This window comes from Kitasatospora sp. NPDC005856, from assembly GCF_040629945.1.
Lineage (GTDB): Bacteria > Actinomycetota > Actinomycetes > Streptomycetales > Streptomycetaceae > Kitasatospora.
Genome location: NZ_JBEXWT010000077.1, coordinates 1 through 42920 on the forward strand (window position 1 = coordinate 1; position 42920 = coordinate 42920).

Annotated in this window: 23 protein-coding genes and 1 pseudogene; 13 read left to right on the plus strand and 11 right to left on the minus strand. The window is 73.2% G+C overall.

All coding sequences use genetic code 11. The annotated features are described in order from the left end of the window. The first annotated feature begins 200 nt into the window (after positions 1–200). Positions 201–5870, plus strand: coding sequence for a MupA/Atu3671 family FMN-dependent luciferase-like monooxygenase (locus tag ABZ449_RS32425; RefSeq protein WP_360353304.1), 5670 nt, complete (start codon positions 201–203; stop codon positions 5868–5870). Further along, complete coding sequence (locus ABZ449_RS32430) at positions 5867–7354, plus strand: condensation domain-containing protein (protein WP_360353306.1); 1488 nt, start codon at positions 5867–5869, stop codon at positions 7352–7354. Before ABZ449_RS32425 ends, ABZ449_RS32430 begins: the two co-directional genes overlap by 4 nt. Before the next feature lie 374 nt (positions 7355–7728). On the opposite strand, the gene ABZ449_RS32435 is transcribed toward ABZ449_RS32430, so the two are convergent. Next, positions 7729–8079: a hypothetical protein gene (locus tag ABZ449_RS32435; RefSeq protein ID WP_360353308.1), complete on the minus strand. Its 351-nt coding sequence runs from the start codon at positions 8077–8079 to the stop codon at positions 7729–7731. After that, entirely contained in the window at positions 8076–9047 is a 972-nt protein-coding gene (locus ABZ449_RS32440; RefSeq protein WP_360353310.1) for a hypothetical protein, read from the minus strand. The genes ABZ449_RS32435 and ABZ449_RS32440 overlap by 4 nt, the downstream gene beginning before the upstream one ends. 867 nt (positions 9048–9914) lie before the next feature. Here ABZ449_RS32440 and ABZ449_RS32445 point away from each other — a divergent pair. Continuing rightward, entirely contained in the window at positions 9915–11357 is a 1443-nt protein-coding gene (locus ABZ449_RS32445) for an NF041680 family putative transposase (protein WP_360353312.1), read from the plus strand. 220 nt (positions 11358–11577) lie between these two features. Here ABZ449_RS32445 and ABZ449_RS32450 read toward each other — a convergent pair. Beyond that, positions 11578–12070 (minus strand): annotated as a pseudogene (locus ABZ449_RS32450) (transposase); the annotation flags it as partial. 55 nt (positions 12071–12125) lie between these two features. After that, positions 12126–12431, minus strand: a complete 306-nt coding sequence (locus tag ABZ449_RS32455) for a hypothetical protein (protein WP_360353314.1) — start codon at positions 12429–12431, stop codon at positions 12126–12128. Positions 12432–12639: 208 nt separating this feature from the next. Between ABZ449_RS32455 and ABZ449_RS32460 the strand changes: the two genes are divergently transcribed. Continuing rightward, entirely contained in the window at positions 12640–12978 is a 339-nt protein-coding gene (locus tag ABZ449_RS32460; protein ID WP_360353316.1) for a hypothetical protein, read from the plus strand. Between the two features lie 180 nt (positions 12979–13158). Here the strand turns inward: ABZ449_RS32460 and ABZ449_RS32465 are convergent, their stop codons facing one another. Next, positions 13159–13917 (minus strand): hypothetical protein, encoded by a 759-nt coding sequence (locus ABZ449_RS32465; RefSeq protein ID WP_360353317.1) that lies wholly within the window; start codon positions 13915–13917, stop codon positions 13159–13161. A gap of 473 nt (positions 13918–14390) precedes the next feature. Between ABZ449_RS32465 and ABZ449_RS32470 the strand changes: the two genes are divergently transcribed. From ABZ449_RS32470 to ABZ449_RS32485, 4 genes are all read left to right on the plus strand, one after another. After that, positions 14391–14921, plus strand: a complete 531-nt coding sequence (locus tag ABZ449_RS32470) for a GNAT family protein (protein WP_360353319.1) — start codon at positions 14391–14393, stop codon at positions 14919–14921. Then, entirely contained in the window at positions 14918–15616 is a 699-nt protein-coding gene (locus tag ABZ449_RS32475) for a phosphotransferase (RefSeq protein ID WP_360353321.1), read from the plus strand. Before ABZ449_RS32470 ends, ABZ449_RS32475 begins: the two co-directional genes overlap by 4 nt. Positions 15617–15831: 215 nt before the next feature. Continuing rightward, on the plus strand, positions 15832–18942 hold the full coding sequence (locus tag ABZ449_RS32480) for an AMP-binding protein (RefSeq protein ID WP_360353346.1): 3111 nt from the start codon (positions 15832–15834) through the stop codon (positions 18940–18942). A gap of 100 nt (positions 18943–19042) precedes the next feature. Beyond that, the gene (locus ABZ449_RS32485; protein WP_360353323.1) at positions 19043–19447 is read left to right on the plus strand and encodes a hypothetical protein; all 405 of its coding nucleotides are present in this window, start codon (positions 19043–19045) and stop codon (positions 19445–19447) included. A 136-nt stretch (positions 19448–19583) separates the two neighbouring features. Here ABZ449_RS32485 and ABZ449_RS32490 read toward each other — a convergent pair whose 3' ends face one another. From ABZ449_RS32490 to ABZ449_RS32505, 4 genes are all read right to left on the minus strand, one after another. Further along, positions 19584–22787 (minus strand): amino acid adenylation domain-containing protein, encoded by a 3204-nt coding sequence (locus ABZ449_RS32490; RefSeq protein WP_360353325.1) that lies wholly within the window; start codon positions 22785–22787, stop codon positions 19584–19586. Then, on the minus strand, positions 22784–28357 hold the full coding sequence (locus ABZ449_RS32495; protein WP_360353327.1) for an amino acid adenylation domain-containing protein: 5574 nt from the start codon (positions 28355–28357) through the stop codon (positions 22784–22786). The genes ABZ449_RS32490 and ABZ449_RS32495 overlap by 4 nt, the downstream gene beginning before the upstream one ends. Before the next feature lie 55 nt (positions 28358–28412). Further along, on the minus strand, positions 28413–31487 hold the full coding sequence (locus ABZ449_RS32500; RefSeq protein ID WP_360353329.1) for an amino acid adenylation domain-containing protein: 3075 nt from the start codon (positions 31485–31487) through the stop codon (positions 28413–28415). 352 nt (positions 31488–31839) lie between these two features. Next, the gene (locus tag ABZ449_RS32505; RefSeq protein WP_360353331.1) at positions 31840–32844 is read right to left on the minus strand and encodes a tellurite resistance/C4-dicarboxylate transporter family protein; all 1005 of its coding nucleotides are present in this window, start codon (positions 32842–32844) and stop codon (positions 31840–31842) included. Positions 32845–32988: 144 nt separating this feature from the next. On the opposite strand from ABZ449_RS32505, the gene ABZ449_RS32510 reads away from it, so the two are divergent. Genes ABZ449_RS32510 through narI form a run of 4 tightly spaced genes read left to right on the plus strand, consistent with a single transcriptional unit; the run spans position 32989 to position 39696 of the window. After that, a complete protein-coding gene (locus ABZ449_RS32510; protein WP_360353333.1) occupies positions 32989–36669 on the plus strand; it encodes a nitrate reductase subunit alpha in 3681 nt (1226 codons plus the stop codon). Then, positions 36669–38261, plus strand: a complete 1593-nt coding sequence (narH, locus tag ABZ449_RS32515) for a nitrate reductase subunit beta (RefSeq protein ID WP_360353335.1) — start codon at positions 36669–36671, stop codon at positions 38259–38261. The genes ABZ449_RS32510 and narH overlap by 1 nt, the downstream gene beginning before the upstream one ends. Further along, positions 38258–38971 carry a nitrate reductase molybdenum cofactor assembly chaperone gene (narJ, locus tag ABZ449_RS32520; protein WP_360353337.1) on the plus strand — a complete coding sequence of 238 codons (714 nt, stop codon included), beginning with the start codon at positions 38258–38260 and terminating at the stop codon, positions 38969–38971. The genes narH and narJ overlap by 4 nt, the downstream gene beginning before the upstream one ends. Further along, positions 38971–39696 (plus strand): respiratory nitrate reductase subunit gamma, encoded by a 726-nt coding sequence (gene narI / locus ABZ449_RS32525; protein ID WP_360353338.1) that lies wholly within the window; start codon positions 38971–38973, stop codon positions 39694–39696. The genes narJ and narI overlap by 1 nt, the downstream gene beginning before the upstream one ends. Positions 39697–39999: 303 nt before the next feature. On the opposite strand, the gene ABZ449_RS32530 is transcribed toward narI, so the two are convergent. Together ABZ449_RS32530 and ABZ449_RS32535 are read right to left on the minus strand one after the other, a co-directional pair. Further along, positions 40000–40944, minus strand: coding sequence for a DUF5996 family protein (locus ABZ449_RS32530; protein WP_360353340.1), 945 nt, complete (start codon positions 40942–40944; stop codon positions 40000–40002). A 92-nt stretch (positions 40945–41036) separates the two neighbouring features. Continuing rightward, positions 41037–41996: a LysR family transcriptional regulator gene (locus tag ABZ449_RS32535; RefSeq protein ID WP_360353342.1), complete on the minus strand. Its 960-nt coding sequence runs from the start codon at positions 41994–41996 to the stop codon at positions 41037–41039. A gap of 126 nt (positions 41997–42122) precedes the next feature. On the opposite strand from ABZ449_RS32535, the gene ABZ449_RS32540 reads away from it, so the two are divergent. Continuing rightward, a complete protein-coding gene (locus ABZ449_RS32540; RefSeq protein ID WP_360353344.1) occupies positions 42123–42848 on the plus strand; it encodes an SDR family oxidoreductase in 726 nt (241 codons plus the stop codon). Positions 42849–42920: the final 72 nt, after the last annotated feature.

Genomic DNA, 42920 nt, shown 5'->3' on the forward strand with positions numbered 1-42920 from the left:
GTGCGACCGCCGGGCAGTGACTACGCTCCCCGCTTGTCAGGGGCACCACATGTCAGGCTTCTCCCTCGCGGGAGCACCTCCCCGCCCCGGTCCCCACGCCCGCCGCCGCCTCCGTCCCCGCCCCGGCCGCCCCCACCCCCGCACCCGCCGCGGCCGGTGCGGCGCAGGCCCCGGCCGCCCCGCAGGTGCACGGCCCCCGGGTGACGGTCTCCCGCGAGTCCGGCATGGCCGCCGGCGGCCTGACCGACCAGCAGCGCGCCCACGTGGACGAGCTGGTGGCGCGCTTCACCGCCCGCACCTCCGCCTCCAAGGCGATCACCCGCCGCCACCGCCGCACCCTGGCGGACAGCCGCGCCGTGGTCGGCTTCCGCTCCGGGACCAAGGAGATGCTCTACCCGCTCGCCGCCCGCCGGGCCCGGGGCTCCCGCCTGGAGGACGTCGACGGCAACCCGTACGTCGACATCACCATGGGCTTCGGTGTGCTGCTCTTCGGCCACGACCCGGAGTTCGTCTCCGAGGCCGTCCGCGAGCACCTGTCCTCGGGCCTGCGGCTGGGCCCGCGCGGCCCGGAGACCGGCGAGGCCGCCGAGCTGCTCGCCGAGCTGACCGGCACCGAGCGGGTCGCCTTCGCCAACTCCGGCACCGAGGCGAACGCCGGGGCCATCCGGCTGGCCCGCGCCCACACCGGCCGGGACAAGATCGTCATGTTCGAGGGCTCCTACCACGGCCACTTCGACCACACCCTGGGCCGGACGCTGGGCCACGGCGCCGACCGGGAGACCGTCCCGGTGTCCATCGGCATCCCGGGCAGCGCCGTCGCGGACCTGCTGGTGCTGCGGTACGGCGACCCGGAGAGCCTCAAGGTCATCGAGGAGCACGGCGACCGCATCGCCGCCGTCCTGGTCGAGCCGGTGCAGAGCCGCCACCCGGGCCGCCAGCCCGTCGACTTCGTCCGCTCGCTGCGCGAACTGACCACCCGGCTCGGCATCGTGCTGGTCTTCGACCAGATGCTCACCGGCTTCCGGCCCCACCTGCGCGGCGCCGAGGGCTTCTGGGGCGTCACCCCGGACGTGTCCACGTACGGCAAGGTGCTGGGCGGCGGCTACCCGATCGGCGCGATCGCCGGGCGGGCCGACATCATGGACGGGATCGACGGCGGCCACTGGGACTACGGGGACGACAGCTACCCGCCCAAGGACACCACCTTCTTCGGCGGCACCTACATCCAGCACCCGCTGGCGATGACCGCCGCGGGAGCGGTGCTGCGCCACCTCAAGGCGGCCGGCCCCGGCCTCCAGGAGCGGCTGAACGCCCGCACCGACGAGCTGGCGGCCACGCTGAACGGCTTCTTCGAGGAGGAGGAGTTCCCGCTGCGCCTGGCCCACTTCGGCTCGCTGTTCCGCTTCGAGCCCCGGGCCGACATGGAACTGCTCTTCCCGCACCTGCTGACCCGCGGGGTCTACGTGTGGGAGTGGCGCAACTTCTTCCTCTCCACCGCCCACACCGACGGCGACCTGGAGTTCGTGATCGACGCGGTCCGCGAGTCGCTGCGCGACCTGCGGCGCGGCGGCTTCTTCCCGGCCTCGCCCGGCGTCCACCTGCCCGCCCCGCGGCCGACCGCCGAACTCCCCGCCCCGACCGGGACCGTCCCCGCCGGAACCGCGCGCGCCCAGGCCGAGGCGATCGCGTACGAGCCGGTCAGCGACCCCCAGCGGCCGGTGGACTTCAGCCTCTACTTCTTCGGCGACTACCCGCTGGACTCCCCGGACGACGAGAAGTACCGCATCGTCCTGGAGAGCGCCCGCTTCGCCGACCGGCACGACTTCCACTCCGTCTGGCTGCCCGAGCGCCACTTCCACTCCTTCGGCGGCATCTTCCCCAACCCCTCGGTGCTCGCCGCCGCCCTGGCCCGGGAGACCAGCCGGATCCGGCTGAACGCGGGCTGTGCCGTCCTGCCGCTGCACCACCCGGTGCGGGTGGCCGAGGAGTGGTCGGTGGTCGACAACCTGTCCGGCGGCCGGGTCGGCCTGGGCTGCGCCAGCGGCTGGCACCCCAACGACTTCCTGTTCTTCCCCGAGCGCTACGGCAGCCACAAGGAGCTGATGCACCGGCAGATCGACACCGTCCGGGCGCTGTGGCGCGGCGAGCCGTACCAGGGACGCAACGGCAACGGTGAGCCGATCGAGGTGACCCTGCACCCGCGCCCCCTGCAGGAGATGCCGCCGATGTTCACCGCGATCGTCGGCAACCCGGAAAGCTTCCGCGAGGCCGCCCGGAACGACCTCGGCGTCATCACCAACCTGATGACCCAGGACATCGCCCAGCTGGCCGAGAACATCGCGGTCTACCGGCGCACCCGGGCCGAGCACGGGCTCGACCCGGAGGCCGGCCGGGTGGTCGTGCTGGTCCACACCTACCTGGGCACCGACCTCGCCACCGCGCGCGAGCAGGCCTACCGGCCGTTCTGCAACTACCTGCGCTCCTCGCTCTCGCTGTTCGGGCAGATGGCCAACAGCCTGGGCCTGACCCTGGACTTCAAGAACGCCCGCGAGGACGACCTGGAGTACGTGCTGGAGCGCGCGTACGAACGGTACTGCGCCTCCCGCGCGCTGATCGGCACCCCGGAGAGCGTCCAGGGGGTGCTGTCCGAGCTGCGGGCGGCCGGCGCGGACGAGATCGCCGCCTTCGTCGACTTCGGGCTCTCCCCCGAGCAGGTGGCCACCGGGCTGCCGCAGCTCGACGTCCTGCGCCGGGACACCCTGCGCGGCGCGCCGCTGTCCTACGCCCAGCAGCGGATGTGGTTCCTGCACCGGATGCTGCCCGACGGCGGGCAGTACAACGAGGTCAAGGCGATCGCCCTGGACGGCCCGCTCGACCCGCAGGCCCTGGACACCGCGCTGTGCCGGCTGATCGAACGCCATGTCGCACTGCGCACCGTCTTCCGGGAACAGGACGGCGAACCGTTCCAGCAGGTTCTGGCCCCGCCCTCCGGCCCGGTGCTGCAGCGGATCACGGCGGACGCGAGCGACCGGGACGCGGTGGCCGACCTGGTCGCCGCCGAGGGCGCGCACCGCTTCGACCTCGCCGAGGGCCCGCTGTTCCGGGCCCTGCTGCTGGAGCAGGCCGCCGACCGGCACGTCCTGGTCCTCTCGATGCACCACATCGTGATCGACACCCTGTCCACCGTGGTGATCACCCGGGAGCTGGGCGAGCTCTACCCGGCCGCCCAGGAGGACCGGGCCGCCCGGCTCCCGCTGCTCACCACCAGCCCGGCCGCCGAGGCCGCCCGGGAGCGGGCGCGGGTGGCCGCCGGCGAGTACGACGAGAGCCTCGCCTACTGGCGCAAGGTGTTCGGCGGCGGTGACCTGCCGGTGCTGGCCCTGCCCACCGACCGGCCGCGCCCCGCGGTTCCGGACGGCCGCGGCCGCTCCTTCGTTCACCATCTGCCCGCCGAACTCTCCGACGGCCTGAGGGAGTTGGCCCGTTCAAAGCGCTCCACCCTGTTCATGGTGCTGCTGACCGGCTTCGCCGGCGTCCTGCAGCGCTACGCCGGCCAGGACGAGATCGTGTTGGGCACCCCGGTGGCCAACCGGGCCGAGGGAACGGAGGACCTGGTCGGGTTCTTCGTCAACACCCTGGCACTGCGCCTGGACCTCTCCGGCGAGCCCGCCTTCGCCGAGGCGCTGGGCCGGGTCCGCTCCACCGCGCTGGACGCCTACGAGCACCAGGAACTGCCCTTCGAGGTGCTGGTGCAGGAGCTGAACCCGCAGCGCGACACCAGCCGCAACCCGCTGTTCCAGGTGATGGTCGAGTTCGAGAACCACATGGTCTTCGAACTGGACCTGCCCGGCATGACGGCCCGCCCGCTGGACCACGTCGCGGACCGCTCCGCCTTCGACCTGACGCTCTTCCTGACCAGCCTGCCCGACGGCATCCGCTGCCACGTGGAGTACGCCGACAGCCTGTTCGACCGTGCCACCGTCGACCGGCTGCTCAGCGCCTTCGAACGGCTGCTCACCGCCGCGGTCGCCGACCCGCAGCGCCCCCTGGTCGAACTCACCGCCGTGTCCGCCGCCGAGGCCGACACCGCCCTGGAGTCCGGCCCCGCGGCCGCCCGGGAACCGGAGCACCCGCTGGCCACCATCGCCGCGACCGCGGCCGGACGGCCCGAGCAGACCGCGGTGGTCGCCGCCGACGGCACCGAGACCGACTACCGGACGCTGCTGGCCCGGGTGGAGGACCTGGCCGGCCGGCTGCTGGCGGCCGGCGTCCGCGAGGGCAGCCGGGTGGGCGTCCTGCTCCCCCGCTCGGTGGACCTGGTGGCCGCGCTGCTGGCCATCCTGCGCCTCGGGGCCGTCCACGTGCCGATCGACGTGCTGCAGGGCCCCGAGCGCTGCCGGCTGATCGTCGAGGACAGCGCGCCGGTCGTCCTGCTCACCACCTCGGACGAGGCCCCGGCCGAACTCGGCCTGACCGTACCGACGGTGCTCACCGACCCCGCCCCGGCCGCCACCGCCACCGCCGAACTGCCCCCGCTGCCCGCCCCCTCGAAGCAGGCTCCTGCGTACCTGCTCTACACCTCCGGCTCCACCGGTCGCCCCAAGGGCGTGCTGATGCACTCCCTCGCCCTGGCCCACTTCGTGGCCTGGAACGTCGCCGACCACCCCGCGGCCCGCACGCTCCAGTACGCCTCCTGCGGCTTCGACGTCAGCGTCCAGGAGATCCTCACCACGCTGGCCGGCGGCGGCACCCTGCTGCTGATCGAGGAGGAGACCCGCTACGACGTGACGGCGCTGGCCGCCGTCGTCCGGGCCACCCGGGCCGAGCGGCTCCACCTGCCGTACACCCCGCTGGCCGCCCTCGCCGACGCGCTCGGCGAGGAACCGGTGCCCCACCTGCGGGAGCTGATCTCGGGCGGCGAGCAGGTGCTGCTCACCCCCGGACTGCGGGCCTTCCTGCGCCGCAACCCCGATTGCCGGCTGATCAACCACTACGGCCCGACCGAGACCCACGCGCTGACGGCCGGCGAGATCGCCCCGGACGGCCCGGAGTACGCGCCGATCGGCCGCCCGACCCCGGGCAGCCGGATCGTGCTGCGCGACCCCGCCGGGCGCCGGGTGCCGGCCGGAGCGGTCGGCGAGATCCACGCCCTCGGCGTCCAGGTCGGCATCGGCTACGTCGGCCGCGACCAGGAGAGCGCCGCCGTCTTCACCGACACCCCCGACGGCCCGAGCTACCGCACCGGCGACCTCGGCCGCTGGCGGCCCGACGGCCGGCTGGAGTACCTCGGCCGGGCCGACCGCCAGGTCAAGGTGCGCGGCTACCGCGTCGAGCCGGGCGAGATCGAGACCGTGTTGCGCGGCCTTCCCGGCGTGCACGCCGCCGCCGTGACGGCGCACCGCACCGCGGCGGGCACGCTGCTCGCCGGGTACGTCGGATGCGCGGCCGCCGACCTGCCCGGGGTCGCCGACCGACTGGCCGACCTGCTGCCCGACTACATGGTGCCCGGGCTCTGGGCCACCGTCGACGCCCTGCCGTTCAACGTGCACGGCAAGCTGGACACCGCCGCCCTGCCGGAGCCGCGCCCGCTCGGCGCGGACCAGCCGCAGGCCGCGCCGACCACCGAGCTGGAGCGCACCGTCCAGCGGCTCTGGGAGGAGGAACTCGGCCGCCCCGCCGGGGTGGAGACCTCCTTCTTCGACCTGGGCGGGCACTCGCTGGCCGCCACCCGGCTGCTGAACCGGGTCCACGAGGCGACCGGTCTGCGGATCGGCGTGCTGGACTTCTTCCGCCGCCCGACCATCCGCGCGATGGCCGCCCACCAGCCGGCCGTCGAGCAGGCCCCGGCCTACGAGAAGGGCACCCTGTGAGCACGACAACGGACACGGACGCCGCCGGGCAGGGCTGGCAGCGGCTCCTCCAACTGCTCGACGACCGCGAGATCGTGCTGCGCACCACCGGCGAGCGGCTCGGCTACCTGGCCCCCACGGGGGCGATGGACGAGGAGGTCACCGGCCTGGTCCGGGCCCACCGCGACCGGCTGCTGACCACCCTGACCGACGCCGGGGCCGCCCTGGCCGCCGCGCCGGCCGGGCTGGCACAGCGCCGGATGCACACGACCCACGGCCGCTCGGCCGACCCCGCGGTGTGGAACATCGTCCAGCGGATCACCCTGCGCGGACCGCTGGAGCCCGAGCGGCTGGCCGGCGCCCTGACGGCGCTGACCGAACGCCACGAGAGCCTGCGGACCCGGTTCCTCGACACCGAACTCGGGGTGCTCCAGCAGGTGCTGCCGAACACCGCGACGGACCTCCCGGTCGACGACCTGCGCGGGCTCACCCCCGCCGAGCGCGCCGCGGCGATCGCCGCGGCCACGGACTCCGAGATCCACCACGCGTTCGACCTGGCCGAGCCCCCGCTGCTGCGCACCCGGCTGCTGCGCCCGGCGGAGCAGGAGTGGGTGCTGCTGCTGACCGTCCACCACATCGCGATCGACGGCTGGTCGCTGGCCATCCTGCTGGACGACCTGGGCCCGCTCTACCGGACGGGCGGCCCCCTGCCGCAGGAGCCCGGCCGGATGACCGACCACTCCTGCTGGGAACGGACCGTGGTCACCCGGGCCGCCGTCACGGCGGCCGCCGACCACTGGGCCGCGGCCTTCGAGGGCGCCTCGCTGTCGGTGGACCTGCCCACCGACCGGCCGCGCCCCGAGCAGCGCTCCGGGCGCGGCGAAACGACGAAGTTCCGGATCCCGGCGCCCCTGTCGTACGCCGTCGCACGCTACGCCGCCGGGCGTTCCACCACCCCCGCCGCCGTCCTCCTGGCCGCTCTCAACCGGCTGTTCGGCAAGCTCAGCGGCGAGCCGGAGACCCTGATCCTGCTCTCCAGCGCCAACCGCACCCGGCCGGTCGACGAGGGTGTGGTCGGCCTGATCACCAACAGCGTGCCGATCCTGCTGCACGCCCGGGACACCGACGGGTTCGGCGACCAGGTCGACCGGGCCGGCCGGACGATCGCCTCCGCCCTCGACCACTCCCGGCTGTCCCTCGGCCACCTGGTCGAACCGCTGCGTGAACGCGGCATCTCGCTGCCCGCCTCGTTCCCGCAGATCGTGGTCGCCGTCCAGAGCACCCCGGCCATCGCCCTCGACCTCCCCGGTCTGACCGCCGAGATCGAGGACATCCCCGGCCCCTCCGCCCGCGCCGACTGCGCGATCGCCCTCACCCCGGACGCCGACGGCTACGCGGGGCAGATCGAGTACGACGCCGACCTGTTCGACCCGGGCACGATCCGGAGCTGGCTGGACGCCCTGATGGCGGACCTGGCCCAGCAGTTGGAGGTCCCGCTCGCGTGACACCCGGTGGTCCCCGGTGGGCGCCGAGCCGCCCACCGGGGACCACCGCACCGCCGTCGCCTGATTCCCTGAATCACCGCGCCGAGGAAGGGGGCCCGGCGTGGCGGTGGCCATGGTCGACGCCATCAAGCTCTCGCAGGCGAATCGGCAGCGCAGCGAGCGCCTTACGAAGCACAGGTTGGAGCTCGACGAGAGAGCCGCGGCGGAGGACGCCGATCGGCAGAAAGCCCGGCAGGCGCCACCACGAAGTCCTCATCCCCTTCCATGAGGCCCTTCAGCGCCTCAGACACATCGATCCGGCGGAGCCGAGGGATTCGCTGCCGCTCGCCGGCGGCGCGGGCCATATTGAAACGGTCAATCAAGTCGGAACCATACTAGGCCGCTGATTTACGGAACGTGATTTCAACAGCCGCTTCGATACCGGCCGCGGCAACGAGGCCGATTCCACCTTTAGCAGAAACGGCCAGCCTTGCCTTGACCTCGCGAATTCCCCATCCCCCACCCGAGGCACTTGCGGCTGCGAGCGCATCGAGCTGCTGCTGGATCCGTCCAACACTCTCCTGCAAATCCGCCATATCGACTGTGGCAACCTTTGTGCGGGTCACAGCCCTCCATGACCGGCCGCCATGCTCCTCGTAGCTGGCACCTGCTGGTCGATCGACAACTTCCTCTTCCGCAACCACGATCGGCACGAGTCTTAGCTCATCCTCCGGAGGGTTCATCATCTGTACAACTCCAATTCCATTATGTCTCTGACCTGCTCAACCGACAGCCCCACTCCAGCATAGTGATCCACCCCAGACGTGGCGCGCATTACTATTTGAGCAAGGTAAATCCCGACGGCTTCACCAGACTTTCTGTGCACGATCATCGCCCCTGAGTCACCGGGGTCGCCCGCCCTATTGATTGTGAAACGCTGAGGCCACTTTGAAGAAGACGCCAGGTGAGGATTGGCCGGGGGCTCGATCACCTCTCCACTCGCAAGCTTCCCGCTAGCCTGAATGAACTGCACGGGGAGATTCAGGAGAGCGGGCATTAAATCCATACGCTCCCAATGGGAGAAAATATCCGCGTGAGCATGCACCAAAGCTGCATCTATATCATCAGGTGCCACTCGCATCACCGAACCGGAATCCACGTTATTGCCACTCAGGAAATCTATTCGATCTCCATAAAAGACATTTCCTCGATCATCCTGAACCACATGCCTGGCGGTTACCCAGCCCTCATCAACATCACTATGACTCCCCCTGGCCCAACATGTGGCAACTCCATCTTTCATCGGGGCCCGCACGTTGACTTGCGGCTCATACCGGACCATCCGCCGAACGATAGGGACCTTGATCGCATCCACTGGAAGGAACTGGATCAGCTTGCCAGGCTGAGGATTATCTACGAACCTATATTCGATAACCCCGAGCTCCCGCTGCGCAACGTCATCGAATTCTGGATCAACATACCCAACGACCAAATACCCGCCATCCAGTCCTTCTTTATATTCTACTTCGCTCCAACGGCCTACCTCCTCGGCGACTCGGATTGTCCAATAGGCGAGTCGCGGGGTATCGGGCATCACCTTAAGCAGCTGGGCATACTGGTGCTCACTCTGGTCGCCGTGCACCCACTCTCGGCGTGAGGGGACGGCGGGAAGACCGCCGTCGTCCGCCATCGTCACGTTAGAGACGTCTGACATGGTCATCACCTACGGAATCCGCCTCGTATAACCATGGTGAAACAACTGAAGCAGCCATGCAGCCCCGGGCCCCGGCCGCCCGAGCCGAACCCGCAGCGAGGACCGACCCGCGCTACCTACCGCACGAGAACGCCCTGCGGACGCCGTGAACGACCAGGCGCCGCGAACCCTGGGGTCAGACTGCCCGGATCGCGCCCGCTTGCAGAGCATGCTGGCGGCCATCGAATAGCAGCCGCGTCGGCTGGCTGACCCGGCCGTCCCGGCCTGACAGGAGGAGCTCGCCGGTCCCGGTGCGTCCGCGCGTGCGGCACCCAGCGCACTTCACGAGCACCTGACACGCGTCGAGCTGAAGTTCCTCTCGCATGATGAGCGCAGGATTCACGCGCACCGGATGGGGAAGGAGTAGTGAGCAGCTTCTGCAGTGATGATATGGCGAGTCCCGGGTTGTCGAGGACATCGACTTCCCGGAAGGCGAGCTGTACGGCCGCCGACCACGTCCCGAATGCTTGTCGGACCGCGGCCCGTTCATCGTCGCCGGTAACGTCGGCGGTTCCGTCACCGAAGGCGTAGCCGAGGCTGTCGAGGTGCCACCAGCAGGTGAGCGAAAAGTGGACTCCAGTTGCCGGGTTGACGTCAGGAAGGCCGCAGCGTGGGGCGGGACATCATCGCTTGCGTCGCCCGCTCGAAGGCCCCGGCCAGCGGCAACGCCTGCATTGACTGGTATCTCAGCTTGTTCTTTATGCTCCGGCCTCGAATGTCGGCTCGAACGTGATCACCCGGATGGGTATTCGCCGGACGTGAAGGCGGCCTTCGGCTGATCCTGTGCTCCGACCAAGGACGCACTCGATCAGCACAAAGGCCGTGGGGATGAGTCTGCTGCATCACGATGTCCGGCGGGAAGCGTTCGCGGAAGCGTCACGCTTCCGGGGTGACTTCTACGCATGCCTGACCGGTCGGCGCGACGCGTTGTTCGAGCTGACCGACGCGTTGTTGTGTGCGGATGGGCCGGTGACGTCACCAGTGGACCTGACACTGCTGGCCGAGCACCGGCGCGGCCACGGCGCGCTGTACGACGCGCTCAACCGGGGACGGGTCGACGTGGTGCGGCTGCGGCGGACGCTGGCTGCGTTGCCCCAGCCCACGGCCGGCGACGGCCGGCTCGTGCTGGCTGTGGACGTGAGCAACTGGCTGCGGCCGGACGCCGAGTGCAGCGCGGAGAGGCTGTTCTGCCACACCTACGGCCGCGGCCGGGACCAGCACCTGATGATCCCCGGTTGGCCGTACTCGTTCGTGGCCGCGCTGGAGACGGGCCGCACGTCCTGGTGCCAGCTGATGGACGCAGTCCGGCTCGGTCCCGAGGACGACGTCGCCGACGTCACCGCCCGCCAGGTCCGCCGGGTCGTGGAGAACCTGATCGCCGGCGGGCGGTGGCGTGAGGGCGACCGGGACATCCTGGTCGTGTTCGACGCCGGCTACGACGCCCCGCTCCTGGCCTACCTGCTGGAGGGCCTGCCGGTTGAGGTGCTGGGCCGGCTGCGGTCGGACCGGGTGATGCGCAAGCCCGTCCCACGTCCGTGGATCTCACCGCCCCCGGACGGGCGCCCGCCCAAGCACGGCAAGGAGTTCCGCCTCGCCAACCCAGAGACCTGGGGCGAGCCGGACGCGGCGACCGTTCAGGTCACCGACCGCTATGGCACCGCCTGCGTGATGGCGTGGGACCGCATCCACCCCCGACTCACCACCCGCTCCGCATGGATCGACCACAACGGCGAACTCCCCTTGATCGAAGGGACGTTGATCCGCCTGGAGGTTGACCACCTGCCAGGCGGCGGAGACCCGTTGCTGGTCTGGCTGTGGTCGTCCAGGACCGACATGTCCGGCGCCGAGGTCGACGTGCGCTGGCAGGCGTTCCTGCGAAGGTTCGACCTGGAGCACACGTTCCGCATGATCAAGCAGACGCTCGGCTGGACCCGCCCGAAGCTCCGCACCCCCGAGGCGGCCGACCGCTGGACCTGGCTGATCATCACCGCGCACACCTATCTGCGGCTCACCCGCCCGCTCGCCGAAGACATCCGCCGACCCTGGGAGAGGCCCGTGGAACCGAACAGACTCACCCCCGCCCGAGTCCGCCGCGGGTTCAGGAACCTCCGCCCGGCCCTGGCCTGCCCGGCCCGTGCGCCCAAACCCACCAGGCCCGGCCCCGGCAGACCGATCGGCTCGAAGAACAAGCAGCCCGCCACCCGCTTTGACGTGGGCAAAACCGTCCGGCGCCCGGAAACCATCATCGAACGCGACCGGATCAGACCATAAAGAACAAGCTCAGCAAGGCGATCGAGGTCTTCTCGTCATCAGGCCCCCTCGTGGACACGGGTGACGATCGGTGAGGGGCGGAGCACATCGACGCCAAGTTCCCGGCGCCGCAGCAGGTGCAACGGCTGGGCTCGGGCCACCGGCTCGCAGCCGTTGCCCGCCACGAGCTCGCCGAATGTCGAGCCACCACCACCGGCCGCCACCAGCAGGTCGGGCCGAAAATCCAGCGGGTCTTGCCCAGCCCGGAGTCGTGGGCAATGCCACGGCGGGCAATCAAGGGCTTGATGCGCCGCGTCCACAGCATGCGGCGGTACTGGTGCCGTGCCGGCTGACGATCAGGTGTGCTTGCTGCCCGGCCTTGCCCGGTCGACCGGGCAAGGCCCGGTGCGCCCCCCTTTGATCGCCCTGACGTGCGAGCCCTCGAGCGCTGCATGGTCCACCTCCAGCAGACCGCCGTCCGCAGTTCGGCGAGCAGGGCCTCGTGCAGGCGCGGCCACACGCCGGCCTTGGTCCAGTCCCGAAGCCGCCGCCACTCCGTGATCCCGTTGCAGCCGGTCCGCTCCGCGGGTACGCCCCGCCAGCTCACGCTCTTGCACGCACCTACACGATGCCACGCAGCGCGGCCCGGTTGTCTGCTGGCAGTCACCCGAGGTAGAGGTGGCGCCGCGGCAGGCGGGCGGCAGCAGCGGCGCCACCCGTTCCCACAGGTCATCAGGTCCCAGCCACGGGATGACCTCCCGACGGCTCCGGCGCCGCCGCAAGGTCCGGTCAGCCCCGGAAGACCTGCCACGTCGTCGAGGAAGCGTCCTCACGAGTCGCCCAGTGATGGAGCGGAAGCGCCGGCAGGCTGACCATCGACGGGTCGCTCTCCAGCAGGTGCGCGGCATGGACCAGCCTGGGGCCGCCCTTCCACCACCGCGGCTCGGCCCCCGAGAACGCCTGCCAGTCGCCGTCCTCGTCGAGGTAGACGCTCACGACCGGCTGCCCACGGTGCACGCGCTTCGACACGAACACCGGCTCGTCCGGGTCGAGGGCGTACACCGGACCGCAGCCCTCGTGCGACTCGACGGTCACCAGTTCCTCCTTCTTTGCTGGTCAGGCCCCCCATCACAGCACAAACCCACCTGACCGTCCCAGCCGGGTCGGGGCTCCGCGGCGGAGCCACCACCAGGCCCCTGCAGGAGATCGGATGTCCGCCGAGGGTGACCTGGTGTCCGCGAAGCGAAATTCGCGCGGGTCCGGCCCGAGTTCGCGCCCTGGACGCAAGCCGTAGGGTTGCCGTGTGACGGACGAGCTGTTGTTCGAAACGACGCAGGCTGGCGGGGGCGGCGGGACGGGTTGCCCGCAGTGCGAGGAGACGACGGAGATCACCGTGTTCCGCGAGCGGCATCGGCCCGTGCTCCGGGGCCGAGGCGCCGTGAGGTTCCTGGCGGCGGCGGTGCTCTTCGTGCTGTCCGCCAAACCACTGCTCAGCGGGCAGGCTGTCGGCGTGCTGTTGTTCGCCCTCGGCGTGTTGTCCGCCGTGTCGTGCGCGCGGGCCGTGGCACGGGCTTCCTCCGGCGGGCCGATCGATGTCGCCTACTGCCACCACTGCTCTGCCCGGTTCAGGAGAACTCCGTAAGGCCGGCACCGACGTACGCCCACCAGTGCTCCGTCAGCTGACGCCGGTCAACAGCTACTACCACCGCCGGTTCTCCACCAGCCTCGAGGAGCACGGGAAGTCAGACCGGCCGACTTCCCGTGCCGCGAGCGGGTGTTCGTCACGCACTCCCGGCCAGCAGCAGCGGCAGCCGCGCCGGCGTCACGGTCCGGTGGCCGCCATCGCCTGCTGCACGGCCGCGGCCCGGGCCGTGGCGTCGTCGACCCGGCGCCGCCCAGCCTCTCCTCGGCTCCAGATGAACGCCCGCCGACGACGCGGCCCCTCACTGCTCCACTCCCGGAACTCCTGGACCACGACGTTGTCGGAGAGCCGCCACCGAACCGTCCGCCCCGAGGCCTCGGGGACGTCGGTGAGTCCGTCGAGCTGCTGGGCGAGTGCGTAACTGTCGACCTGGGCCACGGCACGATCCCAGGTCGCGATCTCGTCCATGAGGGCGTGGGACTCGATGAGCGCCGGAACGGACGGGGCGACTTCGAGGAAGGTGGTGCCACCTCCGTCATCCACTCCGACTCGCCCGTCCGTGTGCACCAGGTAACACACCGGAGAGGACACGTGCTCACCGAACCAGTCGAAGTACCAGCCACGAGCGGGGTCGGTCCACATTCGCTCTCTGAGGTCGTACTGCCAGTCTCGGAGCAGCACGAGGCGTTCGTTCTCGAGAGTGCAGTCGTTTCGCACTTGATAGCGGAGGCCGCCGTACCTCTGGTCGAATCCCTCCCTGCGGATCACGAGCGGCATGGGCGCGGGAACCGACCGACCGGAGGAGTCCCGTACACATAGGAAATCGGTGGAGAGCCGGGGTTTGTACGGGCGTTCGCGCCGACCGGTCCGTTCGAGCAGATTCCTCGCACGGGGCGAGAGACCGGCGGGGTCGTCCAGGATGTGCATCCTGTGCTTCATTTCCCAAGACATGGTGGGGCTTTGGACGACCCCACCGTACCCGCCTGAGCCAAGCCTCTCCTCCTCCCGGGTGCACCGCCTGGTCTCCGGCACTCCGGAACGGCCTCGCTGCCGGTGCCGGCCGCGTTCTGCGACATCCTCGGCTGCACGGCCGCAGACCTCATCGCCACCTCAACCGAGAACCTGACCGCCCGACAGGCCGTCGGCGAGAACCGCCGATCGACCTGGCGGCCCGCCGTCCCACTCGGGTCAGACTGACGGAGGACTGAGCGGTGACGCGGGAGGCCCTCGGCTACCACCACAAGACCGCCACCCACCTCGTCACGGAGGCCGGCGGAACCTGGAGCCGATACGCTCCCGGCGATCACGAACACCGCCCACCGGTCCCGAGGCCGGCCATGGCGCCCCACAGAACCCGTGAGACACGGAAAACCCGTTGGTCAGGGGTGGGCCGCCAGTGGTAAACATGTGACATGTTACAAGGCACCCACATCACCCTCCGGGCCCGTCACGACGCCGACCTCCCGGTGCTCCTGGCCGAGCTGTACGACGACGTGGCGACTCGCTCGCGGGCCGACTCCCGCCCCTGGCGGCCCATCCCTCCGGGCTCGGCGGACTCCCCGTACGCGGTCTCCGGGCCGTCGGACGAGGCGGCCTGCTTCTCCGTGGTCGAGACGGCCTCCGGGGAACTGGCCGGAGAGGCACTGCTGTGGGGCATCGACGCCCACAACCGCGGCGCCCACATCGGCCTCGCCCTGCTGCCGGGCCACCGGGGGCGCGGGCTCGCGCCGGACGTCCTGCGGGTGCTCTGCCACTACGCCTTCCCGGTGCTCGGCCTGCGCCGCCTGCAACTGGAGACTCTGGCGGACAACGCCCCGATGCTGCGGGCCGCCACCGGTGTCGGCTTCACCGTCGAGGGGCGGCTGCGCCAAGCCGCCTGGGCGAACGGGGAGTTCGTGGACCAGGTCGTGCTCGGCCTGCTGGCCGACGAGTGGCGTGGATGAGCGACGGAGCATCCGGGCTGCGGCCCCTCCCGCACGGCTACACCAACCGCACCGCGGGCGACGGCACCGTGGTCGTGAAGCGTTACGAAGGGCCGGACGCCGAGGAGCGGAGCCGGCGCGAGCAGTGGTTGCTGTCCCTGCTGTACGGGCTGCTGCCCGTTCCCCCGCTGCTCGCCACCGAGCCGGGCGCCATCACGCTCGGCCACCTTCCCGGAGTGCCCGCGCAGGACCTGCTGGACGCCGGGCACGGCGCGCAGGTCCTGGCCGCCTGCGGGCGGGTGCTGCGGCGGCTCCAGGCCGTCGACCCCGGCGTGACCGGCGACGTTCCGGTACGCCCGGGATCGGTGCTGGTGCACGGCGACTTCGGGCCCAACAACCTTCTGCTGGACCCGGCCACGTTCGCCGTCACCGGTCTGCTGGACTGGGAGTTCGCCCATCAGGGCGAGCCCGTGGAGGACCTGGCCTGGTGCGAGTGGATCGTCCGCATGCACCACCCGGACCAGGTGGGCTCCCTGCACCACCTCTTCGACGCCTACGGGCAGCCGGTGCCGCCCTGGCCGCGGCGCCGGGCCGCCATGCTCGCCCAGTGCACCCGGCTGGAGGAGTTCTGTCGGCGGCGCGACCCGGACGGGCCGGGGGTACGGCAGTGGCAGGAGCGCGGGCGGCTGACGGCGGGCTGGCCGGAGATCTCCTGACCCCGGCCCCCGGCGGGCGGGCGCCTCCGGGCCTGCCCACCAAGGGTGATGACGATATGTGAACGGATCTGGCGCCCGCCTTCACCGTTCCGATACGGTCTGGACCAATCGGCGGCCGATCTTCCTCCGGCATCGGTCCGCCGCGCTCCGAAAGCCTCCCGGGAGTCGTCATCAGCGCCCAGCCCGCCTCCGTTCCGCTCACGCTTCCGGCGCTCCTGGACCACCGGGCGGCGCTCCATCCCGAACGCACCGCGCTGCTCGTGCCCGGCGGTGGAAGCCTCACCTACGGCCGGTGGCGCGAGCGGGCGGTGCGGGCCGCGCACGGGCTGGCACGGGCGGGCGTGCGACCCGGGGACACCGTGGCGCTGCTGTTCACCAACCGGGAGTGGGACGAGTACGCCGTGGCGTTCCTGGCCGCCCACTACGCGGGCGCGGCCGGACTGGTGATCCGCGAGGACCTGGCTCCGGCGGATGTGGAACGGCTCGTCGAGGCCACCGGGGCGCGCTGGGCACTCGCCGGGAACGGCCCGCGCACCGCGCTGCCCACCCTCGGCCTCGACGAACCCGGCGACCGGGACGACCCCGGACATCGAGAGGGCCTGGCGAGCCGAGACGGCCTCGACTCCCCGGGCGGGAACGAGCCGCCGCACCGGGTCGCCCCTGGGGACCTGGCCCAGATCATCGGCACCTCCGGCACGACCGGCACCCCCAAGGGCGTCCGGGCCGCGCACGCGAGCCTGACCGCCGGCCTGGTCCTCGCCCCCCGCCCCCGCCCGTACGCGCACTCGCGGCACGCCGTGCACGCCTTCCCGATCGGCACCAACGCGGCCCAGGCGGTGCTGGTGAACGCGCTGACCGCACAGCCCACGACGATCTGCCTGCCGCGCTTCGACACGGAGGAATTCGGGCGGGTGGTCGAGGAGTTCGGCGCGGGCACGGTCTTCCTGGTGCCGTCGATGGCGGTGGAACTGCTGAACTCCGGGATCGCCGGCCGCCGGGACCTCGGCAGCGTCCTGCTGGTCGGCTCCACCGCCGCCGCGCTCCCGCCGGCGGTCGCCGCCGGGCTGAGCGCCGCGCTGCCGAAGGCGACGGTCGTCAACACCTACACCTCGGCCGAGGCCTCCCCCGCCCAGATCTCCGCGGTCGTGGACCCCGGCCGCCCGGGCTCGGTGGGCCGCCCGACCGATCCGGCCGACCTGCGGATCCTGGACGAGGCCGGACAGCCGGTGCCGCCCGGCGAGACCGGCGAGATCTGGCTGCGTCAGCCCGGCCCGCCGCGCGGGTACGCCGGTACCGGAGCCGGAGCCGGAGCCGAAGAGGCCGCCGGAGCCGCCTCCGACACCGTCTTCCGAGACGGCTGGGTGCGCATGGGCGATCTCGGCCGACTGGACGGGGACGGCTTCCTCCACCTGGTCGACCGGGAGAGCGACATCGTCAAGTCCGGTGCGCTGAAGGTCTCGACGCTGCGGATCGAGGCCGTGCTGCACGAGCACCCCCAGGTCGCCGACGCCGCCGCGCTCGGCCTGCCGCATCCGGTGATGGGCCAGGTGCCGGTCGCCGCGGTGATACCGCGGCCGGGCGGAATCGATCTCGACGGATTGCGGCTCTTCCTCAGCGAGCGGCTCGCCAGGCCCGAACTGCCGGTACGCATCCTGGTGGTGGAGTCCCTGCCGCGCAATCCGAGCGGCAAGGTGGTCAAGCACCGGCTGCGGACCGCCTTCGAGGAACCCGCCCCGGTGACGGGAAGGGCCCCGGAGACGGAGCGGGAGCTCGCGCTGGCCGCCCTGTGGCGGGCCGTGCTGGGACGGCCGGTCCGGGCGGTGGAGGACGAGTTCTTCGCGCTCGGCGGGGACTCGTTCCGCGCCGTCCAGCTGGCCGCCGCGATCTCCGCCGAGTTCGGCGTGGCGGCTCGTACGGCGCTCGTCTTCGAGCGCCCCTCGCTCCGCGCCCAGGCGGCCTGGCTGGGGCGGGCGGAAGCCTCTCCGGCCGGGCCGGTGGAGCAGTCCGGGGCCGAGGTGTCGGACTTCCTCCGCTCGCTGCGCGCCCAGCCGCACGACCTGCCGCTCACCTCCCAGCAGGAGAACTTCCTGCGCTGGATGGCCGAGGTCCCGGGCCGCAACGTCGGCTCGGTGGCGGTGATGTTCCGGGTGACGCAGGGCCTGCGGACGGACGTCCTGGCCGACGCCCTGCACGAGGCGATCCGTCGCCACCCCGCGCTGCGGACCAGGTTCGTCCCGGTGCCCGGTGCCGAACCGGGGGTGCTGCGGGCCGCCCTGGACGACGAACCGCACGCGGACGTGGTGCTGGTGGACGCGCCCGGCGCGAGCGACGACGAGGTGTCGGAGCGGCTGGTCGCCGTGCGCGACCGGTTGACGGACGTCGCGACGGGGCCGATGACCAGGCTGGCCGTGGTCAGCCGGGGGCGGGAGGACCACGTCGTCCTGCTGGCCGTCCACCACCTCGTCAGCGACGGCTGGTCGCTGGGCCTGCTCCTGCGCGACCTCGGGGTGGTGTACTCGGCGCTGCGCAACGGCCGCCGGGCGCCGGCGGCCCGGCCCGGCCCGGAGTACCGCGAACTGGTGGAGTGGTCGAACGCCCACTGGCCGGCGTCCCGGACGCACTTCACGGCGGCGCTCGCGGGCGCGCCCGCGGCGATCGATCCCTTCCCCGGGCGCCGACACACCGAGGTGGTACTGAGCGCCGCCCACGCGTTCACGGTGCCCCCGGAGGCGGCCGGCGCGCTGCGGGCCAGGGCGGCGGAGCTGGGGGCCACTCCGTTCCTCGCGGTGGCGGCGGTCTGGAGCGGTCTGCTGGCCGCCCGCAGCGGACAGCCGGACCTCGTCCTCATGACGCCGGTGCCCGGCCGGACCCGCCCGGAGGCGGAGCGGGCGGTCGGCTGCTTCGTGCAGTCGCTCCTGGTGCGGGTGGACGCGTCGGGTTCGCCCGGGTTCGCCGAACTGCTCGACCGGGTCCGGTCCGCCGCCACCGCCGCGCTCGACCACCAGCTGTACCCGTTCGCGGAGTTCAGCCCGCTGGCGCCGTTCGCGGCCTGGCTGAGGTACGAGAGCTGGAGCGCGCCGGCCCAGCTGCCGGGAGTGGCCTGCGCCTCGTGGGAGCTGCCGCGCAACGCCACCGTGCCGTACCCGCTGCCCGGCGGCGACCGGCACGTCCCGGAGCTCGCGGTCACCGAGCTGTCGGACGGCGGGCTGCGGTGCTGGCTGCGGTACAACGAGCACGCCTTCGAGACCGGGGCGGTGGCCGCGCTGGCCGAGGACCTCGCCGCCGCGCTGACCGGGGCGAGCGGGGCGGAGACGGCCGGCATCTGACACGACGACGCGACCGCTCGAAGGCAAAGGTTCCACCAAGCGTGCGAGTTCCGCCCCGCACCGGGTCTATGCTTTTCGAGGTTTGAAGAAGGCACCTCGTTTGTGCAACGACAGGGCCGTCCTCGGCCCCTGGGTCAACGGGCCCAGGACCAACGCCTTCACCACCGTCGTCGTCGGCGTCCTGGTCACCCTGGCCGTCATCCTCACCGCCTCCGTCCTCTTCCCCGACCTCAGCGCCACCGCCATCGAGGGGATCATGGCCGGCTGCGGGGTCGCCGGGGTGCTGGCCGCCGGGTACTCCTTCACCGGCCGCCGCACCGCGACGAAGGAGGACCTGGTGGACCGCACCGGCCGCGACGACTGGCGGATGCCGCCGCTGGAGACGCTGACCAGGCCCGTCGTCTCCACCGGCTACAAGATCGGTATGGGCGCCCTGCGCGGTTACCTGCTGATCGCGATGGTCCTGGTCGTCGTCAAGATCGTCCAGACCGCCCTCGGCCACTGATCCGACCGCCGGGGCGACGGCCACCACGACCGGCCGCGCCCCGGCCGCCTGTCCCGGACGACCCGGGTGGACGCGGTCCTCGCCGCCGGCCCTGGCGGCCCGGCTCCGCGCGCCCTCGGAGCCGGGCCACGACCGCTCAGCCGGAGAGCCGACCAGCCGCCTCCTCCTCGGTGAGCGCGTCGATCTCGGCGATCAGCAGCGCCTCGATCCGGGCCGCGAGGGCGGCCGGTGTACTGCTCTCGAACACGTCGCGGATGGGGATGTCGAGACCGAGGCCGGCCCGGATCCGCGCGGCGACCCGGGTGACCAGGAGGGAGTCCCCGCCCAGCGCGAGGAAGTCGTCGAACACCCCGACCCGGGGCACTCCGAGGACCTCCTGCCACAGCTCGGTGACCAGGTGCTCGGCATCGCTGCGCGGCGCGACGTAGCCCGGCCCGGCGCCCGGCCCGGGGTCGGGCAGCGCCGCGAGGTCGGGTTTGCCGTTCGGGGTCAGCGGCAGCCTGGCCAGGGTGAGCACGGTGTCCGGGACCATGTAGGAGGGCAGCCGCAGCGCGAGGTGCTCGCGCAGCTCGGCCGGGTCGGGCTCGGCCCCAGGGCAGGGGACGGCGTACGCCAGCAGCCTGCGGCCGTCGCGGACCAGCACGGCGGCCTGCGCGACGGCCGGGTGCGCGGTCAGCGCGGACTCGATCTCCGCGGGCTCGATCCGGTAGCCGCGCAGCTTCAGCTGCGCGTCGCCGCGCCCCAGGAAGTCCAGCCGGCCGTCCGCCCGCCACCGTGCGCGGTCCCCGGTGCGGTACATCACGCCGCCGGCGAACGGATCGGGCACGAAGGCGGCTGCGGTCAGGTCGGGCCGGCCCAGGTAGCCCCGTGCCAGGCCGCTGCCGCCGATGTACAGCTCGCCCTCGGAGCCCCGCGGCAGCAGCCCACCGCGCTCGTCCAGCACATGGAGCCTGACCCCGGGCAGCGGGCGGCCCAGCGAGGGCCGGCGGTCGGTGTCCGCGGCGGTCAGTTCGGCCGCGGTGACGATCACCGTGGCCTCGGTCGGGCCGTAGGTGTTGACCAGCCGGACCGCGTCCCCGTGCCGTCGTCTCCACCGGGCGACGGTGTCGGCACGGGCCTCGGAACCGCCGATGACCACCAGGCGCAGTGCCTGCGGCCAGCGGGTCTGCTCGCCGAGGCCGACGAGTTCCTCCCAGTAGGCCGTCGGCAGGTCGAGCACGGTGACGGACCGGCCGGACGGGCCGTCCAGCAGGTCGGGCAGGGTCCGGCCGCCACCGGGCAACAGCACGACGCACGCGCCGGAGGCGAGCGCCGGCCAGAGCTCCTCCACGTGGGTGTCGAAGCCGAGGGAGGCGAACTGGACGATCCGGTCGGCGGAGCCCAGCGCGTAGCCCTCCGGGCCTGCCATCCAGTCGACCCGGGCGGACACCGCCGCGTGGTCGACCGCGACGGCCTTCGGCGTACCGGTGGAGCCGGAGGTGTAGAGGACGTAGGCCAGTCCCTCCCCGGGCCCGGGCAGGTCCGTCCCGGCGAGAGGCAGGCCCGCGTCGGCGAGGCGCAGGTCCGCGCCAGCGAGGGGCAGGTCCGCGTCGGCGAGGCGCAGGTCCGCGCCGGCGAGGGGCAGGTCCGCGCCGGAGAGGGTGAGGACGGCGTCGGCCTCACGGACCATCAGGGCGCGGCGGTCCTCGGGGTGAGCCGGATCGAGCGGGAGGTAGGCGGCGCCCGCCTTCCAGATCGCCGTCAGGGCGACGACCAGGTCGACGGAGGGCGCCATCGACACCGCGACCACCCGGCCTGCCACCGGGCCGAGCCGGTGCGCCAGTTCGGTGGACCGCCGGTCGAGTTCGGCGTAGGACAGCGTCCGGCCGTCGCAGTCCAGCGCCGGCGCGTCCGGTCGCGCGGCCACCTGGTCCGCGAACCGCTCCAGCACCGTTCGCACCGTGGCGGGAGCCGCCGGCCCCGCCCCCAGGGCGAGCAGCTCCGCCCGCTCCTGCGCCCCGACGAACCAGTCGCCGTGCAGCGGGAGTTCCGGGTCCTGGACGATCCGCGCGTACAGCTCGCGGCACCGGCCGCCGAGCGCCTCGACGGTCTCCCGGTCGAAGAGCTCGCGGTCGTAGCAGAAGGAGAGCGTGAGGCCGCCGTCGGCGGTGCGCCAGCTGTCGAGCAGCAGGTCGGTCTTGGCCTGCTCGAAGCCGGAGTCCATGCTCGCCGTGCGGACGCCCGCGGGCAGCGCGGGCTCGCCGGAGCCGTCCGCGAGTTCGTTCTGGCTCTGGTGGACGAAGACGGCCTGGTAGAGAGGGCCGGCTCCGGTGTCCGCGGGCAGTCCGAGGTGGGCGGCGAGCCGCTCGGCCGGGGCGTCGGGGCGGCTCAGGGCGGCGAGCGCGGCGGACCTGGTCCGCTTCAGCACCTCGCGGAAGCCCGGGTCGCCGGTCAGGTCCGCCCTGATCACCGCGGTGCGGTTGAAGTAGCCGAGCAGCGCCTCGTGCGCCGCCTCGGTGCGGCCCGCCAGCGGGGTGCCGACCACGAAGTCCCGGGAGCCGGTCCAGCGCGCGAGCACGCACTGGTAGCCGGTGAGCAGCACCATGAACGGGGTGCACCGCTCCTGCCGGGCCAGCCGGTCGAGGGCGGCGGTCAGCTCGGGGCCGAGGTCGACGGTGACGAAGCCGGCGGGTCTGGTGGGGTCCGACGGCCTCGGCCGGTCGAACGGGAGGCGCAGCGCTCCGGTGCCGGCGAGCCGGTCCGCCCAGAACCGGAACGCCTCCTCGCCCGCCTGCCCGCCGGTCCCGGCCTGTTCGGCCCGGGCGAAGTCGCCGTACTGCAGCTGGAGTTGCGGCAGTTCGGCGGGTGCTTCGCCGATCTCCTCGCGGTAGAGGGCCAGCAGTTCGCGCCACATCGTGCGGAAGGACCAGCCGTCGGCGACGATGTGGTGGACGACGACGCTGACCGCGTGTTCCCGCTCCCCCGCGCTGATCAGGGTCGCGCGCAGGGGCGGCGCGGCGGCGAGGTCGAACGGCGCGTTGACGTGGGGTCGGCAGGCGTCCGTGAAGTCCGCCTCGGTGGCGCCCTCGGGCAGTCGGAGGGTGACCAGGTCGATCTCGGCGGGCGGCTGGACGAGTTGGACGGGCTCCGCCGCCTCGGGGCCGTCGTACCCGAAGCGGGTGCGGAGGATCTCGTGCCGTTCGGTCAGCCGGCCGAGGGCGGTGCGCAGGGCCCGCGGATCGATCGGCCCGGTCCAGCGCCGGTTGAGGTACATGTTGAAGCCGGCGTCCTCCGGGTGGAGTTGCTGGAGGAACCAGAGCCGGCGCTGTTCGGCGGTCAGCGGGTGGGTGGCGGTGGTCACCGGACGGTCACCTCGGCGGTCTCGGAGGGGTGCGGGAGGGCGGGGGCGGCTGTGCCACCGGGTGCGGCGGTACTTGCGGTGCCGACGGGAGCGGCGGTGCCGGCGGTCCGGTCCTGGAGGGTCTTCAGACCGACCAGGTCGTCGGGCTCGGCGTCGGGGACGTCCCGGTCGAAGTGGCGCAGCACCGGGACGGCCAGGCAGACCAGTGCGAGGGCGGCCATGGCGAGGCCGAACAGCAGGTAGAGCAGTCCGATGCTGCGGCCGTCGCCGGTGCCGATGAGCCGGCCGACGGTGGCGGCGAGGGCGCCGTCGCGGTCCATCAGGGGTTGGAGGAGCCCGGGGCCGAAGGGGGCGACCACGGCGAAACCGACCGGCAGGGTGGACCAGGCGACCATCGTGTTGACCGCGATCACCCGGCCGTGGAAGCGCAGCGGCACCTTGGTCTGCACGATGGTCGCGTAGGAGCCGTTGAGCAGGGCGAGGGCGAAGGTCATGCCGAACGCGCCGAGGGCGACCGTCCAGATCGACGGGCGCAGCCCGGTGAGCAGGCAGGCGCCGGCGACCGCCAGGGTGGCGAGCAGCACCCCGCGCAGCTTCCGCCGGCGCGGTCCGCCCCAGACCACCAGGGTGATCCCGCCGAGCACGGCGCCGAGGCCCGCCGCCGTGGACACCCAGCCGGCCGCAGAGAGCGGGGCGAAGGAGAGCACGAGGGGGGTGGTGAGCAGGAACAGCGGAGAGAGGAAGACGTTCAGGACGGCGAAGTACAGCAGCATCGCGCGGAAGTGACGGCTGCCGAGGGCCCGCCTGAAGCCTTCGCGGATCTCGGCGGGGATGCTCTCGCGCCGGGTGGATCCCATCACGTCCGGGAAGCGCACGGCCAGGGTGACGGCGACGGCCACGGCGTAGCCCGCCACGTCGAGGGCGAGGATGCCGCCGAGCCCGATCGCGGCCAGCAGGCCCACGGCGAACAGCGGGACGAGGAACTGGGCGAGGCCGAAGGCCATCTGGACGACGCCGTTGGCGCGGCCGAGGTAGCGCTTGGGGACGAGCTGGGGCACGGCCGCGTTCCAGGCGAGCCGTTGGAAGGAGAGGGCGGCGGACAGCACGGCGACGAGCGCGTAGGCGTGCCAGACCTCGAGGCCGCCGGTGGCGTACAGCAGGAGCAGGACGGCCTGGGTGAGGCCGGCGGCGAGGTCCCCGATGAGCATGGTGCGGCGCCGGTCGCCCCGGTCGACGATCGCTCCGGCGATCGGGGCGGCGAGGATGCCGGGCACCAGGCCGCAGGCGGCCAGCAGCCCGAACTGGGCGAGGGAGCCGGTGCGCAGGTAGATCCAGACCGGGAGGGCGAACTCGGTGAGCGCCGATCCGATCATCGAGACCTGCTGCCCGGAGGCCACGGTGAGGAAGCGGCGCATGGTCGGGCGGACGGGCGGCTGCGCGCCCTGCGTGTCCGGTCGTTCGGCGTCCCGGGAGAGCCCGGCCAACCACCAGGTGGCGCCGTCCGTGCGGCGGTGGCGGTCCCCCTTCCCCGCGGCGATCGAGCGGTGGACGCCGGTGACGACGGCCGCGAGCTCGGCGGCCCGGTACTTGAGGTAGAAGTGGCCGGCCTCGTCGAGGACCACGACGGCGGTGGTGTCGGCGATCCGGTGCCACTCGCGGTAGCGCTCCTGGTAGAACTCGGTGGCCGGGTCGCGGTCGCCGCAGACCGCGATCACGGGGGCCTTGATCCGTCCGCCCTCGGTGCCGAACATCCGGGTGAAGTACCGTTCGACGTCCTTGGTGCCGGTGCGGCGGTTGCGGACGATCAGCCGCAGTTGCTCCGGGTCCAGGTCGTCGGTGTCCATCCCGGCGGCGGCCAGGCCGTTGATCATGTCCTGGTCGCTGCGCATCCGGTCGAGGAGTTCGGCCCACCGTTCCCCGACCGCCGCGCCGCGCCCCTTGGGGCGGGCGAAGGGGAAGATGCCGCCGAGGTGGACGGCGTCGATCTCCCGGCCGGCGGCCTCGACCCGGCGGGCGATCTCGATGGCGAGGCGTACGCCGACGCCGCAGTGCCCGTACAGCACGATCCGGCCCTCGACGCCCTCGACGATCTCGCGGGCGCACCGGTCGGCGACCTCGTCGACGTCCATCGGTTCCTCGCCGAGCTCGTGTCCGGGGACGGCGATGGAGTGCAGCGCCCAGTCCTCGGGCAGGGCGTCGGCGAGCGGCTTGTAGATCAGTGCGCTGCCGCCGCCGTAGGGCGCGCAGACCACGCTGGCGGTGGTGCGGCGGCGTTCGGGGGTGAGCCGGTGCAGCAGCCCCCGCGGTCCCCGGTCGGCGCCCGGGTCGGCGACGAGCCCGGCGAGCTGCCGGACGGTCGGGAAGCGGAAGAGGTCCATCACGCCGACCGGGGTCGGCAGCTCGGGGAAGGCGCGGCGCAGCCGGGCGACGACCTGGGTGGCGAGCAGCGAGTGCCCGCCGATCTCGAAGAAGTCGTCCAGTGCGCCGACCTCGGCGACGTCGAGCACCTCGGCCCAGATCGCGGCGATCAGTGTCTCGGTCTCGCCCTCGGGTTCGACACGGCCCGCGGCCGGGGCGGCGTCCTCGGGTTCGGGCAGCGCCTTGCGGTCGACCTTGCCGTGGGCCAGCAGCGGCAGGCGGTCCAGGACGACGAACCGGGCGGGGACCATGTAGTCGGGCAGGACCTCGCCGAGCGCCGCCCGCAGCTCGGCGGCGGCGGGGACGGTCCCGCCGCTCGCGCGTTCGAGATAGGCGACGAGGTTCTGTCTGATCCCCTCGCCCCGGACGGTCACGAAGGCCTGGGTGACGCCGGTCAGCGCGGTGAGCGCGGCCTCGATCTCGCCGGGCTCGACCCGGAAGCCGCGGACCTTGATCTGGTCGTCGGCGCGTCCCAGGTACTCCAGCACCCCGTCCGGCCGCCAGCGGGCCAGGTCGCCGGTGCGGTACATCCGGCCGCCGGCGAACGGGTCCTCGACGAAACGTTCCGCCGTCAGCTCGGGGCGGCCCAGGTAGCCGCGGGCCAGCCGGTTCCCGCCGAGGTACAGCTCACCGGTCACCCCGGGCGGCACCGGCCGCCGGGCCCCGTCCAGGACGTAGCAGCGCGCGCCCGCGAGCGGGGTGCCGATCGGCGTGTTCCCCGGGCCGTGCTCCCCCGGGAGGACCTCGTGGACGGTGACGCCGACCGTCGCCTCGGTCGGGCCGTAGTGGTTGAACACCGCGCAGCCGCCCCGGTCGGCCAGGTCGGCGGCCCAGGCCCAGGATGAGGCCTCCCCACCGAGCACCAGGGCCCGGCGCGGCAGTAGGCGTTCGAGCGGGGCGTCGGCGGACAGCGCGGCCAGGTGGGAAGGCGTCATCTTGAGGTAGTCGAGGGCCGACTCCTCGATGTGCTCGGCGAGTTCGGCGCCGGCGATGCGACGCGGCAGCAGGTGCACCCGGCCGCCGGTGGTGAGCGCCAGGTACAGCATGGTGATGCTGAAGTCGAACGACAGGGACTGCAGCAGCCCGTAGCGGGCGCCGGGCTCGATCCGCAGCCGCTCCCGCACGCCGGCCAGGTAGTTGAGGATCTCCCGGTGCTGTACGGCGACGCCCTTGGGCTGCCCGGTGGAGCCGGAGGTGTAGATGACGTACGCGAGGTCGTCCGGGCCGGAGGCCTCCACGAGCGGCGTGTCGTCCGGTGCGGGGTCCGGCGTCGGGTCGGCGCGGTCCACGAGCAGCTCGGCGCCGCCGTACCCGGGGAACCGCTCCCGCAGCACCGAGTCCGTCACCAGCACCCGCACGTCCGCGTCGGCCACCAGGTGGGAGAGCCGCGCGGGCGGCTGCTCCGGGTCCAGCGGCAGGTAGCAGCCGCCGGCCTTCAGCACGCCGACCAGGGCGACCGCCAGGTCCGGGGACTGTTCCAGGCACACCGCCACCCGGTCGTCCCGGCCGACGCCGAGGGCCCGTAGCCGCCGGGCCAGGGCCGTCGCCCGGGCGTCGAGTTCGCGGTGGGTGACGGTGGCGTCCTCGAAGACCAGCGCGGGGCGGTCGCCGGCCTGCCGGGCCGCCGCCGCGAGCAGCGCGGTCAGCGTCCCGGGTCCGCCCTCGGGGAGGTCCGGGCCGGCCGCCCAGCGTTCGAGCACGTCACGGCGCTCGGCGGCGGTCGTCACCGGCAGTTCCTCGACGGCTCGGTCCGGATCGGCCGTCGCCGCCGTCATCAGGACCTCGAAGCGCTCGACGAGCCGTCGCACGGTGTCGGCGTCGAAGAGGTCGGTGCGGTAGGTGATCAGTCCGAAGAGCCCGCCGTCCTTCTTCTCCCGCAGGTAGAACGCGAGGTCGGAGTGGCTGGTGGTGGCCGCGTGCCCGTATCCCTCCGCCGTGGCGGCGGGCGCGGTGGGGGCCGCGCGCTCTCCGTAGTTCTGGAAGGCGAAGGTCACCTGGAACACCGCCGAGCGGCTGACGTCCCGCTCGACGTCCAGGTCGGCGACCATCTGCTCGAAGGGCACCTCCTGGTGGGTGTAGGCGTTCAGCGTCGTCTCCCGCACCCTGGCGACCAGTTCGCCGAAGGTGAGACCCTCCTCCAGCCGGGCGCGGATCGGCAGCATGTTGACGAAGGCCCCGACGACCGCCTCCAGTTCCCGGTGGAGACGGCCGGCCACGGCCGAACCGATCGCGAAGTCCCGCTGGCCGGTGTGCCGGCCGAGCAGCACCTGGAGCCCGGCCATCAGCACCATGTACGTCGAGGCCCCGTGGGCGCGGGCGCACTCGGCGACGGCGCGGGCGAGTTCCGGGCTCCAGTGCAGTTCCACGGCCGCGCCGTCGAAGGTGAGCAGCGGCGGCCGGGGGCGGTCGGCCGGTAGTTCCAGGGCGGGGACGTCGGCGAGTTCGGTGCGCCAGTAGTCGCGGGAGGCGGCCAGGGCGCCGCTGTCCAGCCGGTCCCGCTGCCAGCGCGCGTAGTCACCGAACTGCACGGGCAGAGGCGGGAGTTCGCGGTCCGCGCAGTCGGTGTACCGGGCGTAGAGGACGTCCAGTTCCCGGTTGAGGATGTCGATCGACCATCCGTCGCCGACGATGTGGTGCATGACCAGGGCGAGGACGTGGTCCTCCTCGGCGAGCCGGACCAGCAGGGCCCGCAGCAGCGGGCCGGCCGCGAGGTCGAAGGGTCTCGCGACCAGCTGTGCGATCTCGTCCGCCGCTCTTCGGTCGGGGTCGGGATCGTCCGAGGCGTCCACGAAGCCGGCGGCGAAGGGGCCCGGTTCGGCGACCAGGACCTCGGCCCTGCCGTCCTCGGTGACCGGGAAGGTCATCCGCAGCCCCTCGTGCCGTGCGACCAGGGCGGCCAGGGCGGCGTCCAGCGCCGAGCGGTCCAGCGGCCCGCGCAGCCGCCGGGCCGGGGCGAGCGTGTACGCCGTCCCGCCGGGCGAGAACTGGTCCATGAACCAGAGCCGTTCCTGTCCGCTGGACAGGGGCGGCACGCTGCCCGCCGGACGGGGCTCGACCACCCGCACCGGAGCCGTGGCACCGCGCAGGCGCTGGGCGAGGAGGGATCGTTTGGTGGCGGACCAGTCCGCGGTCAGGTCCTGGGTGTCGGTCATCGGCAGTCCGTTCGGGCGTGGAGCGGGGAGGAGGCGCAGGAGCGGTCGGCGGCGGTCAACGCCGCTCTCGCACGACGGCGGCCAGGGCGACCGGAGTGGAGGCGTCGAAGAACAGGTCGAAGTCGAGCTCGACCCCGAAGGAGGCGCGGATCCGGGCAGTGATCTGGATGATCGTCAGCGAGTGTCCGCCGAGGTCGAAGAGGTCGTCCTCGGGGCCGATGCCGGTGGCGCCCAGGACCTCCTCCCAGATCGCCAGGATGCCGGCGGTGACGTCGTCCGTCTCCGCCGGGCCCGTGACGGCCACGCGCGGCGGGGCGGGCAGCGCGCGCCGGTCGAGCTTGCCGCTCGGGGTGAGCGGCAGCTGGTCGAGGGTCACGAACTGCCGGGGCACCATGACGGCGGGGAGGGTGCGCAGCAGGTGGTCCCGCAGGTCCGCGTCGGACAGCGGTGCGCCGCCGGGTGCGGGCACCCGGTAGCCGACGAGCGCGGGTTCCCCCTCGGCCTGTTCGCACACGGCGACGGCCGCCGCGGCGACGGCCGGGTGGTCGAGCAGCGCGGCCTCGATCTCCCCGAGCTCGACGCGGTGGCCGCGGATCTTCACCTGGTCGTCGATCCGGCCGTGGAACTCCAGTTCGCCCTCCGGCGTCCACGCCGCGAGGTCACCGGTGCGGTACATCCGGCCGCCGGCGAACGGGTCCTTGACGAAACGTTCCGCCGTCAACTCGGGTCGGCCCCGGTAGCCGTTCGCGACACCGTCGCCGCCCAGGTGGAGCTCTCCGGGGATGCCGACCGGCAGGGGCCGGCCGTGCGCGTCCAGGACGTACGCCCTGGTGTTGGCGATCGGTCTGCCGATCACCACGGTGTCCGGCTCCGCGGGGACCTCGGCGCAGGTGGCGTAGATCGTCGCCTCGGTCGGGCCGTACCCGTTGACCAGCCGGCCGAGGGAACCCCGGAGCTCGCGGGCGAGCGGGAGCGGCAGTGCCTCCCCGCCCACGATCCCGGTCAGCCCCGCCGGCAGCGGCCCGGCGCTGAGCAGGACGCGCCAGCCCGACGGGGTCGCCTGCAGATGGGTCACGCCTTCCCGCCGGATCAGCCCGACCGTGCCCGGCGCGTCCAGGGCGGCGCCGTCCGGCGCGAGGACCAGTCGGCCGCCGGAGATCAGCGGGAGCAGGATCTCCAGCCCGGATATGTCGAAGGAGAGCGAGGTCAGGCCGAGCCAGACGTGCTGCCGCCCCGAGCCCAGCCGGTCCGCGAACGAGGTGAGCAGGTTCACCAGGGCCCGGTGCCCGATCTCCACGCCCTTGGGCCGTCCGGTCGAGCCGGAGGTGTACAGCACGTAGGCGAGGTCGCCGGCCCGGGCCGGCACCACCCCGGCGGGCCCCGGCTGGGTGCGGCCGCCGCCGAGGCGCAGGACGGCCGGTGCCGCCGCCGCCAGTTCGGGCGCGGGCTCCCGGTCGGCGACCAGCAGGGCCGCGCCCGAGTCGGCGAGCAGGAACGCGAGCCGCTCGGTGGGGTGGCCGGGGTCGAGCGGCAGGTAGGCGGCCCCGGCTGCGTGCACCGCGAGCAGGACGGCGGGCAGGTCGGCGGAGCGTTCCAGGTGCAGGGCGACGACGTCGCCCTGGCGGACCCCGGCCCCGCCCAGGACGGCGGCGAGTTCGTCGATCCGCTCCACGAGTGCCCGGTAGGTCAGCCGCTCGGCGCCCGCGCTGACGGCGAGGGCGTCCGGCGTCTCGGCGGCCCGCTCGCGGACCAGGTCCAGGGCCGTGCGCTCGCGCGGGTAGGCGCGGGCGGTGTCGTTCCACTCCTCGACCACGAGGTGCCGCTCGGCCTCGCCCAGCAGCGGCAGGGCGTTCAGCGCAGCCTCGGGCGTGGCCGTCGCGGCTTCCAGCAGGGCCGTGTAGTGCCCGGCGATCCGGGCCGCGGCATCCGGTGACAGGACCGCCGGAGCGTACTGGAGCGAGAACGCGAGCCCGTCGGCGGTGTCCACCGCCTGGAGGTGGAGCGTGTTGCGGGCGGCGCCGCTGAACACCGTACGGTCCACCCGGACGGCGCTTCCCGGGAACACCGGGTCCACGGCGCGGCCCCGCCGGTAGCCGAACGAGACGGGGGCCAGCCCGGCGCGCGGCGTCAGACCGCCGACCGCCGTGCCGAAGGGCACCGGGCGGAACGGGTATCCCCCACGGGCCTCGGCCCGGACGGCCCGGGCGTATGCGGCGAAGGGCATCCCGGCGTTCGCCCCGGCCGGCGCGTGCACCGGCAGCTCGTTGACGAACAGACCGATCTGCCCGGCCTGTTCGGCCGTCCGGACGGAGAGCGGCACGGATACCGGGACGGCCTCGCCGCCGTAGCGCAGCAGCAGTCCGTGCAGTGCGGCGAGGAGGAACTCGAAGACGGTGACGCCGCAGCTCTGCGCGGCCTCGGCCAGTGCCGCCCGGCCTTGGGCGTCCATCCGCCACCCGACGGACGCTCCGGCCGCCGGGGCGGTGACGGCCTGCGGCAGTCCGGGCAGGACGGGCTCCGTCGCCGCGGCCCAGCGCGGGCCGTACCGGTCCGCCGCGCGCCGCACCAGGTCGGGGTCGGGCTCGGGGTCGGGCTCGGCGTCCGACTCGAGCGCGGGGAGGGGCACGGTCGCGGACCGGTCGGCGGCCGGGGCGGCCTCGCCGGCGGCCTGCGCGTAGGCCGCGGCGAGCTCCGCCACCAGGACGTCCTTGGACTCCCCGTCGAAGACGGCATGGTGGACGACGGCCAGCAGGACCGCCGCGTCACCGGGGCCGCGGTGGAGGGTGAACCGCGCCGGAGGGCCCGCCTCCAGGTCGAACGGCCGTACCGCGTCCTCGGCCAGCCGCTTCTCCCGGCTCTCCGCGCAGTCCCCGGAGACGTCGACCAGTTCGAGGACCGGAGCGGCACCGGTCTCCAGCAGGACGTTCCCCTCGCGTTCCACGAACACCCGGGACAGCGCGGGATGACGGGACGTCACCGTCGAGACGGCCCGCGCGAGAGCGTCGGCATCGACCCGGTCGAAGGAGATCAGGACGGGCATGTGGAACACCCCGTGCGTGTGGCCGAGGCGCTCGGTGATCCAGATGCCCCGCTGGAAGGGCGACGCGTGCGGGGGGAGCGAGTGTGGCATGTGCGGCTCGATTCGGCAGTCGGTGAATGGCGCGTTCCCCGTGGCCGGGCGCCGACGTGGCCGACACCGCGGACTTCTCTGGCGACCCGGTCGCCGGGTGGCGTCCGACCGGCCCCCGCCGGCCTGCGGGCCGCTCCGGCCTCGATCCTCCCGGCCCGCAGATCCCCCCTGCGCACCACCGGGTCGGAACCGGTCCCCTCCCCCGATGAACGACCGATCTTGGTCCAGACCTGCCGAGAGGTTGGCAGAGAAGCCCAGCGTCGTCAAGGGTCGTCCACTCCGCTGACAAAGACGTCATGAACGCGTCCAACCTGCGGGAATGCGCTCCCCCGGGGGGACTTCTGATCGTTCGTCACCGTCGCAACGGCCGCCGGCGCAGGACGCGGCGCACCCGGGGCCACCGCGACGCGGCGGCGAGGAAGCCGGCCGCCGTCAGCAGCCAGGCGCCCGCCGCGATCCACAGCAGCACCCGGCCGAGCGGCCGCAGCCAGTCCACCCCCGTCACGGCCACGGCGACCAGGGCGGCGACGGCGGTCATGCCGAGCGGGAACACGGTGGCCCAGCGGCGCAGGTCGTAGTCCGGCCGCGGGTTGCGCAGCTCCGCCGCCAGGAGGACGGCGTAGCCGGCGAGCGCCAGGCCGAGCAGCACCCAGGTGGCGACGCGCAGGGCGTCGTGGAGGCCGGGCGTCCAGTCGGGCAGGGCGGTGAGCTTGCCCGCGGCGAGGGCCGAGATGGACAGCGCCCCGGCGATCACCCACTGGTCGCCGGCCCCGGTGAGGATCTGGCGGAGGTCGAAGCGGACCAGGGCCCCGAGGTAGAGCAGGAGGCCGGCGCAGAAGGCGGCGAGCGCGGCGGGCGCCAGCCAGTCGGGGCCGCCGGCCGGCGCGACGGTGGCGGCGAGGACGGCGAGCGACTGGGTGGAGACGCAGACCAGGAAGACGGCCCCGGGCATGCCGCGCCGCCAGTGGCGCACGACGGAGGCCAGCAGGAACGGCCAGGCCAGGGCGGCGAGGGCGAGCAGCGCGAGGGCGAGGCCCTGGTGGCCCAGCAGGGAGATCCGGGTACCGAGGACGTCGGTGGCGGCGACGGCGGTGAGGGCGGGCGGGGTCGCGGCCTTGAGGGTCCAGTCGCCGCGGGCGTTCAGGAGGGTCAGGGCGAAGGCCGCCGCGAGCAGCGCCCAGAGGCCGACGGCGAGGGCGAGCAGGACGTACGAGAGCACCTCCTGCCCGATCAGGTGGAGGCCGACGGAGACGATGCCGGTGGCCATCACCGCCGAGCCGGCCGCGGGCGGCACGGCGCTCCACCACCGGTTCGCAGCCTCCGGCCGCGCGATCCGGGGGCTGGTCTCAGAGTTCATGGTGCTCATTCGAGCGGAACGCCGGGAGGGGGACCGGGGCCGCCACGCCAGAACCTTCTGCACGCTTTTGTCCGCCTCGTCCGCATAGCTTGGTCACCGATCGATCCGTGGGCAGCAGTGGTCAGAAGTGGTCAGGAGTCCGTCATGGCTGAGTCGACGTCGGAACCGGGAGAGCTCCTGCTGCGGGCCGGGCGGTACTTCCGCCCGGGGACGGCCGCCGCCGACCTGCACCGGGTGGAGGTCGAGGGCGGCCGGGAGGGCGACGCCTTCTACCGCGACCGGTGGAGCCACGACAAGGTCGTGCACTCCACCCACGGGGTGAACTGCACCGGGTCGTGCCGCTGGAAGGTGTACGTCAAGGACGGCATCATCACCTGGGAGACCCAGGCGACGGACTACCCGTCGGTGGGCCCGGACCGCCCGGAGTACGAGCCGCGCGGCTGCCCGCGCGGGGCGGCGTTCTCCTGGTACACCTACTCGCCGTCCCGGGTGCGCCACCCCTACGTCCGCGGGGTGCTGCTGGAGCTGTACCGCGAGGCGAAGGCCCGGCTCGGGGACCCGGTGCTGGCCTGGGCGGACCTCCAGGCCGATCCCGAGCGCCGCCGCCGCTACCAGCGGGCGCGCGGCAAGGGCGGCCTGGTGCGGGCCGGCTGGGACGAGGCGGTGGAGATCGTCGCCGCCGCCCAGGTGCACACCATCAAGGCGTACGGGCCGGACCGGATCGCCGGGTTCTCCCCGATCCCGGCGATGTCGATGGTCTCCCACGCGGCGGGGGCCCGCTACCACGCGCTGATCGGTGCGCCGATGCTGTCCTTCTACGACTGGTACGCGGACCTTCCGGTGGCCTCCCCGCAGGTGTTCGGCGACCAGACCGACGTGCCCGAGTCCGGCGACTGGTGGGACGCGGCGTACCTGGTGATGTGGGGCTCGAACGTGCCGGTCACCCGCACCCCGGACGCGCACTGGATGACCGAGGCCCGCTACCGCGGCCAGAAGGTCGTGGTGGTGGCGCCCGACTACGCCGACAACGCCAAGTTCGCCGACGAGTGGCTGCACCCCCACCCGGGCACCGACGCCGCGCTGGCCATCGGCATGGGGCACGTGGTGCTCAAGGAGTTCTTCGTCGACCGCGAGGTGCCCTTCTTCGCCGACTACGTCCGGCGGTTCACCGACCTTCCGTTCCTGGTCACACTGGCCGAACGGGACGGCGGGTACGTGCCCCACAAGTTCCTCCGGGCGGCCGACCTCGGCGACGACGGCGAGGGCGCGGCCTGGAAGACCGTGCTGCTGGACGAGGCCACCGGCGAGCCCGCCGTCCCGGGCGGATCGCTCGGTTTCCGCTGGACGGAGTCCGGCGAGGGCCGCTGGAACCTCGACCTGGACGGGCTGCGGCCCGCCCTGTCGCTGCACGGGCGCGGGGGCGAGCCGGTCCCGGTGCTGCTGCCGCGCTTCGACACCGAGGGCGGCGAGCACGGCCAGGGGCGCGGCGAGGTGCTCCGCCGGGGCGTGCCGGCCCGCCGGCTGGGCGGCGCGGACGGGCCGCTGGTGACCACGGTCCTCGACCTGCTGCTCGCCCAGTACGGGGTGGCCCGCCCGGGCCTGCCCGGCGACTGGCCGACCGGTTACGAGGACGCCGAGGCGCCCGGCACCCCCGCCTGGCAGCAGCGGCACACCTCGGTGCCGGCCTCGGCCTGCGCCCGGATCGCCCGCGAGTTCGCCACCACCGCGGAGAAGTCGCGGGGCCGGTGCGTGATCCTGATGGGCGCGGGCACCAACCACTGGTTCCATTCCGAGACGATCTACCGTTCCTTCCTGGCGCTGCTCCAGCTGACCGGCTGCCAGGGCCGCAACGGCGGCGGCTGGGCGCACTACGTCGGGCAGGAGAAGTGCCGCCCGTCCACCGGCTGGGCGACGCTGGCCGGAGCCGCCGACTGGGCCCGCCCCGCCCGGCAGGCCATCGGCACCGGGTGGTTCTTCCTCCACACCGACCAGTGGCGCTACGACCACTTCCGAGCCGAGGTGCTCGCCTCACCGCTGGGCTCCGGGGCGTTCCGGGGGATGACCGCCGCCGACTGCCTGGCCCAGGCCACCCGCACCGGCTGGATGCCCTCCTACCCGACCTTCGACCGTAACCCGCTGGACCTCGGCGACGCAGAGGACCCGGTGGCCTCCGCCGTGGCGGAACTCCGCGCCGGAACGCTGAGCTTCGCCGGCGAGGACCCGGACGCCCCCGCGAACTGGCCGCGGGTGCTGACCCTGTGGCGCTCCAACCTGTTCGGCTCCTCCGCCAAGGGCGCCGAGTACTTCTCCCGGCACCTGCTCGGCACCCACTCCGGCCTGCGCGCCGCCGAGGCCCCCGCGTCGGTGCGGCCGCGCGACGTGCGCTGGCACGAGCGGGCCCCGGAGGGCAAGCTCGACCTGCTGCTGTCGCTGGACTTCCGGATGACCTCCTCCACCCTGCTGTCGGACGTCACCCTCCCCGCCGCCACCTGGTACGAGAAGCACGACCTGTCCAGCACGGACATGCACCCGTTCGTCCACGCCTTCGCCCCCGCGATCGACCCGCCCTGGCAGGCCCGGACCGACTTCGACGCCTTCCACGCCATCGCGCAGCGGTTCAGCGAACTCGCCGTCACCCACCTGGGCACCCGCCGCGACCTGGTCGCCACCGCGCTCCAGCACGACACCCCCGGCGAGACCGCCCAGCCCGGCGGCACCGCCCCGGACTGGCGCGCCGGCGACTGCGAGCCCGTCCCCGGGCGGACCCTGCCCCAACTCTCCGTCGTCGAGCGCGACTACACCGCGGTCGCCGCGAAGATGGCCGCGCTCGGCCCGCTCGCCGAACGGCTCGGCCTGCCCGCCAAGGGCATCGCGCTGCACCCGGACACCGAGATCGCGGCGCTGGCCGCGGCCAACGGCACCGCCCGCGGCGGCGCGGCGGACGGCCGCCCGCTGCTGGACACCGCCGTGAAGGCCGCCGACGCGATCCTCGCGCTGTCCGGCACCACCAACGGCCGCCTCGCCGTCCAGGGCTTCCACACCCTGGAGCGGCGCACCGGGCAACCGATGGCGCGGCTCGCGGCCGGGCACGAGGGCAGGCGGGTCACCTACGCGGACACCCGGGCCGCCCCCGTCCCGGTGATCACCTCGCCGGAGTGGTCGGGCAGCGAGGCGGGCGGGCGGCGCTACACCGCGTTCACGCTCAACACCGAGCACCTCAAGCCCTGGCACACCCTGACCGGACGCCAGCACTTCTTCCTCGACCACGACTGGATCCACGAACTGGGCGAGGCCCTGCCGGTCTACCGTCCGCCGCTGGACATGCACCGGCTGTTCGGCGAACCCCGGCTCGGCCCGGACGGGCAGCGCGAGGTGACGGTCCGCTACCTGACCCCGCACAACAAGTGGTCCATCCACTCCGAGTACCAGGACAACTGGTTCATGCTCGCGCTCTCCCGCGGCGGCCAGCTGATCTGGATGAGCGACCGCGATGCGGCCGCCATCGGCGTCGCCGACAACGACTGGGTGGAGGCGGTCAACCGCAACGGCGTCGTCGTCGCCCGCGCCGTGGTCTCGCACCGGATGCCGCCCGGCACCGTCTACCTGCACCACGCCCAGGACCGCACCATCAACGTGCCCCGGACGGAGCGGGAGGGCCGGCGCGGCGGCATCCACAACTCGCTCACCCGGATCCTCCTCAAGCCCAGCCACCTGATCGGCGGCTACGCCCAGCTGTCCTGGGGCTTCAACTACCTCGGGCCGACCGGTAACCAGCGCGACGAGGTCACCGTGATCCGTCGCCGCTCCCAGGAGGTGCAGTACTGATGCGCGTGATGGCACAGGTCGCGATGGTGATGAACCTCGACAAGTGCATCGGCTGCCACACCTGTTCGGTCACCTGCAAGCAGACCTGGACCACCCGGGCCGGTGTCGAGTACGTCTGGTTCAACAACGTCGAGACCAGGCCCGGCCAGGGCTACCCGCGCCGCTGGCAGGACCAGGAGCGGTGGCGGGGCGGTTGGCGGCTCAACCGCCGGGGCCGGCTCACCCTCACCTCCGGCGGCCGGGTCGAACGGCTGGCCAGGATCTTCGCCAACCCGGTGCTGCCCACGATCAAGGACTACTACGAGCCCTGGACGTACGACTACAACAGGCTCACCGACGCCCCGCTCGGCGACGACTACCCGGTGGCCACCCCGCGCTCCATGCTCTCCGCCAAGCCGATGAAGATCGAGTGGAGCTCCAACTGGGACGACAACCTCGGCGGCCTGCCCGAGCACGCCGACGCCGACCCGATGGTCGCCCAGGTGCGCCGACAGGCCGAGGAGAAGGTCCGGTTCGCCTTCGAGGAGAGCTTCATGTTCTACCTCCCCCGGATCTGCGAGCACTGCCTCAACCCCTCCTGCGTCGCCTCCTGCCCCTCCGGGGCGATGTACAAGCGCGCCGAGGACGGCATCGTCCTGGTCGACCAGGACCAGTGCCGGGGCTGGCGGCAGTGCGTCACCGCCTGTCCGTACAAGAAGGTCTACTTCAACCACCGCACCGGCAAGGCCGAGAAGTGCACCTTCTGCTACCCGCGGATCGAGGTCGGGCTGCCCACCGTCTGCTCCGAGACCTGCGTGGGCCGGCTGCGCCACCTCGGGGTACTGCTGTACGACGCCGACAAGGTCACTGCGGCCGCCTCCGTGCCGGACGAACAGGACCTCTACGAAGCCCAGTTGGGTGTCTTCCTGGACCCGGCCGACCCTGCGGTGCGAGCCGCCGCCGAACGCGACGGCATCGCCCACGACTGGATCGAGGCCGCCCGGCGCTCCCCGGTGCACGCCCTGATCGCCCGCCACCGGGTGGCGCTGCCGCTGCACCCGGAGTTCCGCACCCTGCCGATGGTCTGGTACGTCCCGCCGCTCTCCCCCGTCGTCGAGGCGCTCACCGGGACGGGCTTCGACGGCGAGGACGCCGGCAACCTCTTCGGCGCCATCGACGCGCTGCGCATCCCCGTCGAGTACCTGGCCGGGCTGTTCACCGCCGGCGACCCCCGGCCCGTGCGCACGGCCCTCGGGCGGCTCGCCGCGATGCGCACCCACCTGCGCGCCCGCAACCTCGGCGAGGAACCCGACCCGGCCGTGCCCGCCGCCGTCGGGCTCACCGCACCGGACGTCGAGGAGCTGTACCGGCTGCTGGCCGTCGCCAAGTACGAGGAGCGGTACGTCGTCCCCACCGCCGCCCTGGCCGAGGCCCGCGCGCTGGAGGAGTCGGCCGTCCCCGCCGAGTGCGCCGTCGAGCACCAGGACGCACCCGGCGGCAGCGGCCCGTTCGGGGAGAACTCCGGGCGCCGGGCCCTGCCGATGGTCTCCCTGGAAACCTTCCACGCGCTGCGCCGCCGCCAGCGCGCCGACCGCGAGGAGGACACCCGATGACCCGCCGAGGACTCCGGATCACCGGCCGGGGACGTTCGACCGGCCGCGGCGCCCACCGTCGCGCCGTGGTCCGCCAGGCCGCCGCGCTCTGCCTGGTCCACCCGGACGCCGAGCTGTACGAACGCCTGCCGCTGCTGCGCGAGGCCCTCGCCCTCCCCGGGGTCTTCGCCGGATCCCTCCCCGGGGCCGACGGGCTGCTGCGCTTCCTCGACCACGCCGAGCGGGTCGGCCGGGCCGCCCTGGCCGAGCACTACGTCGAGGTCTTCGACTTCACCGACCGCCACAGCCTCCACCTCACCTGGTGGACCGACGGCGACACCCGGCGGCGCGGCACCGCGCTGCTCCGGTTCCGCGACGCCTACCGGCGCCACGGCCTGGACCAACTCGACGGCGAACTGCCGGACTTCCTCCCGGTCGTCCTGGAGTTCGCCGCCGCCACCCGCACCGACGACCTGCTGCGCGACCACCGGCCCGGGCTGGAACTGCTGCGCCTGGCCCTGCTGGAGGCCGGCACCCCCTACGCCGGCCCGCTCGAAGCCGTCTGCGCCACCCTGCCGGGCCCGAGCCCCGCCGACCGCGCCCAGGCCCTCGCGCTCGCCCGCTCCGGCCAGCCCCGCGAGGAGGTCGGCGCCGGTGCCGGCCTCCCGCCCCACGGGGGCCTTCCGTACGGACACCTGCACCGGCTCCCCGTGATCACCGGAGACCGCTGATGGACACGTTCCTGTGGGGCGTGCTGCCCTACCTCGCCTTCGCCTCCCTCGTCCTCGGACTGCTCTGGCGGCACCGCTACGACCGGTTCGGCTGGACCACCCGCTCCAGCGAGGTGTACGAGTCCAGGCTGCTCAACTGGGCCTCGCCCGCCTTCCACTACGGCATCCTGTTCGTCCTCGCCGGACACCTGCTCGGCCTGTTCGTCCCGGCGGGCTGGACGGACGCCCTCGGCATCGACGAGCACGCCTACCACCTGCTCTCGCTGATCGGCGGGACCACCGCCGGCGCCCTGGCGGTGGCCGGCCTCGCAACCCTGCTCTACCGCCGCCGCACCAACACGCCGGTCTTCCGCGGGACCACCCGCAACGACAAGGCGATGTACCTGCTGCTCTTCGGCGAGATCTGCCTCGGCCTGTACAGCAAGCTCACCGACTCCGGCTGGAGCCAGGGCTACGACTACCGCTCCACCATCGCCCCCTGGGCCCGCAGCCTGTTCGCCCTGCGACCCGACACGGGCCTGTGGGCCGACGTCCCCACCACCTACCGGGCCCACGCCGTGCTCGGCATGATGGTGATCGCCGCGGTGCCCTACACCCGGCTGGTGCACATGTTCAGCGCGCCGTGGTTCTACCTCTTCCGCCCGTACCTGGTCTACCGCAGTCGCCCGGCCGGGCAGCGGGCCGAGCGTGCGCCGCGCCGGGGCTGGGAGGGCATGGACACCTGAGCCGGCGGCCGGCCGGCAAGTAGCGCTGTTCGACCTTCTCGATGAAACAGCCGGGTGGGCACCTCGGTCCCGGAGGCCACCTCGGCCTGAGGGAACGCCTCCCCGGGACACCTTCTGATCGTTCCTCACCGTCGCATCGGCCGCCGACCGGCCCGCCGGGAACCGGCGGGCCGCGCACCCCGGGGGGAAGGCCGGGCGCGCCGCAGCGGGCGGCGCGCCCGGGGCCACCGTGCCGCGGCGACGAAGAACGGACCGCCTCCAGAGACCGGGAGGCGGTGCGCGGGGTGTCGCGGAGGACGGGCGTCAGCCTCCGCCCCGGGCCGCCACCGGGTCCGTGATGCCGCCGGGGGAGGCCTCGCCGCCGATGTTCCAGCCGGCCAGGCGGGCAGCAGGCTGGTAGACGGACTCGTAGAAGTCGAGGACGGTGCCCCACGGGTCCTTGCCGCCGCGGACCTCCTCGTAGTCCAGGACGGCCAGGTGGCTGCCGTTCCGCTCGATCCAGCGGGCGGCGTCGGGGCGCAGCGGGCAGTCGGCCAGGCCGGCGGGCTCGGGCGCCGCGTAGGAGTAGAAGGCCGGCCGGGGGAAGGAGTCGTCACCGAACCAGAAACCGGAGCTGACGACCTCGCGCGAGTAGGCCTCGCGGGTCACCGGGTCGACGGTCCGCGGCTGTTCGATCTCACGGTCGGAGAAGCGGGTGACGGCGATGTCGAAGGTGTGCCAGAAGTGGTGCACCGGGCTGACCTTCCCGCAGAAGCCGGCGGCGAACTCCTCCAGGACCAGGTTGACCTGGCTGAGCACCTGCCAGTAGCGGTTGACCCAGAACGGGTCGTAGGCGGCGTGCTCGGTGTCCTCGGTGAACGGCCGGCCGGTGTCGGGCAGGTCGAACGGGGTCGGGTGCGGGAGGGACATCGGCACGCCGACCGCGGCGAGGGAGTCGAGGGTCCGGCGGTAGAACGACGCCACGGACTGCCCGGTGAGCGGGAAGGAGACCCTGCGGCCGTCCGACGAGCAGACCACCAGCCGGTGGTCGACGAAGTCGAAGTCGATGCAGAAGGTCCCACCGCCGTCGGCCAGGGCCATCGGGCGGGTGGTGATGCCGCGCCCGGTGAGGTGGTACGGGACGTTCCACCAGTGGTTGCGCCGCACGCTGCTCGCCAGGCGGATCTTGCCGACGACCTGGGCGAACCGGTGGACCGTCTCCTTGGAGTCCTGCCACTGCGACAGCGGGATCGTGGGGAACAGCTCCATGGTCGCCACGCTAGGCCGGTGGGGGCGCTCCCGCATCCGCGCCGCGTCGCGCACGTCGGCGGTGCCGCGCGCCGAGCGGCACGGGCCGGGCGTCACGGGCCTTCCGGACCCCGGCCGCGCGTCCCGCCGCCGGGCTCGGAGCCGGTCGAGCGGCCGGAGACGACGGGGTTCACCCGGGCCTGTCGGGACAGCAGATCGGCGAAGGCCACGGTGAGCGGGTCGGGGCGGGTACGGGTGTAGGCGGTGAGGGTGCGCAGGATCGGGGGGTCCGGGCGCAGCAGGGCGCCCTCGAAGTGGGCGGGGACGATGTTGGCGGGCACCAGGGCCGGGCCCAGGCCGGCCGCCGCGAGCAGCGGCGCGGCCGAGGTCTGTTCGGCACGGATCGCCGCCCGGGGATGGAAGCCCACCCGGGCGCAGACCTGGTCGAGCAGGTCGGCGAGGCCGTTGTCGGGCGCGTAGTGGACCCAGTCCCGGTCCGCGAGTTCGGTGAGGTCGACCGTGCCGGAGGGGCGCTCGGCCAGCGGGTCCTCGGCGGCCAGGACGACGGTGAACTCCTCGACGCCGAGTTCCCGGATCGGCCCCTCCCAGCCGGTGGGCACCGGGCCGATGGCGAGGTCGGCGCGGCCGGCGGCCATGGCCTCCTGGAGCCGGTCGGTGTGGGCGTACTCGCGCAGCCGGATCCGCACACCGGGGTGGCGGCGGTGCCAGTCCCGCAGCACCGGCGGCAGGATGCCGAGGCTGACCGAGTAGACGACCGCGACCTCCAGTTCGCCCTCCTCCAGGCCGGCCGTACGGCGGGCCGCCGCGTGCAGGCGTTCGGCCTCGGCCAGTGCGGCCCGGGCGTGCGGCAGGACCGCCCGGCCCATCGGGGTGAGCCGTACGGAGCGCGGCAGGCGCTCCAGCAGCGGGCCGCCGAGGGCGCCCTCCAGGGCGCGGATCTGGTGGGAGAGCGCGGGCTGGGTGACGTGCAGCTGCTCCGCCGCGCGGGTGAACGAGCCGGTGTCGACCACGGTGGCCAGGTATTCGAGCTGCCTGAGCGTCGGTGTTGCCATGAACGGAGTTTATCGCTGGGGTAGAAAACAAGCCTTGGACTCATCATTGCTGGTCGGAGAGGGTCTTGGTGTGGCCGCCGCGGGAAGCAGCGGGCGGCCGGTTCCCATGATCCGAAGGAGTTCCCCATGTCCGACACCACCTCCCTCCAGGGGCAGCGGCTCGTCGTGGTCGGTGCGGGTTCGCGCACCGGGCAGGCCCTCGCCAAGGCCGCCTCGGCGGCCGGCGCCTCCCTGGTGCTGGCCGGCCCCGATCCGCGCAAGCTGGAGTGGACGGCCGGCGAGCTGACCGGGCCCTCCGAGGTGATCGCCCTGGACATCGCCGACGAGCGGTCGATCGCCGGATTCGCCGCCCGGGTCGGCCGCTTCGACCACCTGGTCTCCACCGCCGCGATGCCGGCCAACGGCCCGCTGCGGGAGCTCGAGGCGGCCGATGTGCAGCGGGCGTTCGCGGCGAAGGTGATCGGCCCGCTGCTGCTGGCCAAGCACCTGGCCGGGCAGGTCTCCGAGCGCGGTTCGTTCACCTTCTTCTCCGGTGTGGCCGCGTGGCGCCCGGCGCCCGCGCGCACCGTCATGGCCACCACCAACGGCGCGCTGGCCTTCCTGGTGCAGGCGCTGGCGGTGGAGATCGCGCCGGTCCGGGTCAACGCCGTCTCCCCCGGCATCGTCGACACCGGCTCCTGGGACGGCCTGGGCGCCGACAAGGAGGCGTTCCTGCGCGGGGTCGCCGAGCGCAACCCGGCCCGGCGCGTCGGCACCCCGGAGGACCTGGTCAAGGCCGTCTTCTACGCCATCGACAACCCGTACGTCACCGGCACGGTGCTGCACGTCGACGGCGGCGGTCGGCTCGCCTGACCCCCGGTCCGGGGGGGGGCGCCCGGCGCGGGGCCCGCGGGCCCCCACCACCGGCGCGCACCGAACGAGAGA

Coding starts and splice junctions, on each gene's coding strand:
- ABZ449_RS32435 (WP_360353308.1), bottom strand. CDS start 8,079: ATGATGAACCCTCCGGAGGATGAGCTAAGACTCGTGCCGATCGTGGTT.
- ABZ449_RS32440 (WP_360353310.1), bottom strand. CDS start 9,047: ATGTCAGACGTCTCTAACGTGACGATGGCGGACGACGGCGGTCTTCCC.
- ABZ449_RS32445 (WP_360353312.1), top strand. CDS start 9,915: ATGAGTCTGCTGCATCACGATGTCCGGCGGGAAGCGTTCGCGGAAGCG.
- ABZ449_RS32465 (WP_360353317.1), bottom strand. CDS start 13,917: ATGAAGCACAGGATGCACATCCTGGACGACCCCGCCGGTCTCTCGCCC.
- ABZ449_RS32470 (WP_360353319.1), top strand. CDS start 14,391: ATGTTACAAGGCACCCACATCACCCTCCGGGCCCGTCACGACGCCGAC.
- ABZ449_RS32475 (WP_360353321.1), top strand. CDS start 14,918: ATGAGCGACGGAGCATCCGGGCTGCGGCCCCTCCCGCACGGCTACACC.
- ABZ449_RS32495 (WP_360353327.1), bottom strand. CDS start 28,357: ATGACCGACACCCAGGACCTGACCGCGGACTGGTCCGCCACCAAACGA.
- ABZ449_RS32500 (WP_360353329.1), bottom strand. CDS start 31,487: ATGCCACACTCGCTCCCCCCGCACGCGTCGCCCTTCCAGCGGGGCATC.
- ABZ449_RS32505 (WP_360353331.1), bottom strand. CDS start 32,844: ATGAACTCTGAGACCAGCCCCCGGATCGCGCGGCCGGAGGCTGCGAAC.
- ABZ449_RS32510 (WP_360353333.1), top strand. CDS start 32,989: ATGGCTGAGTCGACGTCGGAACCGGGAGAGCTCCTGCTGCGGGCCGGG.
- narH (WP_360353335.1), top strand. CDS start 36,669: ATGCGCGTGATGGCACAGGTCGCGATGGTGATGAACCTCGACAAGTGC.
- narJ (WP_360353337.1), top strand. CDS start 38,258: ATGACCCGCCGAGGACTCCGGATCACCGGCCGGGGACGTTCGACCGGC.
- narI (WP_360353338.1), top strand. CDS start 38,971: ATGGACACGTTCCTGTGGGGCGTGCTGCCCTACCTCGCCTTCGCCTCC.
- ABZ449_RS32530 (WP_360353340.1), bottom strand. CDS start 40,944: ATGGAGCTGTTCCCCACGATCCCGCTGTCGCAGTGGCAGGACTCCAAG.
- ABZ449_RS32535 (WP_360353342.1), bottom strand. CDS start 41,996: ATGGCAACACCGACGCTCAGGCAGCTCGAATACCTGGCCACCGTGGTC.
- ABZ449_RS32540 (WP_360353344.1), top strand. CDS start 42,123: ATGTCCGACACCACCTCCCTCCAGGGGCAGCGGCTCGTCGTGGTCGGT.